The organism is Stenotrophomonas sp. G106K1 (assembly GCF_037969685.1).
GTDB classification, from domain to species: Bacteria; Pseudomonadota; Gammaproteobacteria; order Xanthomonadales; family Xanthomonadaceae; genus Stenotrophomonas; species Stenotrophomonas lactitubi.
The window spans coordinates 1-57671 of sequence record NZ_JBBPFR010000003.1 but is presented as its reverse complement, the minus strand read 5'-3'; the positions used below and the strand labels follow the sequence as shown (position 1 = coordinate 57671).

Sequence of the window (57671 nt, the reverse complement as noted above, 5' to 3'; positions counted from 1 at the left end):
TCCCATTGGCACTGGCTCGAGTTTCTTTGTATTCCTCGCCCAAGCAAATGCAGAAGCGCCAGCGCTCTCATCACCCCAAAGTATCAATGCAATCTGAGCAGGACTCAGCACTGCCACCCCTCTAAGATGAGCCACAGCATCATCTAGAAACAGAACACCCGGATTAGTGGTATACCACGCAGCAAGCTGGCTCGCCTGATCCGTTGCAGTCAGAAGCTTCCTCAGAGCTTCTCTCGCGGTAGATGCCATCTGCGTGGGCAACCATTTGGTGCCGTCCTTCGCCCCCTTTGATCCCGGCCATCGCAAGCCACGCTTCCCCTGAAAGCGCCCCGATCCCTCAACTATGCAATCGCGTTCCAGCCTCAACGCCTCGTTGATTCGCTCGGGCGCGCAGCTTAGAAGGGCCAAATAACTCGAAACAAGGACGTCCCGAGGCTCGATCGCCTGTTGAAATATACCGCCGAGCCCGCGCAACGCAGCTGCGGATGGCAGCTTGTCCTGCCGCGCCTGCATGGCCTGTTTAGATATTCGGGAGCCGAGCTCGTTCGGCTTCCCCAGAGCGCACTTCCAGTCCTGCGTCAGACTGATGAAGTTCTTTTCTCTCATGAACTTCGCAATCAGTTCCAACTGTCCGCCGATCCTATACGCCACCGATGGCGTGACCGATTGCACAGCAATTTCGACCGCGCCATCGAGGACGCCAACATCAACAGCGCTTGGCCTAGATCCCTTATTGCCTTGGCGCAAAGCGGCTTCCATAACGCGTAGCGCGGACAACCGGATGCCCTGTGAGACCACCGGTCGACAATCGTGAAGATATACCAGGGTCGCCTTCGCAAAATCCAGAAACGGCTGCGGCATGGGTAGCCCACGCCGCCCATCCCGTACAGACTCATACGTTCTGAAGATTGCCCTGTTTACTGTATTGTGGCCCTTCAGATTGCCCAGAATCCAAACATCGCTTTCGAATTGGGCGCTTGCTCCCAGAACCTCGCTTTGGCGGCAAATGGCGATGAACTGTTGAATGTTCTCAAGCGGCTCGAGCTCATCCCTTGGCGTGAAGTGGAGTACGTTCTTTGTCATGCGCCTCGCGCCCCTCCCCTTTGCTTCCGCACGTACGCGCAGTCTGCGATGACCTCCCGGATGGCGATGATCGCAACATCGTTGATCGCGGCGATTCGTGGATCTGCTGACCATTCAGCCCGCTCTCGCTCGAGGCGGTCGAGAACCAATTCGTGCGGGCCGTCAAGCCAAGGCTCAAAGCGGAAGCATGTGTAACACGCTACCGGTTTACTCAAGGCACATCCCCTCCCACCGGAAGAGCAACTTGCCAAGGGCTTTCTGGATACGCGGAAATCAATGATTCGACTACCTGCCTCACCCGACTGCGTAGCTTGCTCTTCAGCATCAATCATCCGACCACGAAAGGCTCGTGCCAGCGGCGCCAACTGCTCCCCCATTGCGTGATCAATGTTGTCCACGATACTCGGAGAGGCTTCGAAGTAGACATCCACATTCTGAAGATCGGCATGACCCAACCTATCAGCAATCTCCGCCTTACTTGCCCCCTCTTCGGCCAAACGTGTGCCGTAGGTATAGCGAAACCTCCTCGGATTGATTGGCAGCGTCTCGAAGCCCAGTCTGGAAGTAAGCGGAGCGATAGAGCTAAGAATTTTGCTGAATATTCTGCTCAAGGATTCGCGCGTGCAGTGGCCAAAGAATGGATCACCTTCAACCCTTCTATTCCGCGGGAGTGCATGCCGCATCACTTCTTCCTGCAGAAAAAGCGCCGAATCACCATCGCCATCAATACGACTTTCGATGAGATCAACCACCAAGCGCGCAGTCGATGGGCTAATCGGAAACACCGTGAATGACTGACGAGAGTGATCGAGGCCATTCTTTACTTGGGGAAGCTTCAGCAGATAGGAGCCATTGACGCACGAAAAGTCCTTTACCTTAAGGGACGCGATCTGGGAGATCCGGCCACCCGTAGCGAACAGGAGCCGTGTTAGAACGAGCACCCAGAGAGCTATCTCTCCTTGCCCGTAGGCGGTATCTACCGATCTGTAGAGAGCAATGTACTCCTCGTCTGAGTAGGGACCTTCTACAGGGCAACTTTGTCTCACCGCCTGGCCCTTAGCATTACCCTGCTTACGCCTCTCCCGCAAATACTCGGCGCAGTCGCTTTGAACACCCGGCAGCCCCAGCTTGACCCACTTTTGGATCAGCACATTGAGCCAACCTAAGCGCCACCCCTCCTGTTCAGCCAGCCGAGCTCTATAGGAGGACAAATCTACGACGCCAATTGTTTCAATTACCGACTCAAGCTCGGTAACGCGAAGAAAGTGGAGGAATCCGTTGAAGAGGTTCACGGCGTATGTAGGGGCATTGCCTTCTACGAATATGTGCAGGGTGTACTTTAAAGATTCCACCAATTGACTATCACACATCGAAAGGCGCCTGAAGTCCATGCGGACGGAGAACACTCCATCGACCCACTGCCAGACATCTTCTTGAGGATTGAACACCAAGCCGCTCCGAGTAAGTGCCTTCAAGGGCAACCTGGCGACAGGAATTCCTCCATCTTGCTCAGCTCTTGCCATTGATCCTTCCATCCAGATCCTCCTGAATCCTCAATGACAACTGCTGCGCCTTCCTTTCTGTGTGTCGCCGCGTGTACGTTGCCGCTGTCTTAGAATTGTCGCTCCATCCTTGTTGACATATCCGGGCCCGCTGCTCCTCAACCTCCGACAGTCCAATAGCATCTGCCTGCTCAGAGAACCTCTCATTCCAGGTGTGTCGCAGCACATGACTCGTTATTTTCACCGAGACGTCCGGGCAGGCAGCCCTGATCTGCCGAAAAATTTTGTCGATACTCTTCTGCGATAACGCATCGCCTTCATCCGATACGATCAGCTGAGGGTGCCATCGCGCCAGATTGATGGCGCGGCGTTCTTTCACATACGCAAGTAGTAGCCGCATGATCGACGCTGAGACCTCAAGCGTCCGATCATTTGTTTTCGTATTTGGCTGACTAACTCTTGCGTCTTCTGGCGCGTCAGCGCGCCTTATGATGTCGATCTTTGGCTGGTCCGCATGTATATCTCGAAGCTGCAAGCCGAGCAGCTCACTTTGGCGAATGCCGATTGCCAAGAGCAGGACAACGATGAGCCAGTTTCGCCGGCGGGTGAATCCACGCACCCATGGATTGTTGGGGGACTCCGGGTGGACAACCGCGAGAACTCGGTTCTGCTCCTCCACACTCAAGCCCACACGAGCACCTAACTTGGCCCGCTTGGAGATCCGAGGAATGTGCTCTCGAAATCCTCCGAGCGCATGAAGGGTCTCCACCCTTAGATCTTCGCGCTGCGCTCGCTGCAATGTCGTCCCTACGTAGCTAGAAATGTATCCCAGAAAGTCCGCGATGTAGCGTAATCGCGAGGCACGCGTCTGAACATCGACCACGCGCTTCAAAACATCTGCATCGCCTCTGCCGCGTTTAGCGCTGATTCGCCGGACATTGATAGCTGTGGATGGCATACTTTCCGCCTCCTCCTCGCCATCCTTTACCCAGTACTGCGCTGCCGTAGCTATGCGGCCTAGCTCCGGCGCTGTGAGGAACTCCCCTTCGCGAAGGCGTTGAATCAGATCGATCCTCTCAGCCCTTAGACTGTTGTAGAGGACACCAATGCTTCCGCAAGCAAAGTGGATTGTGTTCGCCGCGAGTCCCTTCGTCCTGAACTTGCCCAGGTAGAGCGTCACTTCATGCACAGGAAGGCCACTGGGCGCCCGGAGCACCGAGTGCCGCTCTCCGTTCTCAAATCTGATTCGCTCAGGTGTATAGCCAGTCATCTATCAACACCTTGCCTTAGGTCGAAGGTTAGATCACGCCGGAATTCTGCCAGAAACTAATGTTGTTAACGAAAAAGGCCCCCATCCATAAAGATGAGGGCCTCTATCAACACTAAAACCGTTAAGTAGGAACTAGAACGGGATATCGTCGTCAGCGAAGTCGTCCATCGGCGGCGCCGACTGTTGCGGCTGCTGCTGCGGACGCTGCTGGCCGTAGCCGCCGCCCTGGTTGCCGCCCTGGTTGTAACCACCGCCCTGGCCGCCACGCGCGTTGCCACCGCCACCGCCGCCGTACTCCTGGCGCGGGGCCTGCTGGCGCTGCGGACGCTCGCCGCCGCTGAAATTGCCACCGCCGCCGCCTTCACCGCGGCCGCCCAGCATCTGCATTTCGTCGGCGATGATGTCGGTGGAGTACTTCTCCACGCCGTCCTGGCCGGTGTACTTGTCGTAACGCAGGCTGCCTTCGACGTACACCGAGCTGCCCTTGCGCAGGTACTCGCCGGCGATCTCACCGAGCTTGCCGAAGAACACCACGCGGTGCCACTCGGTACGCTCCTGCTGGTTGCCATCCTTGTCCTTGCGGACACTGGTGGTGGCCAGGCTGATGCGGGTGATCGCCATGCCGCCCTGGGTGTACTTCACGTCCGGGTCGTTGCCGAGGTTGCCGACCAGGATGACTTTGTTGATGCCGCGCGCCATAGGTACCTTCGTCCGTTGTCCAGGGGCAGGCCGCCAGTGATAGCACGTCCCCGGCCGGGGGTGCAGAGCGCTGGGGTCGCCCCCGGGAAATTTGGGGGATGCAAGAACGGGGCATCTTACCATCCCCTTGGCCGACACCTGGGTCAGGAAAGCGCCCGGACGGGGCCGGAATCGGGCCCGAAGCCCTGTCGCAGGGTCCTGCGCGCACCCTGCCCTGGCACCGGCGCCAGCCCAACGGCGCCGCATGGCATCATTCCCCGATCATCCCCCTTCCGGCCCCCATGACCATCAAAGGCAAAGCCACCTCCCTGGACATCGCCCACCTGGCCGGGGTCTCCCAGCCCACGGTGTCGCGGGCCCTGCGCGGCAGCCCGATGGTCAACGCCGAGACCCGCGAGCGCATCCTGCGCATCGCCCGCGAGCTGAACTACAAGGTCGACAAGAACGCCTCCAGCCTGCGCCTGCGCAATGCCGGCACGCTGGCCCTGCTGTTCTTCGAGGACCCGACCAATGACGACTCGCTGATCAACCCGTTCTTCCACTCGATGCTGGGCTCGATCACCCGTGCCTGCGCGCTGCACGGGCAGGACCTGCTGGTGTCCTTCCAGCAGCTGTCCACCGACTGGCAGGCCGATTACGAAGACAGCAACAAGGCCGATGGCATCATCCTGCTCGGCTATGGCGACTACCACGAGTCGCGCGACCGCCTGCAGCGGCTGGTGGAACAAGGCACGCACTTCGTGCGCTGGGGCGCGGCCCTGCCCGGCCAGCCGGGGGTGTCGATCGGCAGCGACAACTTCCAGGGCGGGCATGACATCACCGTCCACCTGCTGCAACAGGGCTGCCGCCGCATCGCGTTCCTCGGCCATGCTTCCAGCCACTATCCGGAATTCCAGGAGCGCTATCGCGGCCACGTCGAAGCCCTGCGTGCGCACGGCCTGGCCGCCGACCCGGCGCTGCAGCACGATGCGATCACCACCGAGGCATCCGGACACGAGGCCTGCCTGGCACTGCTGGCGCAGGACCGTTCCATCGATGCGATCTGCGCGGCCAGCGACCTGATTGCCATCGGCGCGGTGCGCGCACTGCGCGAGCAGGGCCTGCGGGTGCCGCAGGAGGTGGCGGTGACCGGCTTCGACGACATCCCGCTGGCAGCCTCGGTGTCGCCGCCGCTGACCACCGTGCAGCAGGACACCAAGCAGGCCGGCCAGCTGCTGGTGGAGAAGCTACTGGCGCTGATCGGCCGGCAGCCGGTGGAAGGCCAGAGCATTCCGGTGAAGCTGGTGGTGCGCGAGTCGTCGCTGCGCGCGTAGCCCTTCGGTGGCGCCAAGCCACGCTCGGCAACATGCGTGAGACGCTAGTCCGACGACAGCCGAGCATGGGCTCGGCTCTACAGGACCTACGCCACTACGCGCCGCCCGGCATCGCCGTACGTACCGCCATGCTGAACTCATCAAGCAGGAAGGGTTTGGCGATCATCGCCATGCCTTCATCGAGGAAGGCCGCGCGTTCCTGTGCCTTTTCCGCATAGCCGGTCATGAACAGGATCGGCAGCGCCGGCCGCGATTGCCGCGCGATTTCCGCCAGCTGGCGGCCGTTGAGTCCCGGCAGCCCCACATCGGTGACCAACAGATCGATGCTCTGCGCCGAAGTGAGGATGGGGATCGCCGCGTCGGCATCGCCCACCACCTGGGCGTGGTAGCCCAGATCCTCCAGCACCACCGTCACCAGCATTCGTACCTGCTCGTCGTCCTCCACCACCAGGATGGACTGGCCGGCGCCGCGCCGGATCGGCTGCGCAGGTGCAGGCGCCTCCTCTCCAACGGCCTCCGACATCGGAATGAACAGCAGCACGGTCGTCCCCTCGCCGACATTGGACTGGATGGCGATGTGGCCACCGGACTGCTGCATGAAGCCGTACACCATCGACATGCCCAGGCCCGTGCCCTTGCCGATGGGCTTGGTGGTGAAGAAGGGCTCGAACGCACGCTCGATCACTTCCGGCGCCATGCCGGCACCGGTATCGGCCACCGCCACCATCGCGTAGTCGCCTGCGGGCACGGCCGTGTATTGACCTTCGCGAACGCTGACCGCCGATGCGCGCAGGGTCAGATCACCCCCGTGCGGCATCGCATCGCGCGCGTTGATGGCCAGGTTCAACAGCGCGCTCTCGAACTGGTTGGCATCCAGCGTGGCGTGCAACGGCAGCGGCGAGGGCTCGGCGCGGATACGCACGGCCTCGCCCAGCGTGCTGTGCAGCAGGTGCTGCACCGAAACCAGCAGTGTGTTGAGCTCCACCGGCCGCGCATCCAGCGACTGCCGCCGGGAGAACGCCAGCAGGCGCTGGGTCAGTGCCGCCGCACGCTGGGCCGAGGCGGTGGCGGTGTCCAGGAAACGTTCGAGGTCGTCGACCCGCCCCATGTCCAGGCGCAGCCGCACGATGTCCAGCGCGGACAGGATGCCGGTCAGCATGTTGTTGAAATCGTGGGCGATGCCGCCGGTCAGCTGGCCGATCGCTTCCATCTTCTGCGACTGCCGCAGTGCGGCGTCGCTGGCCTCGCGCGCCGCCATCTGCGCTTCCAGCTCGCGGGTACGCTCGGCCACCATCGCCTCCAGCGCGTGCGCGTGCTGTTGGCTGCTGGCAAGGGCCAGCTTGGCGGCGGTGATATCGGTGACGAACACATGGAAGCCGTCGATGCGACCATCGGCATCCCGGCGTGGCGAGTAACGCACTTCGCAGTCCCGGCGCCCGTACACACGATGGGGCCAGACGATCTCGAACACCGCCTCACGGCCGACCAACGCCGCTTCCATCGCCGGCCGACGCTGCTGCCACACCGGCTCGCCGATGACCTCGCGCACATGCCTGCCGATCACGTCGCCGGTGGCCAGTTCGAACCAGCTTTCGTAAGCCTTGTTGGCAAAGCGGAAACACAGCGCGCGGTCCACGAACGCGATCAGCACCGGCATCGCGTCGGCGATCAGGCGCAGTTCGGCTTCACTGCGCGCCAATGCCGCGCGACCATCGGCCAATGCGGTGAGCTGGTCGCGCACCACGAACTGCTTCGCGCGTGCACGCAGCGCACCCTGCACTGCGCTGAGCAGCGACATGCTGCCCAGCGGCCGGTCCATCTCCACCACGTTGATCGAGCCGGGCAGCAGCGGTTCGCGGGTGGAACGCCGGTAGGAACGCGCCGAGCGCAGCAGGATGAACGGAATGTCCGACCAGGCCGGCTGCTGCTGCAGCGCCTGCAGCAGCGCTTCGATGTCGCGCGCCACTGCTTCCTGGGTCACCACCACTAACCCGGTGCAGTCATCGAGCTGGCTGGCCAATACCTCCAGACCGGGTGCGATGTGCGGTTTCAGACCCGCATTGGCCAGAACCGCGGCGATGCTGTCGGCATCCCGGCCGAAGGGGGCCACGATGCGGACAACGGTGCCGCCTTCATCGCTATCGGACATCGGACTGGCCCAGCAGTGCTGCGCTGTCGCCGACGAACTCCGGCGTGCCGGTGAGGATGCCCTGGAAGTCGGCCAATGCGGCGCTGACCGTGATGCCACGGCCGTCGATCTTCAGTTCGCGGATGGTGTCTTCGTGCGCACCGCCGCGGTTCTTGATCACCGAGATCGCCTTGCGGATGCGGCCCTTGGCCTCGAAGAAACGGAACAGCACCACCGCATCGGCGATGTAGGAGACATTGAGACTGCCGGTGGACATCGTGCCGACCAGCCCGTGCTGCGGGTTGATCATGAAGGTCGCCACGCCCTTCTGGTTGAGGTAGGACAGCATCTCGTGCAGCTGCAGCATCAGCTGCTTTTCCTGCGGCATGGCGGTGACATAGCCGTTGAGGCTGTCGATCACCAGCACGCTGCAGTTGCGTTCTTCCACGGCCTTGCGCAGGTTCCAGGAGAACTCGCCGGGCGATATTTCCGCGGGATCGATCTGCAGGATTTCCAGCAGGCCCGAACGCAGGTGCTTGTCCAGGTCGATGTCCAGCGCGGAGGCGCGTGCCAGCAGCGTGCCGACCCGCTCGTCGAATTCAAAGATGCAGCTGTGCTCACCGCGCTCGCAGGCGGCCCACACGTATTGCAGTGCCACGTTGGTCTTGCCGCTGCCGGCCGGGCCGGTCAACAGGGTGGAGGTACCGCGCAGCGGACCACCGCCCAGCAGCCGGTCGATCTCGGCCACGCCGCTGCTGATGGGCGTTCCGACAAACCGTCCGTGATGCTCAGAGGCGATCAGGCGGGGGAAGATCTGCACGCCGCCACGACGGATCACCATGTCATGGTAGCCGGCAACGAAATCGACGCCCCGCAGCTTCTGCACCTGCATGCGCCGCCGCGCAGGGCCGAAGTCCAGGGTCAGGCGTTCCAGCGACAGCACGCCGTGGCACAGGCTGTGCAGCTGGCCATCGCGCTCATCGCCGGTGGACGTCAGGTCGTCCACCAGGAACACCGTCGCGCTCTTGGGCGCGAAGAACTGCTTGAGTGCGAGGATCTGTCGACGATAGCGCAGCGAATCCTGTGCCAGCAGGCGCAGTTCCGACAACGAATCGAACACCACCCGGGTCGGCCCGATGCTGTCCACCTTGGACATGATCAGGTTGACCGTCTCGTCCAGCTCCATCTCCCACGAATGCAGCACCGACTGCAGGCGGCCATTGCCCATCGCCCCTTCGGCCGAACCCAGCTCGAACAGGTGCAGGCCGTCCAGCGACCAGCCGTGGGCCAACGCGACTTCGCGCAGCTCCTCGGCCGTTTCCGAGAGCGTGATGTACAGGCAGCGTTCGCCGCGTTGCAGTCCCTCCAGCAGGAACTGCAGGGACAGCGTGGTCTTGCCAGAGCCTGGCGGCCCTTCAAGCAGGTACAGCCTCGCCTGCGGCAGCCCGCCGCCAATGATGCTGTCCAGTCCTTCGATTCCGGTTGTGATCCGCATGCGTGCCTGCATCGACGTCGACGTTTGAGGGGCAAAGCCTATCGGCGCCCCTGTAGACGCTTTGTGTGATCCAGCGCACCGATGCCAACGCATTCAGGAAGATTTCACGACTCTGCCCTGGCCCGCCACCAAGCGCGCCCCCGGTGCCAGCTCCACGCCAGCATCAGCACCGCGTACAGCGCCAGCAGCAGCTGCAGCCCCTGCTTGACGAAGAACAGCAGCGGCAGCCAACCATAGTCGGCGTCGGCCATTTTCATCTGCAGGCCCGGCACCAAGCCCAGTGTCGCGGTTTCTCCGCGCAGGCCAGGCCCAGCCTCCACCACGGTGATCTTCAGGCGCAGGGTGCCAGCACCCAGCGTAAGTGGCGGGGCCGGTGGTGGCCATCGGAAATCAGTGGGCGACGCGCCGGGTTCGTCCGGCGTGAATTCGCGCGTCACCTCGCCCGCGCCATGCGAACTGACCGGCATCGCCCGATAGAGCGCGTGCCGACCGTCATGCTCGACCTTCAGCCTGATCGGCTCGCCGGGCGTGCGGAAGCGCAGGAAACCGTCGTACTGACTGTTCTGCCAGTTGCCAAGCACCGGGTCCGGCTGGTCGTAGTCGGGCGGGGGCCTCCGGAACGTCAACGACAACTGCGGCCTGCCCGGCAACAGCCGCTCGGTTTCCAGCGTCAGTTGCGTGCCCGGCTGCAGCAGCAGCGGTGCCGATACGTAGTGCGTGGCAGTACGGAAATCGGCCAGCGACAGTGCCAACCCGATACTGAGCGAGATCAGCAGCAACCAGTTGAACCAGAATGCGATGCGCACCGGATGTCCTTTTCCGCGTCAGGGCTGAACGAGTATATCCAGCCCCCTGCGCTGCGCTGACGCCCCCGCCTGACGGCACCATGACCAAAGGGGCATGACGCCCCCCTGTTCAGCGCGATAAACAGCAGATCAACACACGGAAAGGTGTACGTCGCATGCTGAAGATCGATTCGCTGTCCAAGACGTACGCCAACGGCGTGCACGCGTTGAACGGGGTCACCCTGGATATTCCCCGCGGCATGTTCGGCCTGCTCGGGCCCAACGGTGCGGGGAAATCCTCGCTGATGCGCACGCTGGCCACGCTGCAGGAGGCCGACAGCGGCAGTGCCACCCTGAGCATTCCAGGGGAAACACCCATCGACGTGCTGCGCGACAAGGACGCCGTGCGCCGTCGCCTGGGCTACTTGCCGCAGGATTTCGGCGTGTACCCGAAGGTCAGCGCGCTGGACCTGCTGGAACACTTTGCCGTGCTGAAGGGCCTGACCCAGCGTGGCCAGCGCCGCGAGGTGGTCGATGGCCTGCTGCAACAGGTGAACCTGTGGGATGCACGCAAGCGCAAGCTGGGCACCTACTCCGGCGGCATGCGCCAGCGCTTCGGCATCGCCCAGGCGCTGCTGGGCGACCCGCGCCTGGTGATCGTCGACGAACCCACCGCCGGGCTCGACCCGGAAGAACGCAACCGCTTCCTCAACCTGTTGGCAGCCATCGGCGAGAACGTGGCGGTGATCCTGTCCACCCACATCGTCGAGGACGTGACCGACCTGTGCCCGACCATGGCGATCATGAACAAGGGGCAGGTGCTGCTGACCGGCCGCCCCACCGATGCAATCGACGCGCTGCAGCAGCAGGTCTGGCGCAAGCAGGTGGACCCGTCGGAACTGGCTGACCATGAGGCGCGCTACACGGTGCTGTCCTCGCGCCTGGTCGGTGGCCGTCCGGTGATCCACGTGCACAGCGCCAGCGACCCGGGCGATGGCTTCGCGCCGGTCGCACCCGATCTCGAAGACGTGTATTTCCAGCGCCTGCGCCTGCAGGCGCGTGCCCGTGCAGCTTGATCGGAGTACACCATGACCCTCGACTTCTTCCGGTTCGAGCTGCGCGAGCAGCTGCGTTCCCCGCTGCTGTGGCTGTTTGCCGGTCTGTTCGCTCTGCTCGCCTTCGGCGCCGCGTCCAGCGATGCGGTGCAGATCGGGGGCGGCAGCGGCAACGTGCACAGCAATGCCCCCACCGTCGTCGCCTCGATGCTGGGCATCTTCACCCTGCTCGGCATGCTGGTGTCCACCCTGTTTGTCAGCAACGCGCTGCTGCGTGACTTCGAACTGGGCACGGCCGAACTGATCTTCGCCAGCCCGATCAAACGCCGTCACTATCTGGCCGGGCGCATCGGTGCAGCGCTGGTGTCGGGCCTGCTGGTATACGTGCTGATCGCCGTTGGCATACTGGTGGCGCAGTTCATGCCCTGGGTCGATACCGAGCGCCTGGGGCCCACCAACTGGGCCGGCTATGCCTGGACCTTCGCGGTGGTGGTCATTCCCAACCTGCTGTTCACCACGGCACTGCTGTCGCTGCTGGCGGTAACCACCCGTTCGATCCTGTGGGTGTACATCGGCGTGGTCGGTTACTTCGTGCTGTACGGGGTGAGCGCCGCCCTGCTGCGCGACATCGACAACACCTGGATCGCGGTGCTGACCGAGCCATTGGGCATGCGTGCGCTGTCGCGCACCATCCGCTACTGGTCCACCGAAGAGCGCAACAGCGGCATTCCGGAACTGGCCGGTTACCTGCTGACCAACCGGGTGCTGTGGCTGACCGTGGCCGCCGCGCTGTTCGCAGCCACCTTCGCCCTGTTCCGCACCGAACGCAGCGGCAGCGGCCGCCGGCGCTGGGGCCGCGGCAAGGCAGTGGCATCAGCAGATCCCGCGCCGCTGCGGCCGGCAACGACCACGCTGCCGCGGGTGACGCCGGTGTTCAGTACAGGCACCGCGTGGCGGCAGTTCCTGCGCCAGGTGCGCTTCGATACATGCGGGGTACTGCGCAGCGTGCCCTTCATCGTGCTGCTGGTGTTGGGCCTGGCCAATTTCCTGCCGTCCGCGCTGTTCCGGCAGACGCTGTACGGCACCTCCATCTGGCCGGTCACCTCGCAGATGATCATGGCCCTGCAGGGCGCCTTCAGCTGGCTGCTGATCATCATCGTGCTGTTCTTCGCCGGTGAGCTGGTGTGGAAGGAGCGAGGCGCACGCATCAACGAGGTGAACGATGCGATGCCGGTACCCAACTGGGTGCCCTTGCTGGCCAAGTTCGTCGCACTGCTGGCGGTGATCGCCTGCTTCCAGGCGGCCGGCGCGCTGGCAGCCATGGCCGTGCAGCTGGCCAAGGGCTACACCCATCTCGAGCCGCTGCTGTACCTGCGCAGTCTTGCGCTGGATTCGGTGGTGTACGTGCTGATGGGCGGTCTGGCGCTGGTGCTGCAGGTGCTGACCAACAACAAGTTCTTCGGCTACGCGCTGCTGGTCGTGGTGATGATCGGCCAAGGCGTGCTGGGCATGCTCGACTACACCCAGAACATCTACAACTTCGGCAGCTGGCCGATTGCCCCCTATTCGGACATGAACGGCTACGGCCACTTCCTGACCGGGCAACTGGCCTTCCAGGGCTACTGGGCGCTGTTCCTGCTGGCACTGATGTACCTGGCATCGGCGTTCTGGGTACGTGGCGTCAGCCAGGGCCTGCGCCAACGGCTTGCCCTGGCCGGGCGACGCCTGCGTGGCCCCACCGGCGCGATGGCAGCGCTGGCCGCCGTCGCGTTCATCGCGGTTGGCGGGTGGCTGTACTGGAGCACCAACATCCGCAACGATTTCCTTTCGCCGGACCAGCAGCTGGACCTGCAGGCACGTTACGAACGCGAACTGTCGAAATACCGCAACCTGCCGCAGCCGCGCATCATCGCCGTGGACAACCGGGTGGACCTGCATCCCGAGACCCAGTCGATGGTGATCGACGCCAACTGGACGATCCGCAACACCCACACCGCGCCCATCCAGGAGGTGCACGTGGCCGCGTCCGACGACAAACAGCTGGTGGCCGTCGACCTCGGCGGACAGACGCTGTCGATGCACGACGCCGACCTTGGCTACCGCATCTATCGCCTGGCCACGCCGTTGCAGCCGGGCGAAGAGCGCCGCATCCATTTCCGTGTGGTGCAGCAGCCCCATGGCATCACCGCAGATCAGGCGCCGAGCAACATCGTCGACAACGGCAGCTTCTTCAACAGCCGCATACTGCCGTCCTTCGGCTACAACGAAGGCGTTGAGATCAGCGACCGCAATGAGCGGCGCAAGCGTGACCTCGGCGAGCCACGGCGCATGCCCAAGCTGGAAGACGAAGCCGCACGCGCGAACAACTACGTCACCAACGACGCCGACTGGCTCGACTTCCGCAGCACCATCTGCACGGCACCGGACCAGGTGGCACTGGCGCCGGGCTACCTGCAGCACGAGACCACGGTGAACGGACGGCGCTGCTTCAGCTATGCGATGGACCGGCCGATGCTGAACTTCTATGCCTACCTGTCGGCACGCTGGGAGGTTCGCCGGGCGAGATACAAGGACATCCCGATCGAGGTGTATTTCGATCCCGCCCATGGCTACAACGTGGACCGCATGATCGACGCGGCACAGAAGTCGCTGGCCTACTACGAAGCCAACTTCACTCCGTACCAGCATCGCCAGGTACGCATCATCGAGTTCCCGGGCTACCAGCGCTTCGCCCAGTCCTTCGCCAACACCATTCCCTATTCTGAATCGATCGGCTTCATCGCCGACCTGCGCGACCCGGACAAGGTGGACTATGTGTTCTACGTGACCGCCCACGAAGTTGCGCACCAGTGGTGGGCGCACCAGGTGATCGGCGCCAACGTGCAGGGTGCAACCGTGTTGTCCGAGTCGCTGTCGCAGTATTCGGCACTGATGGTGATGGAGCAGGAATACGGTCGCCAGCACATGCGCCAGTTCCTCAAGCGCGAGCTGGATGGCTACCTGTCCGGGCGCGGAGGTGAAGCCATCGAGGAGCTGCCGCTGGAGCGTGTGGAGAACCAGCAGTACATCCACTACCAGAAGGGCTCGCTGGTATTCTACCGCCTGCGTGAGGAAATCGGCGAGGAGGCGCTCAACCGCGCCCTGAAGCGTTTCCTGCAGGACAAGGGCTACCAGCAGCCGCCGTACACCACCTCGCGGGAGCTGCTGGCCTACCTCCGCGCCGAAACGCCCGCCGACCGCCAGCAGCTGGTCACCGACCTGTTCGAGAAGATGAGCTTCTACGACAACCGGGTGTTGGCCGCCAGCGCGCGCAAGCGTGCCGACGGTCGCTACGACGTGACCCTGGACCTGCATGCCAGGAAGCAGTACGCCGATGGCAAGGGCAAGGAAACCGCCGGTACCATGGACGACTGGGTGGAGATCGGTGTGTTCGCCAATGGTCACTCGGGCAAAGAGCGCGACCAGAAGGTGCTGTACCTGCAGCGCCACCACATCACCACGGCCGAGCCGAAGATCACGGTGACGGTGGATGCCAAGCCGGATGAGGCGGGCTTCGATCCGTACAACAAGCTGATCGACCGGGTGAGCGAGGACAACCGGCGCAAGGTGACGATGTGATGTGAGCGACGGTGCCGGCCCGTGGGCCGGCATCGTTTGCGGAAGCATCCACACATGGAGTGGATCTACTGGCATGCATCCACGCGTGGCGTGGATCATCCCGGACGATGCGATGGCGGAAGTAGATCCACGCCATGCGTGGATGCCGTACTTCCCCGTTGACGCCCTCGGCTACGCTGCGGGGCTCTGCGAACCGGCCTTCGGCCCCAGCACCGCCAGCAGCACGTAGATCACGATCGACGCCACGGTGCCGAGTGCAGCCAGCAACATGAAGGCAAACTCCGAACGGCCCTGCTGCCGCGCCCACTGCCCCAGATGCCAGGCCGCCCCAAGGTTGATCAGCCAGGCGATGACGAACACCGGCCACTGCACGAAACCGACTGCACGCAACAGCGGCATGGCGATGAGTGCTGCGACGATGGCGCCGATCAGGAAGGCCAGGGCCAGGCGGGAATGGTGTACCGAAGCGGCGGTCATGCGCCCAGCTCCCGTACCATCACCAGTACGCGATACCCGTGGTTGTCGGCTTCCTGCACGGGCCTCCAGCCCAACCGCGCGTAAAGGCCGCCATCCAAGGCTTCGGTCTGCAGGTACAGATGCGAGACGCCCATCCGCACCGCCTGCGCTGCAGCCTGTTCGACCAATCTGCCTGCCAACCCACGGCCTCGATGACTGTCGGCCACGAACACGCTGCCCAGCCAATGCTCGTACTGCGGCAAGGCCTGCATCTCCCGGCGCTTCAGCTGCACCGCGCCTGCCACCTGGCCGCCATCGAATGCTGTGATCAGGTGCGGAAAGCCTTCCGCATCCTGCGGCTGGTTGAGCCGCTGCAGTTCCTGCTCCAGCGACACGCCGGCGTCCCGGCCCCATTGCGCGTTGTACCACTGTGCCAGCTGCAGCCTTTCCGGCGCGTCAGCGGGTAGCACCCTGAATTCCATGGCGAAGCCTCGATCCCTATGTCGTGCAAGAGGATCACGTACGGCCGCCAATTGGAAGCAGACGAGCGACGGCCCAGCGCTACAGAACGGTCAGCCCTGCGCGAAATCCTTCAGGATCTCGCCGACGCCGCTGGGCGAGATCTCGAAGCCGAGCGTGGTGCCCGGATTGATCACCACGCCGTAACCGCCCGGCACGCGACGCAGCACGTCCAGCATCAGCCAGCGGACCTGATGCTCGGCCTGCTGGCTGTAGATGCCCACCCGCGCCGGATCGGTAAACACGGCCACGTGCAGGGTGCCCTGTTTGTCAAACAGGAGCGGATCGAAGCCGCTGCCATCGGGGGTGACCAGGCTGCCGGTCAGCAGCACCACTTCGGAAGCGACAAAGGCCTCCATGAACGCCCGGATCGGCACTGTTCCGTCCATCGCGGCCTTGAGCAGGGTTTCGATCGGGGTCTGCGGGGCAAGGTCGGTCATGGCAGTGCGGGCGCGGCATCAGGGGGTGCCTATTGTGCCGGATGCGATCAATCCCGGTAGTGCCGGCCGCTGGCCGGCACCTGCAGGTGCCGTGGTTTCATGGGTTGCCGGCCAGCGGCCGGCACTACCTTTTCCGAAGCCGCTGGTCGCGCGCCTGCTGGTCGGCCACGGCCTTGTCCAGCTCGGCCTGCAACGCTGGCTGCTTCACGTCCGCATCCAGTACGAACACCTTCACCCCGTGCGCTGGCACCTCCGCCTTCAGCGCCCCCGTTACTTTCACCTCGCCACCGTCCAGCGCGTCGCGCCAGATGCCGGCCTGCAGGTAGCGGTCCACGTTGAATGTCTTCGCGGCATCGCCCTTGTTCAACAGCACCACCGCAGTCTGCGCCACGTCGGCGTGCTGCAGCACGCGGAAGAACACCGCTTCATCGCCCTGCAGACGTTCGTTCACCTGCAGGCCGCGCTGCAGCGCCGGCGTGGCCTCACGCAGTTTGGCGATGCGTTGCAGCGGCGCGAAGATCGGGCTCTGCGGGGCGGCATCCACCCGCGGCTGGCCGAAGTAGGCGCGGTTGCCGGCGTGCTCGGCGCGGCCGCGCATGAAGCCGGTTTCCGATCCGTAATAGACCACCGGAATGCCACGTGCGGTGAACAGCCAGTTGTGCGCGTCGATGAAGCCGTTGTCGCTGGCCTGCAGGCGCGGCATGTCATGGTTGTCGTAGAAGCTCATCAGCTCGTACGGGTTGGCGTACGGGCCACCGGTCAGGTGCAGCGGCTCGGACAGGGTTTCAAACCCCTTGCCGGCAGTGCCGAAGGTCTGTTCCAGCGCGCCGCGCAGCGGGAAGTCGAGCACGCTGACATTGGCGTTGGCCGGCCAGGTGTGTTCGGCGATGCTGGCCGCGCTGTAGTCGAACGCCTCGCCGAACATGAACATGCCTGGGTGCTGCGCGCGGATGCGGTTGACGAACTCGTGCCACCACGGATGCGGCAGCCAGCCGATGGTGTCGATGCGCAGTGCGTCCACGCCCTGCGCGGTCCACTGCAGGTAGGCACCCACCAGATAGTCCATCACCGCCGGGTTGTCCTGGTTGAAATCGCTCAGCTCGGCCAGGTTGCCGTCGAAGATCGAGCCGTCCTTGCTGTCGACCGGGCCGATGTTGTTGTAGAACGCGTGCAGCGGATTGTGCTTCGGGTCCAGCTTCTGCGGCGGCAGGTTCTGGTGGTCGGCAATCAGCGCGCCGTCCTTGTCGAAGATCTGGCCGAACTGCGGCTGCCGCTTGGGCATGGTCCATGCCGGCGACCCGTGGTTGCCGACGATGTCCAGCACCACCTTCAGGCCGGCGCTGTGCAGCCCCTTGGTCAACCCGGCAAAGTCCAGGTCCTTGCTCGGCAGGTGCTCGTCCAGTGTGTAGAAGTTGATGCCCCAGTAGCCGTGGTAGCCGGTCTTGCCACGGTCGGTCAGGGTGCTGGTGCAGCTGATCGGCTTGCTGCCGGTGAAGGCCTCATCCGGGTTGTCGACGATGGGCGTGATCCACACCGCGCCGAAACCGAGGTTGCGGATGTAGTCGGCGTTATCCAGCACGCCGCGGAAATCACCACCGAGATAGCCGATGTTGCCGTCCACCTTGTCCGGGCACGGCACCGGGATATCGAACGTGCGGTGCTTGCCGCCCTGGTCGCGGTGATCGTTGGACGAATCACCGTTGACGAAGCGGTCGGTGACCACGAAATACACCGCGTCGCTGGCGAACGGTTCGGTGGTACCGACATAGGACGGGCGTGGCGCAGCCGCGGCGTGGCCAGCGAACAGCACAAGGGATACAGCAACAGACAGGGCACCACGCATCACACCACCTCCGGACGGGACGGAACCCGCAACACGCACAGGCCGGCAATCAACAGACTGCAGCCACCCAGCACCAGCACATGCATCGGCTGGCCTCCCAGCCATGCGCGCAGGGCGAAACCGAGCGCGCTGGCCGCGACCAGCTGCGGGATCACGATGAAGAAATTGAAGATACCCATGTACACGCCCATCTTCGCCGCTGGCACGCTGTCCGACAGCAGCGCATAGGGCAATGACAGGATCGAGGCCCAGGCAAAACCCACGCCGACCATCGACAGCAGCAGCCACTGCGGATCGTCGATGAACATCATCGAGATCAGCCCTGCCCCGCCCAGCCACAGGTTGACCAGGTGGCTCCAGCGCAGGCCGATCGCCCGCACCATTGGCGGGATCAGCAGCGCGGCCAGAGCCGCGAAGCCGTTGTAGGCACCGAACAGCACGCCCACCCAGTTTGCGCCCTCGTTGTAGGCCGCCGATTCGACGTCGGTGGAACCGAAGTGCATGCCAGCTACCGCACGCGTGGTGAAAATCCACATCGCGAACAGTGCGAACCACGAGAAGAACTGCACCCAGGCCAGCCGACGCATGGTGATCGGCATCGCGCGCAGGTCACCGACGATGGCTGCCAGCATGTGCGTGCCCGGCAGTACCCGCGCCGCCGCCAGCAGTGCGCCGTAGCCCGCGCACAGGCCGGCCAGTACGTACAGCATCTTGTCGCCCTGGCGCCACGCGATCAGCGCCGCCAGCAGCACGCCCACACCGAGCCACAGCACAACCTTCGCCCACGGCGCGGGGCCGGTGACCGCAGTGCCGGCGTGGTGCGCCGGTGGTTCGGCGTCATCGAAGCTGGCCAGCTCGTCGGGCGAATACTCGCGTGTGCTGACCACCGTCCAGGTGATCGCCACCAGCAGCACCACCGCGCCGAAGTAGAACGCATAGCGCACGGTATCGGGCACCTCCCCCGCCACTGCCGTGTTGGCAACGCCGAAGTGGGCCAGGATGAAGGGCAGGAAGCTGGCCACGATCGCGCCGATGCCGATGAAGAAGCTCTGCATCGCATAGCCGGCCGGGCGCTGCCGCGGTGCCAGCTGGTCGCCGACGAAGGCGCGGAACGGCTCCATCGACACGTTGATCGAGGCGTCCAGCACCCATAGCGTGCCGGCCGCGATCCACAGCGTTGGCGAGTTCGGCATCACCAGCAGGGCCAGCGTGGTCAGCACCGCGCCGATCATGAAGAACGGGCGGCGCCGTCCCCAGCGCGTCCAGGTGCGGTCGGACAGGTAGCCGATCACCGGCTGCACCAGCAGGCCGGTCAGCGGTGCGGCGATCCACAGCCCCGGCACCGCCTCCATGTCCGCACCCAGCGTTTCGAAGATGCGGCTGGCGTTGGCATTCTGCAGGGCAAAACCAAACTGGATGCCAAGGAAGCCGAAACACATGTTCCAGATCTGCCAGAACGACAACTGCGGCTTTGCAGGACGACTCATCGTGCGTCCTCTGCTGCCGCTACCGGCGCGACCTTCAGCGCCTGCACCTGGGCCTGGTTGAGCACGCCGTCACGCCCGCCCTTGCCGCCGGTGTAGTGCGCGAAGTGCTGCAGCGCGCTCATGTTGAAGCCCTCTTCCAGGGTCACCGTGCATCGGCCCTTGGGCACTGCGAAGGTTGCAGCGGTCGAGTCCTGCGCCGCCACGCTGTGCGGCAGAGCCACTGTGTGCCGCTGCGACGGCTGGCCCTTGCACTGCACGGCCAGCTGTTTCACCGCCGCGGTCACACCGGTGTTGATGGGACCGTTCGGGTTGCTGTACTGCAGGCGCAGGCGTACGTGGCCCGCCCCGGCAGCGTTGAACTGCCACTGCCGGCTGCCACGCAGCACCTGCTGCGGGCCGACGCAGACCATCGGGCTGTGCAGTGATTCCAGTGCACCTTCGCGACGGGTCAGGCTCAGGCAGTGCTGCAGCCCGTCATCGCCGATGCGCACCTGGCCCTTGCTGGCAGTGGCCGCGACTCCGTCCTCCCAAAGGACCTGGCCGGCGGCGACCGCGACGGTCCAGCCCTTGCCACTACGCTTTGCCTGCGGCGCAAGCGGTGCGGCCGGTGCACGTGCATTGGCATCGGCGCGCGGCACATCATGGCTCGCCGCTGCCGGCGCGGCGACCAGCTGCACGGTCGTCGTGGCACCACGCGTGCGCGTCTTTCCCGCGACCAGCAAGCCAGCACCCGCCTGCTTCGGGCGCTCCAGCACATAGCGCTTGCCGCCCGACTCCAGACTGATCCGCTTCTGCTTTCCGAACAGCTCCGGCACCAGCTCGGCCGGCAGCTTGGGCTGCACGCGACCGTCGTCCTGCACGCCGAACACACCCTCGGTCACCATCGACAGATAGCCGGCCACCGACCACAACTGGCGCTCGGAGTTGACCACCGGACCACTCAAGGCACCTTCGTCCACGTGCACGGCCTGGGTGACCAGCTCGTAGTTCTCCATGTTGGAGCCGGCCAGCGCCGCCCCCTGCATCAGCGAGCGGATCTCGGTGGCGATGCGCGGCGCATCATCCACCTTGCGCGCCGCGCGCAGCGAGTAGGCGCTGACGAACGGCCAGATCGCGCGGTTGTGGTAGATCGGCTGCTGCGCTTCCTGCGGCCACACCACCGGGCTGCCGGCAGCACCCATCGGATAGCCCGCCAGCGCACGGCGCGCACGCTCAGCAGGCAGCACATCGGCGAGGATGCCCAGTGACAGGCCGAGCAGATCGATCTTGGCGTACGGCACCGGGTGCGCCGCTTCGCCGATGTAACTCATGTACTGGCCCATGTCTTCGCGCCAGAAGCGTGCGTCGATCTGCACCGCCAGTGCGTCGGCCCAGGCCTTGTACTGCTCGCTGCGTTCGTCGCCCAGCTGCGCGGCCATCTGCTGCGCCAGGCGCAGCGCCTGGTAATGCAGCACGTTGGTGGACAGTGCGTAGGAGTCGCCGATGAAGCGCACGTCCTCGCGTGTCCAGTCCGGATAGGTCTGCTCGCGCCAGTCGAGGAACGAGGTCTCGCCGCGATACAGGCCCATCTGCGCGTCGAACACCATCGCTCGATCCTGCGCCAGCGTGCCCTGCAGCGCCTGCCATACCTGCTCGGCAAACGCAGGATCATCCAGCAGGTGGCGTGCGGCCAGGAACCACACCACGCGGTCGCTGCTGATCGGCCAGCTGCCGCCGGAGCCGGTGTCCTGGGCCACGAACAGGCCGGGCGTATGCCCGTCGCGCGCCGCCGACAGCTTGAACTGCAATGACTGCCGGGTGCGCTTCGGGTCCAGCTTGGCCAGCGCTAGGTCGGCAGCAAAGCTGACGTCGCGCGTCCACACGTAAGGCCAGCGCGCGCCGGTCTGGAAGCACTCGCACGGTACCGGACGGCCTTCATCGAAGGCCGGATCACGGATGGCTTCCACCCGGTCCTGGTCCATTTCCTGCTGGGCCAGCGCGAACAGCGCATCGAACATCACGCTGCCGGTGTGGCTGCGCATGGGCGCGGCGGCGATGCGCACCGCGCCCTTGGGCGCATGCAGGATGAAGCTGCCCTTGGCAGCGGCTTCGGCGCGCGCCTGGTGGCCGTCGAATGTCAGGTCGGCCGCGTGCGCGGTCGTCCCCAGCGCTGCCCCCAGGGCAGCGGTCAGGCAAATGATCTTCAGCATCGAAGCGGCAGACCGGCTTGCGCCCGTCGACCTCCCTCCCTCTCTGCACCGTTGTGGGTCCGCACTGCCGTTGCCGGCGTACGGGCGCGGCACCTCCCTCAAGGTGCCCTGGCCCCATGGTAGACGCGGGGCTGTCGGCTGCGTCCAGCTGCATACGTATTCATGGCGCGCGGTACCGGCGCACCTGCCGCGCTGGCTTATGGTCCGGGTCTGTCAACGGCGCCTTGGGAGGGGAAATGCCGACGTCACCCACAACGGTACGCGCAGTGTTCGCGCACGCCTTCGGCCTCGCCCTGCTGGGATTGGCCACGCTGGCACAGGCGGCTGCACCGCAGATCGCCAGCGTCGAATCACCGGACAAGGTACTGAAGGTCAGCCTGGTGCTGGACGGCGGTACCGCGCGCTACCGCGTCGAGCGTCTCGGCCAGACCGTGGTGGCCGATTCGAAGCTGGGTTTTGAACTGCGGGATGGTCGCCTCGACCGCGACTTCAGCCTGCTGACGCAGGAACGCCGCAGTGTCGACGACAGCTGGGAACAGCCGTGGGGCGAGCGCCGCCTCACCCGCAACCACTTCAACGAGCTGACCGTGCACCTGGCCGAAACCACCGGCAGCAAGCGCCGGCTGGACCTGGTGTTCCGCGTCTACGACAACGGCCTGGGTTTCCGCTACGTGTTCCCCGAGCAACCAAACCTGCGCGAAGCGATCATCGATGACGAACTGACCGAGTTCGCGATCGCACCGGAGTCCACCGCCTGGTGGATACCCGCGGGCGAGCCGATCCACTACGAATACCTGTACCAGCGCACGCCGCTGCAGGAAGTACCGCTGGTACACACGCCGATGACCCTGCGCAGCCACGACGGCCTGCACGTGGCCATCCATGAAGCGGCCTTGGTCGACTACGCCGGCATGTGGCTGCGCCGCACCGAGGGCCAGCGCCTGCGCGCGCAGCTTTCGCCTTCTGCCGAAGGCTGGAAGGTGCGCCGCACCCTGCCCTTCGCCACGCCATGGCGCACCGTGCAGATTGCCGACCGCGCCGGTGGCCTGGTCGAGTCCGACCTGATCCTCAACCTCAACGATCCCAATGCGCTGGGCGACGTGAGCTGGGTGAAGCCAGCCAAGTACCTGGGGGTGTGGTGGTCGATGCACCTGGATGAAGAAAGCTGGGCGACCGGACCGAAGCATGCCGCGACCACCACGAATACGCGGAAGGTGATCGACTTCGCCGCTGCGCACGGCTTCCGTGGTGTGCTGGTGGAAGGCTGGAATACGGGCTGGGACGGCAACTGGGTCGGCAACGGTTACGACTTCGACTTCACCCGCGCCACACCTGATTTCGACATCGAAGCACTGTCGGCGTACGGGTTGAAGAAGGGCGTGCACCTGATCGGCCACCATGAAACCGGCTGTGCGATCGAACACTACGAAGACCAGCTGGATGCTGCGCTGGACCTGTATGCGCGGCTGGGCGTGGACCAGTTCAAGACCGGCTACGTCTGCGACGACGGCCAGGTTGATCGCCGCAATCCGGCCGGCGGCCCGCTGTGGCGCGAGTGGCACGACGGACAGTTCATGGCCCGCCATCACCTGAAGGTGGTGCAGGAAGCTGCCCGCCGCCACCTGTCGGTGAACCCGCACGAGCCGATCAAGGACACCGGCCTGCGCCGCACCTACCCGAACTGGATCTCGCGCGAAGGCGCGCGCGGGATGGAATACAACGCCTGGGGCCAGCCACCGAACCCGCCCGAGCATGAGGTCAACCTGGTGTTCACCCGCATGTTGGCCGGGCCGATGGATTACACCCCCGGCATCCTCAGCCTGAAGGGCCGCCACGGCCAGGCCATCCCCAGCACGCTGGCCCGCCAGCTGGCCCTGTACGTGGTGCTGTACAGCCCGATCCAGATGGCTGCGGATCTGCCCGAGCACTACCTGCAGCACCGCGACGCGTTCCGCTTTATCGAGGACGTCGCGGTGGACTGGGAGCAGAGCCACGTGCTCGATGGCGAGGTCGGCGACTACGCGACGATCGTGCGCCGCGACCGCAACAGCCGCGACTGGTTCCTCGGCAGCATCACCGATGAGAATGGCCGCGTGCTGCCCGTCTCGCTGGGCTTCCTGGAGCCGGGCGTGCGTTACCGCGCCGAGATCTACCGCGATGGCGACGGCGCGGATTTCCGCAGCAACCCCTTCGCCTTCAAACGCGAAACACGCGAGGTCAGCAGCACCGATTCACTCACCCTGGTGCTGGCGCCGGGCGGTGGGCAAGCCATTCGATTCACGCCATTGGATTGATGAACGCCCCCGCGTGACGTTCGCCGGGCATGGCCCGGCGCTACCGCGGCGGGGGTCTGGAAGCGATTACAACCCTGCAAACGCCATTGAATACGTATGCAGGGTGATTCCCACGAAGAACGCGCTGCCTACCATAGCGGCGACGACAGCGGCCACCGCGTCGCACGTCCTCGACAGCACCGGGACGACCACGAATCGCACTACAACATTGCCTGGGAGGGGAAAATGTTGAACCACAAGCGCAGTGCGCTGAGCATCGCGTTGGCCGTCGTACTGACGCCATCGCTGGCAGCAGCACAGACCACGCAGACCACCACCCCGCCGACCGGCACCGCCGCCACCAACCTGGATACCGTGCAGGTCACCGGCATCCGTCGCGGCATCGAAAGCGCCATCGCCACAAAGCAGGACGCCACCTCGGTGGTCGAAGCCATCTCCGCCGAGGACATCGGCAAGCTGCCCGATGTCAGCATCGCCGAATCGATCTCGCGCCTGCCCGGCCTTGCCGCGCAGCGTGTGGCCGGTCGTGCGCAGGTGATCAGCGTGCGCGGCCTGTCGCCCGATTTCGCCACCACCCTGCTCAACGGCCGTGAAGTGGTCAGCACCGGCGACAACCGCGGCGTCGAGTTCGACCAGTACCCGTCCGAGCTGGTCAACGGCGTGACCGTGTACAAGACCCCGGATGCGGCGCTGGTCGGCCAGGGTCTGTCGGGCACCATCGACATGCAGACCGCACGTCCGCTCAGCTTCCCCGACCGCGTCATCGCGATCAGCGGCCGCTACCAGAAGAGTTCGCTGGGCCGCGCCGCCGACACCGATCCGTATGGCAACCGCTTCAGCGCCAGCTACATCGACCAGTTCCTGGACAAGACGCTCGGCATCGCCATCGGCTACGCGCACAGCGACATGCCGATCCAGGAAAACCAGGTGGGCCTGTACGAGCCATGGACCACCGAGCACACCACCAACGGCAACCGTCCCGGCGTTGCCGCTGGCACCTACTTCACCGATGGCATCAAGGCGTTGCGCCGCACCGGCAACAACAAGCGCGACGGTGTGATGGCCACGATCCAGTTCCGGCCGAACAACAGCTGGACCAGCACCTTCGACGCGTTCCATACCGAAGCGGAGCAGATCGACACCGCCAACCAGTTCGAGCTCAACCTCAGCAACTACAACGGCGGCTACACCCCGGGCCTGCTGGTCAGCAACCCGCAGGTCAATGCCAGTGGCACCTTCACCGGTGGCACCGCCAGTGGCGTGTACCCGCTGGTGCGCGGCATGTACAACAAGCGCAAGGACAAGATCGATGCGTTCGGCTGGAACAACGAGTTCACCTTCGGCAGCGTCAAGCTGGTCGCCGACCTGAACTACTCCAAGGCCACCCGTGACGAGCTGAACCTGGAAAACAACCTGCAGCTGACGCCGATGCCGCAGCTGGATACGGTCGGTGTGCAGTTCCGCCAGGATGGCTTCTCGCAGATCAGCCCGGGCCTGGACTACTCCAACCCGGACGCGCTGTTCCTGACCAACACCATCTACGGTTCTGGTTACGGCAAGGTGCCGAAGGTGGAAGACCGCCTGAAAGGCGGCAAGCTGGCCGCGACCATCGCCCTGCCCGAAGCGATGGCGTCGTGGGCACCGGATCTGGATATCGGCGTGAACTATGCCGACCGCCGCAAGGTGAAGACCCAGTCCGAAGGCAACATCCTGCTGGGCGCGCAGGGCGATGCCAACATCGCATCGGATCTGCAGTACCGCCCGGTCAACCTCGGCTTCGCCGGCCTGGGCACCATCCCGGCCTGGAACGTGCCGGGCGCAGTCGGTCGCTACATGACCTTCAACCCGGTCGACAACCTGGACTACCTGATTCCCAAGTCGTGGACGGTGCAGGAAAAGATCACCACCGCCTGGGCGCGCCTGAACATCAACACCGACATCGGCGTGGTCGGCGTGCGCGGCAATATCGGCGTGCAGATGCAGCACACCGACCAGAGCTCGGACTCGCGCTACTGGGACAGCTCGCAGGCGGCCGGCAACAACATCCAGCCCTACTCGGACGGCCGAAAGTACAACGACTGGCTGCCCAGCTTGAACCTGGCCTTCATGTTCCCGCACGAGCAGACCCTGCGTTTTGCTGCAGCCAAGCAGGTCGCGCGCCCGCGCGTGGACCAGATGCGCGCGGGCCTGGAGTTCGGCGTGGATACCGGTACCGGCCGCCCCGGCGGCAGTGGTGGCAACCCGTTGCTGGACCCGTGGCGCGCCACTGCGCTGGACCTGTCCTACGAGAAGTACTTCGGCGAGAAGGCCTACGTGGCCGCCGCGATCTTCTACAAGGACCTGAAGAGCTACGTCTACACCCAGTCGGTGGACAACTACGACTTCACCGGCCTGCTGGGCGACTATGTGCCGCCGCCGGGCATGGTGGTACCGGTGCTGCCCACCGGCACCTTCTCGACCCCGGTGAATGGCAAGGGCGGCACCCTAAAGGGCCTGGAGCTGACCGCATCGTTCCCGCTGGACATGCTGACCGACAGCCTGCGTGGCTTCGGCGTGCAGGCCAGCGCGACCTTCAACAAGAGCGACATCCAGATCCTGGATCCGGAAAGCGCGTCCAGCGTGGGCACCGACCCGATCAGCCTGCCTGGCCTGTCCAAGCGCGTGTACAACTTCACTGCCTATTACGAGCGCAGTGGCTTTGAAGCACGCGTCAGCCAGCGTCGTCGTTCGGACTTCATCGGCGAGATCGGCAACTTCAACGGCAACCGCACCCTGCGCTACGTGGTGGGCGAGAACGTGACCGATGCGCAGATCAGCTACACCTTCAGCGACAGCAGCAGCCTGCGCGGGCTGACCCTGTTGCTGCAGGGAAGTAACCTGACCAACGAGCCGTACCGCACCTACGCCGGCACCAAGGATCGCCCACTGGAGTACATCGAGTGGGGCCGCACCTACATGCTGGGCGTGAACTACAAGTTCTGACCTGCACGGTAGTGCCGGCCGCTGGCCGGCACCCAATCGAAAACCCGCTGCGCAGGCAGCGGGTTTTCTTTTGCGCGTGTGCCGGCAGGTGATCGGCAAGGCCCATCCACGCATGGCGTGGATCTACTGACATCGGTGCACCGTTGCCACGTGCGGATGCCGCACACCGCCACGTCTCCCCCGATGCACCCACGCCATGCGTGGATGCCGCCCACAGCAACCCAGCCCGGTAGATCCACGCCATGCGTGGATGCCGCCCACAGCAACCCAGCCCGGTAGATCCACGCCATGCGTGGATGCCGCCCACAGCAACCCAGCCCGGTAGATCCACGCCATGCGTGGATGCCGCCCACAGCAACCCAGCCCAGTAGATCCACGCCATGCGTGGATGCCGCCCACAGCAACCCAGCCCGGTAGATCCACGCCATGCGTGGATGCTCTACACCGCAACCGCGCCCACAAAAAAGGGACGGGGCGCTTCGGCCCCGTCCCCGCAAGTACCGCCACCGGAGAAATCGGTCAGCTGCGTCGTGCGCAATACACCGCGCGCGGCGGCAGCTGCAGTTCATTGCCCTGCACCGTCCCCGCATCCGGGCCCGGTACGGCCACCTGCTGCCAGGTACCCACCGGCAGCGGATGGGTCACCGCCTCAGCCGACAGGTTGAAGGCCAGCAGGAGAGTTTCATCTGCAAGCATACGCTCGAACAGTAGCACTGGTTCGGCACTGTCCAGGAACCGGATGTCACCGTGCAGCAGGGCCGGCTGGGTGCTGCGCCAGGCCAGGAAACCACGGAAGGCCGACAGCACCGACTGCGGATCCTGCGCCTGCACCGCCACGGCCGCAGCCTGGTGCTCGGCCGGGATCGGCAGCCACGGCTTGCCGGTTGTGAAGCCGGCCTGCGGCGCGTCGATCCACGGCAGCGGCGTGCGGCAACCGTCGCGTCCCTTGAAGTTCGGCCAGAAGGTGATGCCGTACGGGTCCTGCAGCGCCTCGAACGGCACCTCGGCCTCGGCCAGGCCCAGCTCCTCGCCCTGGTACAGGCAGACCGAGCCGCGCAGTGAGCACAGCAGCGCCACCAGCATCCGCGCCAGGCGCGGGTCGGCCGGATGGCCACCCCAGCGGCTGACCGCCCGCTCCACATCGTGGTTGGACACCGCCCAGCACGGCCAGCCCTGGGTCATCGCTGCTTCCAGACGCGACACCGTGTCGCGGATGTAAGCCGCGCTGTAGTCGTTGACCAGCAACTCGAAGCTGTAGCCCATGTGCAGGCGGCCATCCTGGGTGTATTCGGCGGTGGTCGCCAGCGAGTCCTCCGACGAGATCTCGCCCAGGCTCACCGCCCCCGGGTACTCGTCCAGCAGGGCACGCAGCTGCTCCAGGAACGGCAGGTTCTCCGGCTGGGTGTTGTTGTAATAGTGGTACTGGTAGGCGTACGGGTTGTCCGCGCTGAAGCCGCGGCCGACGCGCTTGTCGGCCGGCTTGGGCGGGTTGTCGCGCAGCTGCGCGTCATGGAAGCAGAAGTTGATCGCATCCAGTCGGAAGCCATCCACGCCCCGGTCCAGCCAGAAGCGCACGTTGTCCAGGGTCGCCTGCTGCACCTGCGGGTGGTGGAAATTCAGGTCCGGCTGGTCCACCAGGAAGTTGTGCAGGTAGTACTGCTCGCGGCGCGGCTCCCACTGCCAGGCACCGCCGCCGAACAGCGACAGCCAGTTGTTGGGGGGCGTGCCGTCCTCGCGCGGATCCACCCACACATACCAGTCCGCCTTCGGGTTGCTGCGGTCCTGGCGGCTCTCGCGGAACCAGGCGTGCTCGATCGAGGTGTGGCTGAGCACCTGGTCGATCATCACCTTCAGGCCCAGGCCGTGGGCCTTGGCCAGCAGCCGGTCGAAGTCGTCCAGGCTGCCGAACAGCGGATCGACATCGCGGTAGTCGGCGATGTCATAGCCGAAATCGGCCATCGGCGATCGGAAGAACGGCGAGATCCAGATCGCATCCACGCCCAGCGCGGCGATATGGTCCAGGCGCTGGATGATGCCCGGCAGGTCGCCTACCCCGTCGCCGTTGGCGTCGAGGAAACTGCGCGGGTAGATCTGGTAGATGACGGCTCCGCGCCACCATGGATAGTGCGACATCGACAGCCCCCCTCCGGGCATGCGGGACCCGCTGCAAGCGGGCTGAAATCCTACTCCCGCAAGCTTAGCGGCGGCTCCCCGGCGATGGCGCTGCCTGCATACGTATTCACGCCCGGCCGGTCCGGCTCACGCGTCGGTGACGCCATCCGCCCCAATTCACAGGCAACGCCTATAATCAGGGATGAGCCTGAAAGCCTGATCGCATGACCACCACCGAAGACACCCGTCCCGCCCTGGGCCTGTCCCAGATCCAGTCGCTTGCCGCAGCCGACATGGCTGCCGTCGATGCCCTGATCCGCCGCCGGCTGTCCTCGGATGTGGTGCTGATCAACCAGATCGCCGACCACATCATCTCCGCGGGTGGCAAACGCCTGCGGCCGATGCTGGTGATGCTGGCCGGCCATGCGGTCGGCGGCGCCGGCCCCGAGCACCACCAGCTGGCAGCGATCATCGAGTTCATCCACACCTCCACCCTGCTGCACGACGACGTGGTGGACGAATCCAGCCTGCGGCGCGGCCGCAGCACCGCCAATGCACTGTGGGGCAACGCGCCCAGTGTGCTGGTGGGCGACTTCCTGTACTCGCGCAGCTTCCAGCTGATGGTCGAGCTGGACCGGATGTCGGTGATGCAGATCCTGGCCGACACCACCAACCGCATCGCCGAAGGCGAAGTGCTGCAGCTGCTGCACGTGCACAACCCAGACACCGACGAAGCCGCCTACCTGCGCGTGATCGAGCGCAAGACCGCGGTGCTGTTCGCCGCCGGCACGCGCCTGGGTGCACTGGCCAGCGGCGTCGATGAAGCCACCCAGCAGGCCCTGTACGACTACGGCATGCACCTGGGCTACGCCTTCCAGATTGCCGATGACGTGCTGGATTACTCGGCCAACGCCGACGAGCTGGGCAAGAACCTCGGTGATGACCTGGCCGAGGGCAAGGCCACGCTGCCGCTGATCCATGCCATGGCCCATTCCGACGAGGCCACCCGCCAGCGCCTGCGCGCGATCGTGCAGAACGGTGACGCCTCGGCGATGCCGGAAGTGCTGGCGGCGATCCACGCCACCGGAGGCCTGGAATACAGCCGCCGTCGTGCCGAGGAATATGCAGAGGCCGCCGAACGCGCGCTTGACGGCCTGGCCGACAACGATGCCGTCGCCGCCCTGCGCGGCCTGGCCCGCTACGCGGTACAGCGTTCGCATTGATGAAGGAGTGCCGACCAACGGTCGGCACTGAAACATCGGTGGGTGCCGACCGTTGGTCGGCACTACATGAACCGCTCCTCGAAGAATTCATCCAGCGCCTTCCAGGCACGCTTCGCCGCACGCTCGTTGTACTGGCAGCCCGGCGGACTGTTGGCATCGCGCTCGGCAAAGCAGTGCACCGCACCACTGTAGTTGGTGAACTCCCAGTCCACCTTGGCCGCGTCCATTTCCTTCTGGAAGCTGCCGATGTCCTCGGCGGTCACGCTCTTGTCGTCGGCGCCGTTCAACACCAGTACCGACGGGTGGCTGCCACCGGCCTGCGCCGGCAAGGGCGACCCGAGCCCGCCATGCAGGCTGACCACACCCGCCAACGGCGCGCCGGCGCGGGCCAGTTCCAGCACCGTGGTGCCACCGAAGCAGAAGCCCACCGCGCCGATCCGGCTGGCGTCCAGCGGTGCCCTGCCCGCTTGTGCCTTCAGCACGTTGACCGCCTCCAGTGCCCGCGCCCGCAGCAGCGGCCGATCGTTGCGCAGCTTGCTGGCCACCGGCCCGGCCTCGGCATCGGTCTTCGGTCGCACGCCCTTGCCGTACACATCGGCCACCAGCACCACGTAGTCATCGCCAGCCAGTTGCTTGGCCTTCTCGATGGCCGATTCGTTCACGCCCTTCCAGTTCGGCACCATCACCAGGCCCGGGCGCTTGTCGTTGTCGCCATCGTCATAGACCAGCACGCCACTGAAGGTCGTGCCCTGGTGCTTCCACTCCACCGGCTGCGTCTTCATTGCCGCAAACGCTGGCATCGCCGCCAGCCCCAGTACCATCGCCACGCCGCAACGCCAACGGTTCATGCGCCTGCTCCAGAAAAAGGGGACGGAGGGAACTAAGCCGTAATTGCCCCTCCCGCGTCGCATTCTGCATTGGCTGCGTGACGCAGGTGTGGTTGGATACGACCTGATCCCCTCCGTTCCCTCTCTGCATGAACCTTGTCGAACGCTTTCTGTCTGGCCTGATCCCGCGCTTGCCCCAGGACGATGCCCCGCAATGGGCATGGACCGAAGGTGCCAGCGAGGCCGATCTGCAACGCCTGCGCGCGCAGTGGCCGCAGGTTCCCGACAGCCTGGTGGAGCTGCTGTCACGCGTGGATGGCACGCACTATCGCCAATACCCGAAAGGCGAGGTCTGTGTGCTGATGCTGGGCTCGGACGTGGGCGACTATCCCTACTACCTGCGCTCGGTGGCACAGATCTTCGAGGACCAGCAGCAGTGGGACGACAGCATCCGATCCATCTACGAAGAATGGCTGGATGACGAACCGGACATCCTCGGCGAAGGCATCGACGCCGACCTGCCGATGAATCGCCGCCTGTGCTTCTCGCACTGCATGAACAACGGCGGCACCTCGATGCTGTATCTGGATTTCGATCCCGCGCCGGGCGGCAGCGTCGGCCAGGTGGTGCGCTATCTGCATGACCCGGACAGCTATGCAGTGATCGCACCCAGCTTCGATGCGTACCTGCAGCAGTTGATTGATCGCGATTACGACTTCATTGATCAGTAGATCCACGCCATGCGTGGATGCGACACACCGGGTTGCCGGCCAGCGGTCGGCACTACCCGATTACCGGTGGATGGCAGCCTCACCCGAGTTGGACCCAATGCAACATGCCCGGCTCGAACGCCATCAGGTCCGCCGCCTCCAAGCGAGCTCGCAGCCAGCAACGCTCCTGCGGCTTCGGCTGTCGGGCGCCCACTGCGCCATCGTAATCACGTACCAGAAGTCCGATGCGCGCCGCACCCGCGCCCAGCAGGGCATCGATGCGTTGCAGCCATTGGACGGCATCGCCCCGGACTTCATCCCGGCGCACCTGCTGATCCTGCTCATGCCGCGCCAGCTGCTCGGCCAGCGCGCGGGCGATCTTGGCCTCACTCCAGCCCTTTTTGCGCCAGCGTTCGGCATCGCCCTTCGATGGGGCCACCGCCCGCGTCGATGCCAGCGCGGTACCGCAGTCACAGTGGCCTGCGCTCAGCCAAGGCTGCCAGCCGCGGCCAACGGCCGCCTGCAGGCTGGGCGAATCCTGCACGAACAACCGCCGGCCGCTGCGCTCCATGATCGCGGTGGCGTCAACGTGCGGAAACGAAGCAGGCAGGAACAGGGTAATGAAGGTGCACATGCGGTCCACCAGGCCGGTCCGGGGATCGCACATGGTAGCCCCACGCCATGCGTGGATGGATGCATGCGGGGTCAATCCGGGGTCAGAGCCCTTTCCTGCAGAAAGGGATCCGCCCCCGATCCCGCGGATCAGGCGATCCCGATCCCCGGAATCGCACTGATGGTGTCCGGGTCGAACCCGGCCAGTTCGGCGAAATGCCGCCCGCGTGCAACGTAATCGCGGTAGGCGCCATAGCTCGGCGCCCCCGGCGACAGCAGCACCACCCCACCCTGCTCGCCCAGTGCGCGACGCGCCAGCGCCATCGCGTCGGGCAGATCGGCAGCCGCATGCAGGCCGAAACGGCCGGCGTCGGCCAACGGCTGCAGCATCGCGTGGATGCGCGGGCCGTTGCTGCCCATGGTCACGATTTCCACCGGCGGCACGTCATGCGCCATGTGCTGCATGAAATCGGTCCAGTCCAAGCCACGATCATGCCCGCCCACCAGCAGCGCGATGCGCCGGCCGGCGAAACACTCCAGCGCCGCCAGGCTGGCATGCGGCGTGGTGCTGATCGAATCGTTGACGTAGGTGAGGCCATCGGCCTCGCCAATCCGCTGCAGGCGATTCGGCAGCGGCCGGAAATCCTGCACGGCCGGCGCCAGCGCCACCGCATCCAGGCCCAGCGCCTCCAGCGCAGCCAGCACCGCGCACAGATTGCCGCGGTTGTGGCGCCCCGGCAGTGGCGTATTGCGGGTATCGAACACCGCCTGCTCGCCGCGATGCACGATGTCGCCGCGCATATGCCAGCCCTGCGGCTGGTTGAACCAGACCACCTCACTGGCGGGCAGCGACAGCGCGGCCAGATGCGGGTCCGTGGCATTGAGCACGGCAACGCGCGGCGCGGCGCCGGTCACCAACTGCAGCTTGTCTTCGATGTAGCGCTGTTCGCTGCCGTGCCAGTCCAAGTGTTCCGGGAACAGGTTCAGCACCACTGCCACCTGCGGGTGCGCACCACTACGTGCGACCTCGCCGGTCTGGTAGCTGGACAGCTCCACCGCCCAGTACGCGGGCGCCGGCTGCGGGTCCAGCACTTCCAGCAGCGGCAGGCCGATGTTGCCGACCAGGCCGGTGCGATGCCCCGCTGCGCGCAGCAGGTGCGCGACCAGCGCGGTGGTGGTGCTCTTGCCCTTGGTGCCGGTCACGCAGATGGTGTCGCGCACGGTGCCTGCGTCGTCGGCATGTTCGGCAAACCACAACGCCGTGCCACCGATGAAGGCGGTGCCCTGCTCCGCCGCCGCCAACGCGATCGGCAGGTACGGGCTGATCCCTGGCGACTTGATCACCACCTCGAAAGAAGCCAGTGCTTCGGCCGTGGGTTCGCCGCGTACATCCAGCACGCCCTGCGTTTCCGCACGCGCGGCCTCGACCTCGGTGGCCGGGCAGAACAGGCTCAGGCCAAGCGATGGCAGGCGCGCGCGCAGCACTGCAAACGCAGCACGCCCCTCACGTCCCCAGCCCCACAGCGCTACGCGCTTGCCTTCAAGCTGCGAAATCTTCACGCACCCGTTCCCACAGCGTCGCCGGAATACGATGTTCGCCCTGCAACTGCATCAACGGTGCCAACTCCAGTTCGACCGCATCCAGCTGCGGCCGGATTTCATTGCAGAAGCGCTTCACCAGCGCGTCTTCCTTCCATTCCGGACGCTGCGCCAGGGTCGCCATCGCCGCACGCGATTCGCGGCCTTCGCCCACGCATTCGAACGGCTTGTGGTCCTGGAATTCCAGCAGCGCGTCGAAGCCACCGGCCTGCTCGATGTCGTCCAGCAGGTTGCGGCCGAAGATGCGTACCAGGCGGGTCTTCGGCATGAACGGGGCCAGCGCCAGGAACACGAAGTGGCACTTCGGGCAGACGCCGCACCAGCGGTTTACCGGGCGTTCGCCGAGGATGTGGAAGTTGCGGTTACAGCTGGAGAAATGCGCGTCGTAGAAATCGCTCTTGGCGAACTGGCGGGCCACCGCCAGCTCCGACATCGGCCGCAGCAGCGAGTAGTACTGCAGATCAGCGGCTACCTGCTTCTGCACGTACTCGCCAAAGGCCTGCTCGAACGCCCAGCCCTTCGACCACTGGTGATTGACCTCGCCGGTGCCCGGAATCTGGCTGCCGTAGCTGGCCGAACGTTCGTTGGAGAACACCACTTGGTCCACGCCCTGCAGCACTGCAGCCAGCACCATGATCGCCGAGTTCACCGCGGTGACCGGGATGTGCCCGTTCCATGCGCCCTGGCGGTTGAGCTCGAACAGCTCCGGCGCCAGCGCGCGGCCCAGATTGAGCGTCGGCAGCCCGGTGCGCTCGGCACAGGCACGGATCAACTGCGAACCACCGATCCAGGTCACCGTCTCGTCCACGCCGGCGCGACGCAGTGCTTCGATGCTGACCAGCGAATCCTTGCCGCCGCCGATGGCCACCAGCGCATGCGGCTGCAGCCCCAGCACCGGCGCCGTCACCGCCTCGCCCTGCACCGGCAGGCGGAAACGTCCACGCAGGTTCAGGCCGTTGCGATAGGCGAACTCACCCAGGCCGTTGAGGTAGATGGTCTCCACCAGCGCCGCGGTTTCGGCATCGATGCTGTAGCTGTCGATGCTGATCGTATCGGGCACACCGGCCTTGTAGTAGCTCACGCCGGCAATCAGGTGCAGCAGCCGCAGCGCGCGCTGCACGGCGTCGGCACGGGCCGGTTCCAGCACGAACGGGGCGCCGGGCACGGTCACGGTTTCCACCATTTCCGGGCCATCATCGAAGGCGTAGACCAGCTTGGCCACGCCGGTGTCCGCGGCGAATTCGCAGCGGACGAAGCGGAAGCGGGAAACCTGGTGTTTATCGAAAGCAGTCATGGTGAATCCAGTTCAAACTCGGTCAGGCACGTGCCCGCGCGCAGGCGCGGGACGTGTCGGTGGGCGGGTGCAGGGCGCGCAAGGCGGCGATCATTCGATCACGTCCTCGCGCGGCATCGCCCGTTGGTTGTAGGTGTTGGACATCACATAGCCGTAAGCACCGGCGTCGGCGATCAGCATCACATCGTCCGGCGCGGTCGACACCGGCAGCTTGCGACGCTTGCCGAACACATCGCTGGATTCGCAGATCGGTCCGACCACATCGAACGCCGCTTCAGCGTAACCGCCCTGGCGGCTGAGGTTCTCGATGTCGTGCCAGGCGTCGTACAGGGCCGGGCGCATCAGCGTGTTCATGCCGGCATCCAGGCCGACGCGGCGCACGCCGTCCTTCTCCACCACCTGGGTGGCGTGGGTCAGCAGCACGCCCGATTCGGCCACCAGGAAGCGGCCCGGCTCGATCGCCAGGCGGAATGCCGGGTGCAGCGCCTTGACCTCGGCCAGGCCCTCGGCCCAGGCCTCCAGGTCGAACGGCTCGTCTTCGTCGCTGTACGGAATCGGCAGGCCGCCACCGATGTCGATGGTCTGCACGCTGCCGATACGGCGCGCGAAACCGGCCAGCTCATCGCACATCAGGCGCCAGTGCTGGGCGGTTTCCACGCCACTGCCCAGGTGCGCATGTAGACCGACCACGCGGGTGCCCAGCTCGGTGGCCGCGCGCACGAACTCGTCCACGCGCGCGATCGGCAGGCCGAACTTGGATTCCTTGCCGCCGGTGCGGACCTTGGCGTGGTGGCCTTCGCCACGGCCCAGGTCCACGCGCAACCACAGCTCGCGGTTGCGGAACAGGTCCGGCCAGCGCTGCAGGGCTTCGACGTTGTCGACAGTGACGGTCACGCCCAGCGCGAACGCCGCTTCGTACTCGCTGCGCGGGCAGAAGCTGGGGGTGAACAGCACGCGCTTGGGCGACAGTTCCGGAATGGCCTGGAACACATGCTTCAGCTCGCCGTGCGACACGCACTCCAGGCCGAAACCTTCGGCTTCCAGCAGCTGCAGGATGGCCGGATGGCTGTTGGCCTTGATCGCGTAATAACGCTGGTCGATCGGCTTGATCGCCGCCAGCGCACGGGCACGCGCCCGTACCGTCGGCAGGTGATAGACGTAGCGCGGGGTGCCGGCATCGGCCAGCTGCAGCAGGTGCGCACGCTGGCCACGCCACCACGGCGTACCGCGCGGACGCACGGTGCCGGCGATTTCGCGCCAGCGCGGGCCGAACACTTCGGTCTCTTCCACCGGCATCGCGCCGCTGTCGATCAGCTCGGCGTGCAGGATCGGCAGCAGGCCGTCAGCATCGGCCTCATCGATGACGAAGGTCAGGTTCAGGTCGTTGGACGACTGCGAGATCATGTGCACGCGCTCGCGACCGAAGGTCGCCCACACGTCCGACAGCTTGTGCAGCAGCGAGCGCATGCCCAGGCCGACCAGGGTGATCGCCGCGCACGGCACGATCACCTTGACCTTGCAGATCTGCGACAGGTCGGCCGACAGTGCGGCCAGCACATCGGTGTTGACCAGGTTCTCGGACGGGTCCAGCGACACGGTGACGTTGGTCTCGGCCGAACCGATCAGGTCCACCGACAGGCCGTGCTTCTTGAACAGGCCGAACACATCGGCGAGGAAGCCGACCTGTTGCCACATGCCGATGCCTTCCATCGACACCAGCACGATGCCGTTGCGGCGGCTGATCGCCTTCACCCCCGGCACCGGCGCGGCGTTGCCGTCGATGCTGGTACCCGGCAGTTCCGGGCGCTCGGTATCGAGGATCGCCATCGGCACGCCGGCATCGCGGCACGGCTTGATCGAGCGCGGGTGCAGCACCTTGGCGCCGGTGGTGGCGATTTCCTGCGCTTCGTAATAATCCAGGCGGGTCAGCAGGCGCGCGTCCGGCACGTCCTTGGGGTTGGCGCTGAACATGCCGGGCACATCGGTCCAGATCTCCACGCGGCTGGCGCCGAGCAGCGCACCGAAGTACGCCGCCGACGTATCCGAACCGCCGCGGCCGAGGATGGCGGTGCCACCGTCGGCGTGACGCGAGATGAAACCCTGGGTGATCAGCAGGCGCGTGGGCTGCGCGCGGAAGCGCTGCGCCCATTCCGCATCGGCACGCCACTGGCAGTTCACCGACAGGCGCTGCGACCACTCGCTCTGGTTCGGCTGCGGCGGCAGTGCGTCCAGCCACTGGCGCGCATCCATCCAGCCGAAATCCAGGCCACTGGCACGCAGATAGGCCGCGCCCAGACTGGACGACAGCAGTTCACCCTGGCCCAGCACTTCGGCCTGCCAGTCCAGCGGTCGGCTGGGCGCACGCGGGTCGTCCAGCAGGCCCTGCAGCGCGGCCAAGCGCTCGGCCAGCACCTCGGCGCCCAGGCCCAGCTCTTCCAGGAACCCTTGGTGTCGCTCGACCAGCGCCGCCACGCGATCGCGGCTGTCCGGCGCGCCATCGGCAATCGCGGTCAGTTCGTTGGTGACCCCGGACAACGCCGAAACCACCACCAGCACGCGCGACCCGGTCTCTTCGGCCCGTTTTTTCGCCAGCTTCCCGATCGTGTCCCAGCGGTGGCGACGCGACACCGAGGTGCCGCCGAACTTCAGTACGATCCAACGATCGACAAGGGGGGAAGCTGACATGGATAGGCTATGTGTAATGTGGGGAAGCCGCCCTTGGGGGCGGAACCTTCGATTCTAAGCCCAATACACCCGTCAATGACCGCCTACCGTTACCTGCAGCTCGATGTCTTCGCCCACCACCCCGGTACCGGCAACCCGCTCGGTGTCGTGTTCGACGCGGATGGGCTGTCCACCGAGAACATGCAGGCCCTGGCCGCCTGGCTGAACCTGTCCGAGACCGTGTTCTTCCTGCGCCCCAGCGCTGCCGGCGCCGACTACCACGTCCGCATCTTCACCCCCGCCAGCGAGCTGCCCTTTGCCGGCCATCCCAGCGTGGGTGCCGCCTGGGCGGCGGTCACCTGCGGCCTGGTGCAGCCACGCGACGGGGCCCTGCTGCAGCAATGCGCGGCCGGCCTGCTGCCGGTGCAGGTCACGGGCCCGGCCAACGCGCCCACCATCCGGCTGGCCAGCCCAGCGGCGCGCCTGCTGCCGACAGCACCGTGCGCCGTCCCGGAAGCGCTGCGCGCCCTCATCGCCCAGGGCCAGGGCGCCGAACTCTGGGAAAACGGCCCGCGCTGGTGGCTGCTGCCGCTGCGCGATGCCGACACCGTGCGCACACTGTTGCCGGACATGGCGGCCCTGCGCGACTGGAGCATGGCCACCGATGCGCTCGGCGTGGCCGTGTTCGCGCACGAACCCGGGACCGACCATCACCTGGTGGTGCGTGCGTTCTGCCCTGCCGATGCGCCCAACGTGCCCGAGGATCCGGTGACCGGCAGCGCCAACGCGCTGATCGGCGCCTGGCTGCGGCAGCACAATGCGCTGCCCGGCGAAAACGGGAGCTACGTGGCCAGCCAGGGCCGCGAGGTCGGCCGCGACGGCCGCGTCCAGGTCACCGTCGATGCGCAGGGCAAGGTGTGGATCGGTGGCCAGGTGCAGCCGGTAATCGACGGCAACATCCGCTGGTAGCGTCGGGCCACGCCCGGCGGCCTGCCGCGCTGCGCGCTCGCGGGGCATGGCCCCGCGCTACCCTATGCGGCCTGTTTCCTGGAGTTCCCGCCTGATGTCCGCACGCCGTTTCCTGCAGCTGGATGTGTTTTCCCCGCGCCCGGGCGCTGGCAATCCGCTGGCCGTCGTGCTTGATGCCGAAGGCCTGGACGATGCGGCAATGCAGGCCATCGCCCGCTGGACCCGCCTGCCCGAAACCACCTTCGTGTTCCCGCCACAGGGCCCCGGCGCCAGCTACCGGCTGCGCATGTTCAGCCCGCAGAAGGAAGTCCCGTTCGCCGGCCATCCCAGCGTCGGCACCGCCCATGCGGTACTGCAGGCGGGCCTCGCCCTGCCCATCGATGGGCTGCTGGTACAGGACGGCATCGCCGGGGCGCTGCCACTGCGCGTGACCGGCGAAGGAACACAGCAGCGCATCGCGATCCGTACGCCGCGTGCACAGCTGGCCGAGACCGCGGCAGCCAACGATCCGCGCCTGCAGCCCGCCGTGCAGGGTTGGCCGCTGGGTGCGCTGCCACCTGCGCGCATGCAGGGCGGACGCAGTTGGTGGGTCGTGCAGGTTGCAGACGAGACCGCGTTGCGAGCCCTGCGCCCCGATTGGGATGCGATCGCCACGCTGGCTGAATCGACCGACAGCATGGGCGTGTTCGCCTATGCCTTTGCCGATGGCAGCGAAGGCTACGACCTGGCCGTGCGCGCCTTCGTCGGCAATGGACGCCGCTTTGAGGATGCGGCTTCAGGCGCGGCCAACGCCGTGCTGGCAGCCTGGCTGGACCTGCGTGATGCCCTGCCGCGCGGCCGCCAGCCCTTCGAAGTCAGCCAAGGCCGCGAAGTCGGCCACGATGCGCGCCTGACCCTGCTGGTCGACGAAGACGGCGAGGTGTGGTCCGGCGGCCAGGTGCAGACGGTGATTTCCGGCACCATCGACTGGTGATTGCCCGCACGCGGAGTAGCGCCGGGCCATGCCCGGCGTCTTTCCGCTGCGCTCGCCGGGCATGGCCCGGCGCTACCGCCTTCTCAGCCCAGCTCAGCTTCCAGGCTGATCGGCACTGCGCTCAGTGCCTTGGAAACCGGGCAGTTCTGCTTGGCGTCATCGGCGATCGCGCGGAACTGCGTCGCATCGATTCCCGGCACCACCGCCTTCACTTTCAGCCGGATCTGCGATAGCTGCGGGCCGCCTTCCATCGACAGGTCGACCTTGGCTTCGGTATCCAGCGAGGTCGGGGTGAAACCGGCTTCACCGAGCTTGGCCGACAGCGCCATGGTGAAACAACCGGCGTGCGCGGCGGCGATCAGCTCTTCGGGATTGGTGCCCTTTTCATCACCGAAACGGCTGTTGAAGCCGTAGCGGGTTTTGTCCAGCAGGCCGCTCTGTGGCGTGCTCAACTGGCCCTTGCCCGACTTCAGGTCGCCTTCCCAATGCGCGGTAGCGTGTCGCGAGATTCCCATGTCCTGCTCCGTTGTGGCTGCGATGAACCGATACCCTGGCACGCGCCACGTTAGCCCTGCGTCGCCCCGCCGCATGCGCCGCGCCTGTCCCGAGCCAACGAGTGGACACTTCTTCGCCACCAATCCGGTGATTTCCCCCTTGTTTTCAGTCATTTCGCCAACACGACCGAAAACACGAACACTGCGGTGCAGTGCACCACGACACCCGTTTCCCGCACGGCCGGCCATGTACTGAATCGGCCTGGATATGAAAAAACATGCACTTTCAGCGCTCCAGGCTATTGGCGGCGCCCAAGAGTTGCCCTACATTGCGCTTGCCGACGGGGTTCGGCGCCGACCAAACAACCAACCGTTCACGGAACAGGAAACCATGGCAAAGACCGCTAAGAAGGCTGCCCCGAAGAAGGCAGTGAAGAAAGTCGCGACGAAGGCTGCCGCCGCCAAGCCGGCCGCTCCGAAGCCGATCAAGGAAGTGCTGACCAAGTCGGGCCTGGTTGCACACATCGCTGAAGTCTCCGGCGTTGTCGCCAAGGACGTCCGCGCTGTGCTGGCCTCGCTGGAAGGCGCTGTCGCCGCTTCGGTGCACAAGAAGGGCGCAGGCTCGTTCACCCTGCCGGGCCTGCTGAAGATCAGCACCGTCAATGTGGCAGCCAAGCCAAAGCGCAAGGGCATCAACCCGTTCACCAAGGAAGAGCAGTGGTTCGCCGCCAAGCCGGCCACCACCAAGCTCAAGGTTCGCCCGCTGAAGAAGCTCAAGGACGCTGCGCTCTAAGCGCGCGCCCTGCAGCGGATACCTGACGGGACGGCCTTGGCCGTCCCGTTTTTTTTGCCCGGCATCCGTGCAGTAGATCCACGCCACGCGTGGACGCCGTCCCCTGCGCCCCCGCAACACAGCGTTTCCCGCGCCCACGCAATCACCCGCACAGGCCCGCCGCCCATGGCCGCGCCGCTGTTTTTCCAGTGCAGGAACGAACCGGGTGGAACACTGCGTGCAGCCCCGGCCATCGCCGCCGGCCAATGCCTTGCCTATGGTGGAGCCACTCCTCCCCACCAGCGCGAGCACCCCTCATGGCCAGCCCCTCCACCCGCTACCGGATCTCGGTGACCCCGATCGAAAAGGACGGGCACCAGTGCACCGGGCGCTGCACCATCGAACTGGAACACCGCGCCAGCCGCGACCTGATGCGCCTGCTGGAATCAGCCCCGCGCACGGCCGGCCTGAGCGGCGACGAACGTGCCACCCTGGTGGTGGCCACCCAGTTGCTGCGTGACATCGTGCAGCGCCATGCAGACACCGACGGCCATGCCCTGGCAGCGATTTCCGCACAGGTGCTGCCGGCATTGGATGCGCTGGAGCAGCTTCCCTCTTCGCGCTGAGCCGGCCCCGGCCGCTACACTGCCGCCTTCCAGGTCGCCTTGGGGAGGAGGCAGACATGCGCGGTTCTCTTTGCTTGTTGATCCCGTTGCTTGCGGTAGGGTGCGCCAACCCGACCGGGCCAGCCGACTCCACCACGTCGGACTCAGCCCCCGCTGCAACCGCCCCTGCCGTGCCAACGACGAAAGCGGCATCGGAGGCAGCGACCGGCGACGCGATCGCCATCGACCCGCTGTATGGCGCCGTTGCCATCGGCAGCGAATCGCCCGCGGCGATGCTCAACCGCTACATGCTCGATCTGCTCAACCAGAACAAGGCGCGCAGCGACGCGGCGTGGGCCTATGCCCCGGCAGACCCGCGTCATGCTGACGACGCCGTTCTGCGCCTGCTGCCCGACGTGCGCAACCTGCGCCTGGACAGTGATGTGGCGCTGCCACGCGACGATGGCCAGCCGCCGCGCCTGCTGGACGTGCCGGTGAAGATCCGCGCGGTGACCGCCGAGGGCACCTTCCGTTACCACGGCTGGTACCGCGTACAGCCCAGTGCCGACGGCCGCGCCTGGCAGATCCAGTCGGCCAGCCTGCAGCCAACGCTGGACTGAACCGTTGCAGCGGCGTGTACCCGCGATTCAGCGGGCAAAGCTACTCTGTAGACCTCTTCGATTCTTCTTCCGGTCACCGCCATGCGCCTGCGTTCCCTGATGACCCGCCTTGCCGCCTCGACCGTGCTGATTGCTGCCGCGATCGGCGCCCAGGCAGCCCCTTCGATCTCCGGTCGTGAACTGGCGGTTGGCGCCAGCGACGTGCAGCAGTATCTGGACGGCAGCTTCCCGCGCACCCAGGACGCACTGGGCGGCCTGATCGCGCTGACCATGAGCCACCCGCAGCTGAGCCTGCCGGCGGGCGAGCGATTGAACCTGGGCATGGACGTCGCGCTGGCCACCGCCGGCGGTAACCCGGCCAAGCTGGGTACGGTGAAGCTCAGCAGCGGCCTGCGCTATGACGCGCAGACCCAAGGCTTCCACCTGCAGCAGCCGAGCGTGGATGACTTCACCCCGGCCAGCCAGGGTGGCCGTCTCGATTCACGGACCCGTGGCCTGCTGAACGCATGGTTGAGCGACTACGCCCAGCGCGAACCGATCTACAAGCTGGACCCGGCCGTGGCCGGCCTGCTCGGCGCCCTGCAGGTGCAGTCGGCGCAGGTGAAGAACGGCAAGCTGGTGGTGACCTTCAACCAGAACCTGGGCAACCTGGTGCCGGCCGGCGTGCTGGGCAAATAAGACGGCGCCGGGTCATACGCCCGGCGCGCGCCTGCGGCGTCACGCCGCCAGTGCTTTCACCACCGCCTCGCTGAAGGCCGGAATGTCCGCGGGCTTGCGGCTGGTGATCAGGTTGCCGTCCACCACCACTTCCGCGTCGCGCCAGCGCGCGCCGGCATTGGCCAGATCCTGCTGCAGCGACGGCCACGACGTTACCTCGTGCCCCTTCGCCAGCCCGCTGTTGATCAGCAGCCAGGGGCCGTGGCAGATCGCCGCCACCGGCTTGCCGGCACCGGCCATGCTGCGGATGAAATCCAGTACTGCTTCGTTGGTGCGCAGGGTGTCCGGATTGATCACGCCACCGGGCAGCACCAGCGCATCGAAGTGGCCGGCGTCGGCGCTATCCAGCGGCTGATCCACGGCGACCGAACCGCCCCAGTCCTTGTCCTTCCAGCCCTTGATGCTCGCCTCCTTGGCCGGCGACACCACGCTCACGCGCGCGCCCTCCGCTTCCAGCAGGTGCTTGGGTTCGATCAGTTCAGACTGCTCGAAACCATGCGTGGCGAGAATGGCGATCTGTTTGCCGCGTAGACGCTGTCCCATGTCGTGCTCCAGATGAGGGGGAGCGGACAGGGTGGGCGAAGGCGCATTGAACGACGGTGACCCGGCCGTGCACGGCAGGTGGAGAAACGCACGGGTAGCGCCGGGCCATGCCCGGCGGCTTCTGATTCCGCCCGCGCTTCGCGCTCGCCGGGCATGGCCCGGCGCTACCTGATCAGCGCTTGGGCTGCAGCATCGTGCCGGTGCACTTGGGCGAGCCACAGCGGCACTCCCAGATCTTCTTCAGCTTGGCCGTGTGGCGCTCGGCCAGGGTGATGCCGTAGTTGTACGTCAACTCTTCGCCAGCCTTGATATCGCGCAGCGCCTCGATGAACACCTTGTCGCCGCGGCTGTCACCGTCTTCGTCTTCCTCGATCACCGCCTCGCAGTTCGGGTCGCAGCTGTGGTTGATCCAGCGCGCGTCGTTGCCCTTGTAGTTGGCGTCGATCACCCAGTCGTCGTTGAGGGTGAACAGGAAGGTATGGCCACTTTCCACATCGCCACTGTCATCGGCATCGACATCGCCGTGGCTGCGCAGCAGGCCCTTGTACTGGATCACGCGCTCGCCCTGCTTGATCGGGGCCACGGAAAACACACCGTTGCCGTGGATGGCGGACTTGCGGGCTTGGATCTTCTTGGGCATCGGCAAGAGACGTTTGCAGCGAAAGGAACGTTGATTCTCGCCCATTCCGGGTGATTGCGAAAATCACCCCCATGCCCCAGCATGTCGCCCCGTCGGCCGCCCTCGGCCGCCGACCTGCAGCCGGCCCCAAGCGCCCGCTGAATGGCCGGGTTGGATGCCGGCGAATAAAAGCGTACAATTTCAGTCCGCTTTAAGAACCGCTCGCATCCCATGTTGCGCGTCACCAAGCTCACCGATTACGCCACCGTCGTACTGACCGTACTCGCCGCCCGTCCGGGCGAGGTGCTCAGTGCCACCGAGCTGGCCGAATTCACCGGTCTGGAGCCGCCCACCGTCAGCAAGGTGCTCAAGCCACTGGCCCAGGCCGGCCTGGTCGAAGGCCTGCGCGGCGTCCGCGGCGGCTACCGGCTGACCCGCCCATCGATCGAGATCTCGCTGTTTGAAGTGGTTGAAGCCATGGAAGGGCCGTTGGCCCTGACCGAGTGCAGCCATGACCACCACCAGTGCGGCATGGCGCCCAAGTGCGGCGCGCGCAGCAGCTGGCGGCTGATCAACGACGTGGTCTCCGAGGCCCTGCGCGATGTCAGCCTGGCGCAGATCCTGCCCCCTCTTCCCCTTGTCGACGAAGAACAGCGCCGCACCATCGCTGTCGACGTCGTCTCCTGATCCGTAGGCAGCCCCCCCATGGCCACCGAAACCATCGAAACCGTCGCCAGCGACGACACCCCCAATCGCGAGATCCATGAGCAGCTCGGCCGCAAGTATTCGGCCGGCTTCATCACGGACATCGAGTCGGACTCCCTTCCCGCCGGCCTGGACGAGGACACCATCCGCGCCCTGTCGGCCAAGAAGGAAGAGCCGGAATGGATGACGCAGTGGCGTCTGGACGCCTACCGCCACTTCCTGACCATGCCGATGCCGAACTGGGCCAAGCTGCAGATCGCCCCGATCGACCTGCAGGCGCTCAGCTACTACTCCGCGCCGAAGGGCCCGAAGTACGCCTCGCTGGATGACGTGCCGAAGGAACTGCTGGACACCTACGACAAGCTGGGCGTGCCGCTGCACGAGCGCGCCAAGCTGGCCGGCGTAGCGGTGGACGCGGTGTTCGACTCGGTGTCCGTCGGTACCACCTTCCGCAAGGAACTGGCCGAAAAGGGCATCGTGTTCTGCTCGATGTCCGAAGCCATCAAGGAGCACCCGGAACTGGTCAGACAGTACCTGGGCACCGTGGTGCCGGTGGGCGACAACTACTTCGCCGCGCTCAATTCGGCGGTGTTCTCCGATGGCAGCTTCGTGTTCATCCCCAAGGGCGTGCGTTGCCCGATGGAACTGAGCACCTATTTCCGCATCAACGCCGGCCACACCGGCCAGTTCGAGCGCACGCTGATCATCTGCGAAGAGAAGGCGTACGTGTCCTACCTGGAAGGCTGCACCGCGCCGATGCGCGACGAGAACCAGCTGCACGCCGCGGTGGTCGAACTGGTGACGCTGGACGACGCCGAGATCAAGTATTCCACCGTGCAGAACTGGTACCCGGGCGACGAGAACGGCGTCGGCGGCATCTACAACTTCGTCACCAAGCGTGCCGAATGCCGTGGCGCGCGCAGCAAGGTCACCTGGACCCAGGTCGAGACCGGCTCGGCGATCACCTGGAAGTACCCGTCCTGCGTGCTGCTGGGCGACGATTCGGTGGGTGAGTTCCACTCGGTGGCGCTGACCCATCATCGCCAGCAGGCCGACACCGGCACCAAGATGATCCACGTCGGCAAGCGCACCAAGAGCAAGATCATCAGCAAGGGCATCAGCGCCGGCCGCGGCCAGAACACCTACCGCGGCCTGGTGAAGGTCGACCGCAATGCCGACGGCGCGCGCAACTACACCCAGTGCGATTCGCTGCTGATCGGCAAGCAGTGCGGCGCCCACACCTTCCCCTACATCGAGGTGAAGAACCCGGGTGCCACCGTCGAGCACGAGGCCACCACCTCGAAGATCTCCGACGACCAGCTGTTCTACTGCCGCGCCCGTGGCATCAGCCAGGAAGACGCGGTGTCGATGATCGTCGACGGCTTCTGCAAGCAGGTGTTCCGCGAACTGCCGATGGAGTTCGCAGTGGAAGCCAAGAAGCTGCTGGAAGTCTCGCTGGAAGGTTCGGTGGGCTGATCGCCCGCCCTGCCCTCGCACAACGCACTCTTTTTACCGGCGGGCCGCGGCCCGCACCACGGAAACCCCCACCATGCTGAAGATCGAAAACCTCCACGCCCGCATCGGCGACAAGGAAATCCTCAAGGGCCTGTCCCTGGAAGTGAAGCCCGGCCAGGTGCACGCCATCATGGGCCCCAACGGCGCCGGCAAGTCCACCCTGGGCAATGTCCTGGCCGGCCGTGACGGCTATGAGGTCACCGAAGGCAGCGTGCAGTTCGAAGGCGTCGACCTGCTCGACCAGGACCCGGAAGCGCGCGCCGCTGCCGGTCTGTTCCTGGCGTTCCAGTACCCGGTGGAAATCCCCGGCGTGAACAACACCTACTTCCTGCGCGCCGCGCTGAATGCACAGCGCAAGGCGCGCGGCGAGGAAGAACTGGATTCCATGCAGTTCCTCAAGCTGGTACGGCAGAAGCTGGCCGTGCTGCACCTGAAGGACGAACTGCTGCACCGTGGCGTCAACGAAGGCTTCTCCGGTGGCGAGAAGAAGCGCAACGAGATCTTCCAGCTGGCCGTGCTCGAGCCGAAGCTGGCGATCCTGGACGAAACCGATTCGGGCCTGGACATCGATGCGCTGAAGAGCGTGGCCGACGGCGTCAACGCGCTGCGCAGCGCCGACCGCTCGTTCCTGGTCATCACCCACTACCAGCGCCTGCTGGACTACATCAAGCCGGACGTGGTGCACGTGCTGGCCGATGGCCGCATCGTCAAGAGCGGTGGCCCGGAACTGGCGCTGGAACTGGAAGCGCACGGTTATGACTTCCTGAAGGACCGGGTCGTGCCCGAGGCGGCGGTCTGATGAGCGCCCTGCTCGACTCCATGGCCCAGGCCTTCTGCGGCAGCGATGCGCGCCGCGAAGTGCTCGACAGCGTGCTGCGCGACGGCCTGCCCGGCGCACGCAGCGAAAGCTGGAAGTACACCTCGCTGCGCCAGCTGGAGCGCCGCAGCTTTGCGGCCGCGCCGTTGGCCCCGGCGCTGCTGGATGCCGCCGCGCTGGAGGACATCCCGGCGCCGCGCCTGGTGTTCGTCAATGGCCGCCTCAACGACGCGCTGAGCGACGTGCAGAGCCTGCCGGCCGGCGTGCGGCTGGAAACGCTGTCTTCCGCGCTGGCCGCTGGCGAGGACGCCGTGCGCTTCCTCGGCCGCCGCTACGAGCGCAGTGACGAAGTATTCGCCCGCCTCAACGCTGCCCTCGCCGATGAAGGCGTGGTGCTGCGCGTGGACGACGGCGTGCAGGTCGAGGTGCCGCTGCAGCTGGTGTTCGCCAGCGTCGCCGGCGACACCGATCTGGCCTGGCACCATCGCCACCTGATCGAACTGCGTGCCGGCGCCAGCCTGGGCGTGGTCGAGCATCGCTTCAGCGTCGGTGATTCGGCGCACCTGGACAACACCGTGCTGCACGCCCACGTCGCCCGCGATGCGGTGCTCAAGCACGCCCGCGTGCAGGCGGGCAGCGCGCGCCAGACCAGCTTCCTGCGCACCGACGCGGTACTGGCCAAGGACGCGCAGTACCACCGCGTGGACTTGGAGCTGGGTGCCGCGCTCAGCCGCCATGAACTGAACGTGCGTCTGGAAGGCGACAACGCCCAGCTGACCGCCAATGGCGTGCTGCTCGGCACCGGCCGTCGACACGTCGATACCCGTCTGGGCATCGACCATATCGCCCGCGACACCAGCGCCGAGCTGCAGTGGCGTGGCGTGGCCGCCAACCGCAGCCGCGTGGTGTTCCATGGCGGCATCCAGATCCGTGCCGGCGCCGATGGCACCGACGCCAACCTGTCCAACAAGAACCTGCTGCTGTCGGCCGACGCCGAGATCGATACCCAGCCGACGCTGGTGATCGACGCCGACGAAGTGAAGGCCGCACACGGTGCCACCGTCGGCCAGCTCGACGCCAACGCGTTGTTCTACCTGCGCTCGCGCGGCCTGCCGCAGGCCCAGGCGCAGGCGCTGCTGAGCGCCGCGTTCTGCCACGAGCCGCTGAAGGTGCTGCCCGAAGCGTTGCGCGAACAGCTGGCACGTCGCCTGGACAAGGCCCTGGCTGAGGCGGGCGTGGCATGAACCTGTCCACCCCGCGACCGATCGAAGCACCCGCCGATGCCCCCGACTGGGCGCGCGTGCGCCTGGACTTCCCGCTGCTGATGCGCGAAGTGCACGGCAAGCCGCTGGTCTATTTCGACAACGCCAACACCGGCCAGAAGCCGGTGCAGGTGATCGGCGCAGTGGACGAGTTCTACCGTCGCTACAACGCCAACGTCAGCCGTGCGGTGCACGCGCTGGGTACCGAGGCCACCGACGCCTACGAGGGCGCGCGCAACAAGCTGGCCCGTTTCCTCAACGTGCGCAGCAACGACCTGGTGCTGTGCAGCGGCACCACCTTCGCGATCAATCTCGTTGCCTACTCCTGGGCCCTGCCGCGGCTGAAGGCCGGCGACGTGATCCTGGTTTCGCGCATGGAGCACCATGCCAACATCGTGCCGTGGCAGCTGGTCGCCCAGCGCACCGGCGCGACCATCCGCGTGGCCGAGATCACCCCCGACGGCGCGCTGGACTTGGACGCGCTGCGCGCGGCGATGACCCCCGAGGTCAAGCTGCTGGCCGTGGCCCACGTCTCCAACGTGCTCGGCACCATCAACCCGGTGCGCGAGATCTGTCGCGAAGCCCGCAAGCGCGGCATCGTCACCGTGGTCGACGGCTCGCAGGCCGCACCGCACCGCAAGGTCGATGTCACCGCGATCGGCTGCGACTTCTACGCCATCACCGGCCACAAGATGTGCGGCCCGACCGGTACCGGCGCGCTGTGGGCGCGTCGCGAGCACCTGGACGCGATGCCACCGTTCCTGGGTGGCGGCGAGATGATCAAGGAAGTCAGCTTCGACGGCACCGTGTTCAACGATGCCCCGCACAAGTTCGAAGCCGGCACCCCCAACATCGCCGGCTTCATCGGCCTGGGCGTGGCCGCCGACTATCTGCAGAACGTCGGCCTGGACCATGTGGAAGCGCGCGAAGCCGAGCTGCTGGCCCACTTCACCGAAGAGCTGCGTCGGGTCGATGGCCTGCGCATCATCGGCGAGGCACCGGAAAAGGCCGCGGTGGTGTCGTTCCTGATCGACGGCGCGCACGCGCACGACCTGGCTACGCTGCTGGATCTGGAAGGTGTAGCCGTGCGCTCGGGCCAGCACTGTGCGCATCCGCTGCTGCAGTACTACGGCGTGGCGGCGACCTGCCGTGCGTCGTTGGCGTTCTACAACACGCATGAAGAGATCGAGCGGTTCATGACGGCGCTGGCGAAGGTGCGGAAGTTGCTGGGGTGAGGTCGCGATAACACCCGGAAAGTTGCGAGCGCCACGGGAGACCGTGGCGTTCTTTTTTGTCGGCTGACTATGCCGAGCTGCAGCACCAAGACCGCAAACGTCAGCTGCCCGATCTGGCACTGTGCAGCGACACGACCTCCGCGATCAATCCGGTGACGTCTGCCGCGGCAGTAGGCCGGGGAGGATCCTGGTCTCGCAAGCCGCAGTCCATGCGACCACATGAGCCCCCGGGCGGCGGTTGCGTGTCCACGCGATCAGCGCATGCCCTTCAAGCATGAAAAAGTACAAGCACTGCGCATTGCTGCAGGCTCATGGACAGTATTCATCCAAGGGCCATTTCACAACCCTGTAGTCACTTCAAGTCTTCCAGATCCAGCGCCACTTCCCCGAAAGCGGCACGTGGTACTGGCCCGGGGATCCGCAGAGATCGGACATCAAGCGGAGCATGGATTTCGCCGAGAAGCAGATCGTCAGTCGACGCATCCTTTTTCCTCAGCTTGAACGTCCCGGCTACGGACACCCACGAATACGCATGCTGATCAAACACGCGGCGCTGTAGATCTACTGGCCCTCGGATTCGAACCTCAGTCTCGTCCGTCACTCCAGCCTCGAACGACTCTTCGCTTGAGCTCAATACAAAGAGTCCCCGACTCACCCCGAGATACCCCTTCACCCGAACGGATTTGCCGTCGTATCGGTCGGGATTCGTTGCGAGCGCTCTGAAGCTCACTCGACAAACCGGACGATCACTGACTCCACACGCAGTTGTGCGGGCCACCTGCCCTTCCTCCTGATGCCCACAACCGGTTAGAAGGATCAACACGATGAAAGCCGTGCAGAGCATTTTATTAAACATTATCTCGGAATCCCCCCCCCTTTCAGAAACAGCCACGTCACTGACGCAGCACCTTCACAGCGGCACTCGCCTTCAACGGCGCAAGGAGGCCTTCAAGATAGGGCCCGAGGCCAACAACATCCTCGCCATCACCGATCAGATCCCCTTTGACAATCGTGCATGAAGCTCCCATTGCTCAGCTAGCAGAACCGCGACGCCTGCAGACCTTTTTCAACGTCCTCACGCCCCCCTGTTCGAGCACGTCAAGTACCCCAATCGCGCACAGAGGTGTGGCCCCAGCCACTCTGACGCCGTTGAGGTCCAGGCATCCCATGCCGCAGTCGGAACCCCGCATCAAACCCGCCGAGGAAGAAATACCTAGCTCATCGTTAGACCATAGGCAAGCTGCACCTTGCGGATTCCACATTAGTTGCAATTCATCATTATGCACAGGTCAAATTTCGACCGCGATAAATGCAGATGCAATTTCAATAAGACCATAAATCCATTCAATCCAAATCTTCCAAGACGCGGCAAACGCCCCCCCCGATAGCAACCTCCACTCTTACAGCAAGATTATTGGTGAAATACACATCCCCATCACAAACCACCAGCGCACCACCCTCAGCGTAAGAAATCCTCAATGAAGAATCCCCACTCACTTTTGGAGTAACAATCCTACTCCCGCCAGCGCCAATTTCACCCATCTGGATGACGTAACCACCAACTTCCAATTCCACATCATCTATAGAACCAGGCCCAACATTCATTACAGTAACCTTCGAACTCTCCAGCCAACTACAACCCGACACAACCAACAACAAAAAACCCAAGAAAAACATCAGACAAAGAGATTTACAGTGCTGTGAAATATTATCACTTGCCATAATACACCTCAAGAGCGTCATTTTTCGCAGCTTCCAAACAGTTAGCGGAACACGCTCCAGACATAGAAGACAAATCCCTACCAATCGCATTGTTATTCAGATCCATTTGCCGCCCACCTGACGAATCAGCACCCCACGCCTCATGATTATCCCCAATCAGCCGGGCATTCTCCTCGCCGATATCGCGAGCCATTTGGCAGCTCCAAGTGCAGTGCCGCATCGCGTCTCCTCTTCCATGAGACATCCCGGAAAGCCCACTCTTTCTCGCAGATTCCATTGCCTCATCCGCTGCCAACCGAGCCTTTATAGCATCAACTACGCCTACAAGTTTAATGGCGCTACGCGCCTCACTTCCACGACGCTCCCTGCCACCAGCCTCTTCGACTTTTCCAGATATTTTTTGATTGACCCCCGTTTCATCTTTATTATCCAGAGGACTACGAACTGAAGTCCTCAGAATTGCCAATCTAGCGCCTGCAAACCCCCGACCACCTCGAATCTGGGATCCGGTAACCTTTTCCGACCTCCCGTCCGGATCAATGTATCCATAAGGATTATTCGAAGTATATTTGTAGCGCCCGAATGCGGCTATTGGATCCGCTAGCGCAGATACAGGATCGGCACCCAAAAAAATACCCAAGCTCTGGTCATAATACCGCTGCTGCATGTAACTCAGCCCGGTACCCGAGTCCGTCACATGTCCGGTATACCCAGGACCATCCTTCAACGGCCGATTGACCACGGCCCCATAGGGCTCATACACCGTACGTTCGATGACATTGCCGCTGGCATCGGTGATCGCCACCGGTGAGCCCAGTGCATCGGTGTGGATGTATTCCACAACTTCCTGGGCCGTAGCCGGTGCAGCACCGGCCACCGTCGCCACTACAAGAACCGCTGCGCGAATCAGTAGAGAAGTGATTCCATTCATGACCTACTCCCAAAGTACGCCGCGGGTGACAGGGAAGCTTGCCGACCAGTCCGAGCAGCCGCCTGCATTGCACGCTCGTACCCGGTAGTTGCTGGCGCAGTACGTGCCATTCCTTGATTGCACATAGGTTTTCGGACCGGCATAGAGCGTCTTGCCGCCAGAGGCTGGTTCGAGCTGATATTCCGTCGCGCCTGCGGAGGCAGACCATCCCACCGTGCATTGGATCTGGTAGGGCGCAGTCTTGGTGCTCAGCCATTCGGCCACGAAGATATGGGTCCCGGGTGGCGGGAGCACCACAGATACCGTGACCACCCCAGAGTTCAGGCTGCAACCAGCGAAGTTGCAGGCACGCACGCGATAGGCGTAGTTGCCGTTGCCACGGCTGGCAGTGAAACTGTTTCCACCGCCGCTATGCACCACAGTCCAGCCGCCGCCGTTAGCGCTCTCCTAATCTTTCGGCGGCAGTCGACATTCAGAACTCGACCTCTTTGCAATAACTGCAACGCAGTCACCCACGGACAGTCCACAGGCGTCCGCCGATACAAAAATTCCTCCGCAGTTGGTCAAAACGAAATAGCTTCTCAGCTTTTCATTGCACGTTGAATCTAAATCAACATGAAATGATTTGAGCTCTTCGGAAGGCAGCTCACGTTTGTCTTCGTGAGCCACCAGAACCAAAGCAAGCGTGATAACCGGAAACGCCGAGGGCTCGGAATTAATAATTCAATAATCCATCCCAATTCAGAATTGAAATTGAGATTTCCTTCCAACAAGAAGTGCAATAACTGGACCGAGCAGCACTCGAATGCAATCAACCGCAAGCGCCCTACCCCGCTCCCCCAGCTTCCGCGCGACACGCGAATAACCAAAGAACCCAGCAAATCTACCATTAAGCGCAGCCCGAAGGTATAGCCGCTTCGCTGCCGCTCCATCAAAGGGCGAAGACTCTTCGTAGAACAATGCGAATCCAAGAATGACTTCAGGGGTCATTTCGAATTCTCCAGCAATTCTCAGGTAACGAATTGCCCTCGAGAAGTCCTTAAGCTTCATCGATACTCTTGCCAGATTGGAAAAGGCAATTGAACTTGGAGCGATCAGTGAGACGCGTCGATAGCTATCGAGAGCGACGTCAAGATCGACGCTGACACCTTCTCCGCCATCCTCATACACCATCCCCCTGCATAGATATCCATCCAGGCGTTTGGACTCATCTTCCGACTCAATCAAGGAATCAGCCAAAGTGAGCGCCTTATCTGCTTTCCCTGCGGAAAGCAGATCCATGGCGACCTTAAACTCTTCACTGGTAGAGCTCACGGGTTCTTACTCTCTTTCATCTTTGCTTTGCTCTCCCGCATCACGCCCTCTCTGACCTGCTGCAACCTCTCACTTTGCTGCACTCGCTGAAGGGTTGGCGGCTTTCCTGATGTACAAACAGCTAGAGCAACACACGCGTAGTACAAGCCCTCCCTTGCCCTCTTTGATCTTACCACTGCAGCGCCGGCGGCCACCGAAACCTCACCTACGACCGGTGCCGCGCTTCCCACCAAGCCAGCAGCTGGCGGCGACGCAGTAACAGTCAATGCCGGCAAAGTAACGGTCCTGGCAAGCTCACCAGCCGCTATTGCATTGGGAATCGAGGTATCCCGACGAAGCACCTCGGTGGTTGTCAGCCGGAAGAAGCTCGGGCTCGGCCTAGCATCCGATTTTGGGGCAGACACAGTAATTGCAGGGAGATCGGTTGTTGGCACCGCGTCAATTTTTATTTTCGACTTTAATGCATCCTGCGCCTCTCGCCCGTCGGGATCTACAAGCCCGTATGGATTTCGATCTGCATACCAGTATCGATTAAATCCACCTACAGGACTTTGAATTGCCTCCACCGAATCAGCGCTTAGGAAATAAGCGGTCGCTGGATCATAGTACCGCTACTGCATGTAATTCAGGCCGGTATCCGAATCCGTCACATGCCCCGTATATCCCGGACCATCCTTCAGCGGCCGATTGACCACGGCCCCATAGGGCTCATACACCGTACGCTCGATGACATTGCCGCTGGCATCGGTGATCGCCACCGGTGAGCCCAAGGCGTCGGTGTGGATGTATTCCACCACTTCCTGGGCCGCAGCCGATGCAGCACCGGCCATAGTCGCCACCACAAGAAGCACTGCGCGAATCGGCAGAGAAGTGATTCCATTCATGACCTACTCCCAAAGTACGCCGCGGGTGACAGGAAAGCTTGCCGACCACTCCGAGCAGCCGCCCGCATTGCACGCTCGTAGCCGGTAGTTGCTGGCGCAGTACGTGCCATTCCTTGATTGCACATAGGTTTTCGGACCGGCATAGAGCGTCTTGCCGCCAGAGGCTGGTTCGAGCTGATATTCCGTCGCGCCTGCGGAGGCAGACCATCCCACCGTGCATTGGATCTGGTAGGGCGCAGTCTTGGTGCTCAGCCATTCGGCCACGAAGATATGGGTCCCGGGTGGCGGGAGCACCACAGACACCGTGACCACCCCAGAGTTCAGGCTGCAACCAGCGAAGTTGCAGGCACGCACGCGATAGGCGTAGTTGCCGTTGCCACGACTGGCACTGAAACTGTTCGCACCGCCGTTGTGCACCACAGTCCAGCCGCCGCCGTTGGCGACATCCTAATCTTTCGGCGGCAGTCGACATTCAGAACTCGACCTCTTTGCAATAACTGCAACGCAGTCAGCTACGGACAGTCCACAGGTGTCCGCCGATACAAAAATTCCTCGATAGTTGGTCAAAACGAAATAGCTTCTCAGCCTTTCATTCCCATCCTGATCGAATGACTGCCGAACATCAATCAAATGGACCTCACATATCTGCTCCCTCGATGCGCTTCCGGCGACAGAACTGGAGCGAAGTGCCGCAGCGTATTGATTTGCCCTTGCACTGCTCGGGAGATGATTGACAACCCCATTCGAACTCGCCACCTCACTAGTACATGCAACAAGACCAGCCAGGCAAACCGCTGCAGAAATTACGACCATCGATCTTCTAATGCGATAATAATACTTTACTTTACTCACCGATATATACTCCGATGGCTTAATGCAATAAATTCATACCTCATCACATAGTTTCACCATTTTTTTCAAAACAACCGAAGCACATTGACCTTCGCCGACATTACATGTGGATGCATCCATGAACCTCCCCTCACCATCCATCAATACATAGAAAAGCCTCCTCCCTCTCTTTCCTTCCCGGGACAGCTCAAGCTGCGATACCACCAACTCCGCCTTTACTTCGACACCGCCATCCACGGAGCGCGAACGAATGACGTCATCCACTTCGGCAAAGACCTTCTGAGATGATGAACTGTCATGATCTTGATTGATAACTTGCAAATGGCAGCCACGCTGCTGGCCGCAAGAAGAAAGAAGAAAAACTGATATGACGGAAGCCAGTAAAGTTGAAATATTCATCGGAAGATCCGGTTGGTCATTTTCCTGAAAACTGCTTATCGAGGCGCTTTGCATCAAGCCGCCCCTCAACTCTAAAGACTCCCTTGAAATCGCTCAGCCGATGCCTCGATGTCGTATCATTACTCAGCATCGCGTCCTCATCCCTTGCAGTAATTCGGGTGCCATTTCGATCGGCCATAATATGATCGGAAGAGTACCCCTCCATGGGACTCGATGTACGCCCGTCTCGCGACCCTACATCGCGATATCCTTCCGGAGCACCTGCAAAATGCAGGATATCGTGAACTGCCGCGCCTATCCAATTGCTCTCGGAGCTATCGATATGAGCCGTCCTCCCGCCAATCCCCCCGTACACACCCTGGCCAGCACGAGGATAATTTGCATAATCCTTCCCAGGCCCTAAATTCATTGAATTCTGCCCATTACCACCGGCGGACCCAAGAACCTGCAAACGGACCTTGATCCCCCTATACTCGGAAGCAATTGAATCAACCCGACTCCTGATCGCTTCTACATTGGATTTTGTTGCAGCGGGGCCCGTAAAATTAACCGGAATCACCAGCACATTAACATCTGAAAAATATATCGCATCAGCGCCATCTGGATCGACGAACTTGTAGGGATTCCCATTTCCATACCTGTAGCGCTGAAAATTTGCATAAGGATTTTCGACAGTAGTGACTGGATCCACCGAGAGGAAGGTGCCCACACTTGAGTCGAAGTATCTCTGCTGCATGTAGCTCAACCCGGTTGCAGAGTCCGTCACATGCCCGGCATACCCAGGCCCATCCTTGAGCGGCCGATTGACCACGCCTCCATACGGTTCATACACCGTACGCTCGATGACACTTCCACTGGCATCGGTGATCACCACCGGTGAGCCCAGTGCATCGGTGTGGATGTATTCCACCACTTCCTGGGCCGCAGCCGGTGCAGCACCGGCAATAGTCGCCACCACAAGAAGCGCTGCGCGAATCAGTAGAGAAGTGACTCCATTCATGGCTCAATCCCAGTTCAGTACGCCTTGCGTGACGGGATGGTCGGCTGACCATGGCGAACAGCCGCCTGCATTGCAGGCGCGCACACGATAGTCACCGGCGCAGTAGGCATTGCCGTTTGCACTCACATAGGCGTTGGGACCGGTATACAGACGCTTGCCACCGCCACCACTCTCAAGCTGGTACTCGGTGGCATCGGCCATTTGGCTCCACCCCACCGAGCACTGCACCTGGTAGGGCGCCTTGCGCGTGGTCAGCCATTCGGCCAGATAGAAATGGGGCGTCCCTGGTGGAAGTGCCACTGTTACCGTCACGATGCCCGAGTAAGGGCTGCATCCCACGAAGTTGCAGGCACGCACGCGATAGGCATAGCTGCCCTTGCCGCGGTCCGCGGCGAAGCTGTTCGCACCGCCGTTATGCACCACGGTCCATCCACCGCCGTTGGCGCTCTCCTCGAGGATGAAGCTCTCACTATTGGCGGGTATAGACCAGCTGAAGCTGTATTGCGGCACATTCACCAACCCCG

Annotated in this window: 47 protein-coding genes and 2 pseudogenes (1 of these 49 running past the window's edge); 19 read left to right on the top strand and 30 right to left on the bottom strand. The window is 64.2% G+C overall.

Annotation, left to right across the window (positions count from 1 at the left end):
• From WKB25_RS04290 to WKB25_RS04275, 4 genes are all read right to left on the bottom strand, one after another.
• A protein-coding gene (locus WKB25_RS04290) for a hypothetical protein (protein ID WP_340568892.1) crosses the window boundary here: on the bottom strand, positions 1 to 1083 show its 5' portion. It extends 924 nt beyond the left edge of the window; only the first 1083 of its 2007 coding nucleotides appear in the window; it begins with the start codon at positions 1081 to 1083; the stop codon falls past the left edge of the window.
• Positions 1080 to 2606 (bottom strand): site-specific integrase, encoded by a 1527-nt coding sequence (locus tag WKB25_RS04285; protein ID WP_340568891.1) that lies wholly within the window; start codon positions 2604 to 2606, stop codon positions 1080 to 1082. Before WKB25_RS04285 ends, WKB25_RS04290 begins: the two co-directional genes overlap by 4 nt.
• Positions 2593 to 3855, bottom strand: a complete 1263-nt coding sequence (locus WKB25_RS04280) for a site-specific integrase (protein ID WP_340568890.1) — start codon at positions 3853 to 3855, stop codon at positions 2593 to 2595. The genes WKB25_RS04285 and WKB25_RS04280 overlap by 14 nt, the downstream gene beginning before the upstream one ends.
• A gap of 132 nt (positions 3856 to 3987) precedes the next feature.
• Positions 3988 to 4554: a single-stranded DNA-binding protein gene (locus tag WKB25_RS04275; RefSeq protein ID WP_340568889.1), complete on the bottom strand. Its 567-nt coding sequence runs from the start codon at positions 4552 to 4554 to the stop codon at positions 3988 to 3990.
• Positions 4555 to 4835: 281 nt separating this feature from the next.
• Between WKB25_RS04275 and WKB25_RS04270 the strand changes: the two genes are divergently transcribed.
• On the top strand, positions 4836 to 5867 hold the full coding sequence (locus WKB25_RS04270; RefSeq protein WP_340568888.1) for a LacI family DNA-binding transcriptional regulator: 1032 nt from the start codon (positions 4836 to 4838) through the stop codon (positions 5865 to 5867).
• 94 nt (positions 5868 to 5961) lie between these two features.
• On the opposite strand, the gene WKB25_RS04265 is transcribed toward WKB25_RS04270, so the two are convergent.
• The 3 genes from WKB25_RS04265 to WKB25_RS04255 all read right to left on the bottom strand — a co-directional run bounded on the left by WKB25_RS04265 (position 5962) and on the right by WKB25_RS04255 (position 10296).
• Positions 5962 to 8016, bottom strand: coding sequence for a PAS domain-containing protein (locus WKB25_RS04265; RefSeq protein ID WP_340568887.1), 2055 nt, complete (start codon positions 8014 to 8016; stop codon positions 5962 to 5964).
• Positions 8006 to 9502 (bottom strand): ATPase domain-containing protein, encoded by a 1497-nt coding sequence (locus WKB25_RS04260; RefSeq protein WP_340568886.1) that lies wholly within the window; start codon positions 9500 to 9502, stop codon positions 8006 to 8008. Before WKB25_RS04260 ends, WKB25_RS04265 begins: the two co-directional genes overlap by 11 nt.
• A 92-nt stretch (positions 9503 to 9594) precedes the next feature.
• Complete coding sequence (locus WKB25_RS04255; RefSeq protein WP_340568885.1) at positions 9595 to 10296, bottom strand: hypothetical protein; 702 nt, start codon at positions 10294 to 10296, stop codon at positions 9595 to 9597.
• 155 nt (positions 10297 to 10451) lie between these two features.
• Between WKB25_RS04255 and WKB25_RS04250 the strand changes: the two genes are divergently transcribed.
• Both WKB25_RS04250 and WKB25_RS04245 read left to right on the top strand, forming a co-directional pair.
• Positions 10452 to 11351, top strand: a complete 900-nt coding sequence (locus WKB25_RS04250) for an ABC transporter ATP-binding protein (protein ID WP_340568884.1) — start codon at positions 10452 to 10454, stop codon at positions 11349 to 11351.
• Between the two features lie 12 nt (positions 11352 to 11363).
• Positions 11364 to 14948 carry a M1 family aminopeptidase gene (locus WKB25_RS04245; protein WP_340568883.1) on the top strand — a complete coding sequence of 1195 codons (3585 nt, stop codon included), beginning with the start codon at positions 11364 to 11366 and terminating at the stop codon, positions 14946 to 14948.
• Between the two features lie 171 nt (positions 14949 to 15119).
• Here the strand turns inward: WKB25_RS04245 and WKB25_RS04240 are convergent, their stop codons facing one another.
• From WKB25_RS04240 to WKB25_RS04215, 6 genes are all read right to left on the bottom strand, one after another.
• The gene (locus WKB25_RS04240) at positions 15120 to 15425 is read right to left on the bottom strand and encodes a hypothetical protein (protein ID WP_340568882.1); all 306 of its coding nucleotides are present in this window, start codon (positions 15423 to 15425) and stop codon (positions 15120 to 15122) included.
• Positions 15422 to 15886 (bottom strand): GNAT family N-acetyltransferase, encoded by a 465-nt coding sequence (locus tag WKB25_RS04235; protein WP_340568881.1) that lies wholly within the window; start codon positions 15884 to 15886, stop codon positions 15422 to 15424. The genes WKB25_RS04240 and WKB25_RS04235 overlap by 4 nt, the downstream gene beginning before the upstream one ends.
• A 90-nt stretch (positions 15887 to 15976) precedes the next feature.
• On the bottom strand, positions 15977 to 16363 hold the full coding sequence (locus tag WKB25_RS04230) for an SseB family protein (RefSeq protein ID WP_340568880.1): 387 nt from the start codon (positions 16361 to 16363) through the stop codon (positions 15977 to 15979).
• A gap of 124 nt (positions 16364 to 16487) precedes the next feature.
• Positions 16488 to 18206 carry an alpha-amylase family glycosyl hydrolase gene (locus tag WKB25_RS04225; protein WP_340568879.1) on the bottom strand — a complete coding sequence of 573 codons (1719 nt, stop codon included), beginning with the start codon at positions 18204 to 18206 and terminating at the stop codon, positions 16488 to 16490.
• On the bottom strand, positions 18206 to 19693 hold the full coding sequence (locus WKB25_RS04220; protein WP_340568878.1) for an MFS transporter: 1488 nt from the start codon (positions 19691 to 19693) through the stop codon (positions 18206 to 18208). The genes WKB25_RS04225 and WKB25_RS04220 overlap by 1 nt, the downstream gene beginning before the upstream one ends.
• On the bottom strand, positions 19690 to 21882 hold the full coding sequence (locus tag WKB25_RS04215) for a Six-hairpin glycosidase-like protein (RefSeq protein ID WP_340568877.1): 2193 nt from the start codon (positions 21880 to 21882) through the stop codon (positions 19690 to 19692). The genes WKB25_RS04220 and WKB25_RS04215 overlap by 4 nt, the downstream gene beginning before the upstream one ends.
• A gap of 236 nt (positions 21883 to 22118) precedes the next feature.
• Between WKB25_RS04215 and WKB25_RS04210 the strand changes: the two genes are divergently transcribed.
• Complete coding sequence (locus WKB25_RS04210; protein ID WP_340568876.1) at positions 22119 to 24176, top strand: glycoside hydrolase family 97 protein; 2058 nt, start codon at positions 22119 to 22121, stop codon at positions 24174 to 24176.
• Positions 24177 to 24401: 225 nt separating this feature from the next.
• A complete protein-coding gene (locus WKB25_RS04205) occupies positions 24402 to 27158 on the top strand; it encodes a TonB-dependent receptor (RefSeq protein ID WP_340568875.1) in 2757 nt (918 codons plus the stop codon).
• Between the two features lie 519 nt (positions 27159 to 27677).
• On the opposite strand, the gene WKB25_RS04200 is transcribed toward WKB25_RS04205, so the two are convergent.
• Complete coding sequence (locus WKB25_RS04200) at positions 27678 to 29291, bottom strand: alpha-glucosidase family protein (protein ID WP_340568874.1); 1614 nt, start codon at positions 29289 to 29291, stop codon at positions 27678 to 27680.
• A gap of 203 nt (positions 29292 to 29494) precedes the next feature.
• Here WKB25_RS04200 and WKB25_RS04195 point away from each other — a divergent pair, with 203 nt between their 5' ends.
• Positions 29495 to 30493 (top strand): polyprenyl synthetase family protein, encoded by a 999-nt coding sequence (locus WKB25_RS04195; protein ID WP_340568873.1) that lies wholly within the window; start codon positions 29495 to 29497, stop codon positions 30491 to 30493.
• Between the two features lie 62 nt (positions 30494 to 30555).
• On the opposite strand, the gene WKB25_RS04190 is transcribed toward WKB25_RS04195, so the two are convergent.
• Entirely contained in the window at positions 30556 to 31341 is a 786-nt protein-coding gene (locus tag WKB25_RS04190) for a dienelactone hydrolase family protein (protein WP_340568872.1), read from the bottom strand.
• 128 nt (positions 31342 to 31469) lie between these two features.
• Here WKB25_RS04190 and WKB25_RS04185 point away from each other — a divergent pair, with 128 nt between their 5' ends.
• A complete protein-coding gene (locus WKB25_RS04185) occupies positions 31470 to 32051 on the top strand; it encodes an SMI1/KNR4 family protein (protein WP_340568871.1) in 582 nt (193 codons plus the stop codon).
• A gap of 79 nt (positions 32052 to 32130) precedes the next feature.
• On the opposite strand, the gene WKB25_RS04180 is transcribed toward WKB25_RS04185, so the two are convergent.
• The 4 genes from WKB25_RS04180 to WKB25_RS04165 all read right to left on the bottom strand — a co-directional run bounded on the left by WKB25_RS04180 (position 32131) and on the right by WKB25_RS04165 (position 38220).
• Entirely contained in the window at positions 32131 to 32664 is a 534-nt protein-coding gene (locus tag WKB25_RS04180) for a hypothetical protein (RefSeq protein WP_340568870.1), read from the bottom strand.
• A gap of 128 nt (positions 32665 to 32792) precedes the next feature.
• Complete coding sequence (gene murD / locus WKB25_RS04175; protein WP_340568869.1) at positions 32793 to 34202, bottom strand: UDP-N-acetylmuramoyl-L-alanine--D-glutamate ligase; 1410 nt, start codon at positions 34200 to 34202, stop codon at positions 32793 to 32795.
• Positions 34183 to 35535 (bottom strand): UDP-N-acetyl-alpha-D-muramoyl-L-alanyl-L-glutamate epimerase, encoded by a 1353-nt coding sequence (murL, locus tag WKB25_RS04170; protein ID WP_340568868.1) that lies wholly within the window; start codon positions 35533 to 35535, stop codon positions 34183 to 34185. Before murL ends, murD begins: the two co-directional genes overlap by 20 nt.
• Positions 35536 to 35625: 90 nt before the next feature.
• Positions 35626 to 38220 (bottom strand): bifunctional aspartate kinase/diaminopimelate decarboxylase, encoded by a 2595-nt coding sequence (locus tag WKB25_RS04165; RefSeq protein WP_340568866.1) that lies wholly within the window; start codon positions 38218 to 38220, stop codon positions 35626 to 35628.
• Between the two features lie 75 nt (positions 38221 to 38295).
• On the opposite strand from WKB25_RS04165, the gene WKB25_RS04160 reads away from it, so the two are divergent.
• On the top strand, positions 38296 to 39168 hold the full coding sequence (locus WKB25_RS04160; RefSeq protein ID WP_340568865.1) for a PhzF family phenazine biosynthesis protein: 873 nt from the start codon (positions 38296 to 38298) through the stop codon (positions 39166 to 39168).
• A 94-nt stretch (positions 39169 to 39262) separates the two neighbouring features.
• Positions 39263 to 40141 (top strand): PhzF family phenazine biosynthesis protein, encoded by an 879-nt coding sequence (locus tag WKB25_RS04155; RefSeq protein ID WP_340568864.1) that lies wholly within the window; start codon positions 39263 to 39265, stop codon positions 40139 to 40141.
• A gap of 83 nt (positions 40142 to 40224) precedes the next feature.
• Here the strand turns inward: WKB25_RS04155 and WKB25_RS04150 are convergent, their stop codons facing one another.
• Positions 40225 to 40656 (bottom strand): OsmC family protein, encoded by a 432-nt coding sequence (locus WKB25_RS04150; RefSeq protein WP_019659396.1) that lies wholly within the window; start codon positions 40654 to 40656, stop codon positions 40225 to 40227.
• Between the two features lie 370 nt (positions 40657 to 41026).
• On the opposite strand from WKB25_RS04150, the gene WKB25_RS04145 reads away from it, so the two are divergent.
• The 4 genes from WKB25_RS04145 (at position 41027) to WKB25_RS04130 (ending at position 43310) form a co-directional block, all read left to right on the top strand.
• Positions 41027 to 41428: an HU family DNA-binding protein gene (locus tag WKB25_RS04145; RefSeq protein ID WP_089239384.1), complete on the top strand. Its 402-nt coding sequence runs from the start codon at positions 41027 to 41029 to the stop codon at positions 41426 to 41428.
• A gap of 296 nt (positions 41429 to 41724) precedes the next feature.
• Positions 41725 to 42033: a DUF3861 family protein gene (locus WKB25_RS04140; protein WP_089239382.1), complete on the top strand. Its 309-nt coding sequence runs from the start codon at positions 41725 to 41727 to the stop codon at positions 42031 to 42033.
• Between the two features lie 170 nt (positions 42034 to 42203).
• Entirely contained in the window at positions 42204 to 42632 is a 429-nt protein-coding gene (locus tag WKB25_RS04135; RefSeq protein ID WP_340568862.1) for a hypothetical protein, read from the top strand.
• An 81-nt stretch (positions 42633 to 42713) separates the two neighbouring features.
• On the top strand, positions 42714 to 43310 hold the full coding sequence (locus WKB25_RS04130) for a DUF1439 domain-containing protein (protein ID WP_180163813.1): 597 nt from the start codon (positions 42714 to 42716) through the stop codon (positions 43308 to 43310).
• Positions 43311 to 43349: 39 nt separating this feature from the next.
• Here the strand turns inward: WKB25_RS04130 and WKB25_RS04125 are convergent, their stop codons facing one another.
• Together WKB25_RS04125 and WKB25_RS04120 are read right to left on the bottom strand one after the other, a co-directional pair.
• Positions 43350 to 43892 carry a type 1 glutamine amidotransferase domain-containing protein gene (locus tag WKB25_RS04125; protein ID WP_340568861.1) on the bottom strand — a complete coding sequence of 181 codons (543 nt, stop codon included), beginning with the start codon at positions 43890 to 43892 and terminating at the stop codon, positions 43350 to 43352.
• Between the two features lie 172 nt (positions 43893 to 44064).
• Positions 44065 to 44532: an SET domain-containing protein-lysine N-methyltransferase gene (locus tag WKB25_RS04120; RefSeq protein ID WP_010483549.1), complete on the bottom strand. Its 468-nt coding sequence runs from the start codon at positions 44530 to 44532 to the stop codon at positions 44065 to 44067.
• Positions 44533 to 44742: 210 nt separating this feature from the next.
• Here WKB25_RS04120 and WKB25_RS04115 point away from each other — a divergent pair, with 210 nt between their 5' ends.
• The 6 genes from WKB25_RS04115 (at position 44743) to WKB25_RS04090 (ending at position 51064) form a co-directional block, all read left to right on the top strand.
• Positions 44743 to 45198: an SUF system Fe-S cluster assembly regulator gene (locus tag WKB25_RS04115; protein WP_025873978.1), complete on the top strand. Its 456-nt coding sequence runs from the start codon at positions 44743 to 44745 to the stop codon at positions 45196 to 45198.
• Positions 45199 to 45216: 18 nt separating this feature from the next.
• Positions 45217 to 46692: a Fe-S cluster assembly protein SufB gene (gene sufB, locus WKB25_RS04110; protein ID WP_093817569.1), complete on the top strand. Its 1476-nt coding sequence runs from the start codon at positions 45217 to 45219 to the stop codon at positions 46690 to 46692.
• A gap of 73 nt (positions 46693 to 46765) precedes the next feature.
• Positions 46766 to 47530 carry a Fe-S cluster assembly ATPase SufC gene (sufC, locus tag WKB25_RS04105; RefSeq protein WP_089239372.1) on the top strand — a complete coding sequence of 255 codons (765 nt, stop codon included), beginning with the start codon at positions 46766 to 46768 and terminating at the stop codon, positions 47528 to 47530.
• A complete protein-coding gene (gene sufD, locus WKB25_RS04100) occupies positions 47530 to 48792 on the top strand; it encodes a Fe-S cluster assembly protein SufD (RefSeq protein WP_340568860.1) in 1263 nt (420 codons plus the stop codon). Before sufC ends, sufD begins: the two co-directional genes overlap by 1 nt.
• Positions 48789 to 50045: a cysteine desulfurase gene (locus WKB25_RS04095; protein WP_180163808.1), complete on the top strand. Its 1257-nt coding sequence runs from the start codon at positions 48789 to 48791 to the stop codon at positions 50043 to 50045. The genes sufD and WKB25_RS04095 overlap by 4 nt, the downstream gene beginning before the upstream one ends.
• Positions 50046 to 50869: 824 nt before the next feature.
• Positions 50870 to 51064, top strand: coding sequence for a hypothetical protein (locus WKB25_RS04090; RefSeq protein WP_340568859.1), 195 nt, complete (start codon positions 50870 to 50872; stop codon positions 51062 to 51064).
• 325 nt (positions 51065 to 51389) lie between these two features.
• Here WKB25_RS04090 and WKB25_RS04085 read toward each other — a convergent pair whose 3' ends face one another.
• The 8 genes and pseudogenes from WKB25_RS04085 to WKB25_RS04050 all read right to left on the bottom strand — a co-directional run.
• Positions 51390 to 51767, bottom strand: coding sequence for a hypothetical protein (locus tag WKB25_RS04085; RefSeq protein WP_340568858.1), 378 nt, complete (start codon positions 51765 to 51767; stop codon positions 51390 to 51392).
• Complete coding sequence (locus WKB25_RS04080) at positions 51757 to 52698, bottom strand: RHS repeat-associated core domain-containing protein (protein WP_340568857.1); 942 nt, start codon at positions 52696 to 52698, stop codon at positions 51757 to 51759. The genes WKB25_RS04085 and WKB25_RS04080 overlap by 11 nt, the downstream gene beginning before the upstream one ends.
• A gap of 741 nt (positions 52699 to 53439) precedes the next feature.
• Positions 53440 to 53979: a hypothetical protein gene (locus WKB25_RS04075; RefSeq protein WP_340568856.1), complete on the bottom strand. Its 540-nt coding sequence runs from the start codon at positions 53977 to 53979 to the stop codon at positions 53440 to 53442.
• A gap of 29 nt (positions 53980 to 54008) precedes the next feature.
• Positions 54009 to 54611: pseudogene (locus WKB25_RS04070) on the bottom strand (hypothetical protein); the annotation flags it as partial.
• A gap of 12 nt (positions 54612 to 54623) precedes the next feature.
• On the bottom strand, positions 54624 to 54896 hold the full coding sequence (locus tag WKB25_RS04065) for an RHS domain-containing protein (protein ID WP_340568855.1): 273 nt from the start codon (positions 54894 to 54896) through the stop codon (positions 54624 to 54626).
• Between the two features lie 885 nt (positions 54897 to 55781).
• The gene (locus WKB25_RS04060; RefSeq protein WP_340568854.1) at positions 55782 to 56147 is read right to left on the bottom strand and encodes a hypothetical protein; all 366 of its coding nucleotides are present in this window, start codon (positions 56145 to 56147) and stop codon (positions 55782 to 55784) included.
• A 16-nt stretch (positions 56148 to 56163) separates the two neighbouring features.
• Positions 56164 to 57147, bottom strand: coding sequence for an RHS repeat-associated core domain-containing protein (locus WKB25_RS04055; RefSeq protein WP_340568853.1), 984 nt, complete (start codon positions 57145 to 57147; stop codon positions 56164 to 56166).
• A gap of 3 nt (positions 57148 to 57150) precedes the next feature.
• Positions 57151 to 57671, bottom strand: a pseudogene (locus tag WKB25_RS04050) (hypothetical protein); the annotation flags it as partial.

Bases quoted from the DNA above. Each gene is read 5' to 3' on its own strand.
- WKB25_RS04165 (WP_340568866.1), bottom strand. From the start codon at position 38,220: ATGTCAGCTTCCCCCCTTGTCGATCGTTGGATCGTACTGAAGTTCGGC.
- WKB25_RS04180 (WP_340568870.1), bottom strand. From the start codon at position 32,664: ATGTGCACCTTCATTACCCTGTTCCTGCCTGCTTCGTTTCCGCACGTT.
- WKB25_RS04225 (WP_340568879.1), bottom strand. From the start codon at position 18,206: ATGCGTGGTGCCCTGTCTGTTGCTGTATCCCTTGTGCTGTTCGCTGGC.
- WKB25_RS04205 (WP_340568875.1), top strand. From the start codon at position 24,402: ATGTTGAACCACAAGCGCAGTGCGCTGAGCATCGCGTTGGCCGTCGTA.
- WKB25_RS04080 (WP_340568857.1), bottom strand. From the start codon at position 52,698: ATGAATGGAATCACTTCTCTACTGATTCGCGCAGCGGTTCTTGTAGTG.
- WKB25_RS04075 (WP_340568856.1), bottom strand. From the start codon at position 53,979: ATGGATCTGCTTTCCGCAGGGAAAGCAGATAAGGCGCTCACTTTGGCT.
- WKB25_RS04235 (WP_340568881.1), bottom strand. From the start codon at position 15,886: ATGGAATTCAGGGTGCTACCCGCTGACGCGCCGGAAAGGCTGCAGCTG.
- sufD (WP_340568860.1), top strand. From the start codon at position 47,530: ATGAGCGCCCTGCTCGACTCCATGGCCCAGGCCTTCTGCGGCAGCGAT.
- WKB25_RS04200 (WP_340568874.1), bottom strand. From the start codon at position 29,291: ATGTCGCACTATCCATGGTGGCGCGGAGCCGTCATCTACCAGATCTAC.
- WKB25_RS04275 (WP_340568889.1), bottom strand. From the start codon at position 4,554: ATGGCGCGCGGCATCAACAAAGTCATCCTGGTCGGCAACCTCGGCAAC.
- WKB25_RS04055 (WP_340568853.1), bottom strand. From the start codon at position 57,147: ATGAATGGAGTCACTTCTCTACTGATTCGCGCAGCGCTTCTTGTGGTG.
- WKB25_RS04065 (WP_340568855.1), bottom strand. From the start codon at position 54,896: ATGAATGGAATCACTTCTCTGCCGATTCGCGCAGTGCTTCTTGTGGTG.
- WKB25_RS04230 (WP_340568880.1), bottom strand. From the start codon at position 16,363: ATGACCGACCTTGCCCCGCAGACCCCGATCGAAACCCTGCTCAAGGCC.
- WKB25_RS04125 (WP_340568861.1), bottom strand. From the start codon at position 43,892: ATGGGACAGCGTCTACGCGGCAAACAGATCGCCATTCTCGCCACGCAT.
- murL (WP_340568868.1), bottom strand. From the start codon at position 35,535: ATGACTGCTTTCGATAAACACCAGGTTTCCCGCTTCCGCTTCGTCCGC.
- WKB25_RS04060 (WP_340568854.1), bottom strand. From the start codon at position 56,147: ATGAATATTTCAACTTTACTGGCTTCCGTCATATCAGTTTTTCTTCTT.
- WKB25_RS04220 (WP_340568878.1), bottom strand. From the start codon at position 19,693: ATGAGTCGTCCTGCAAAGCCGCAGTTGTCGTTCTGGCAGATCTGGAAC.
- WKB25_RS04270 (WP_340568888.1), top strand. From the start codon at position 4,836: ATGACCATCAAAGGCAAAGCCACCTCCCTGGACATCGCCCACCTGGCC.
- WKB25_RS04280 (WP_340568890.1), bottom strand. From the start codon at position 3,855: ATGACTGGCTATACACCTGAGCGAATCAGATTTGAGAACGGAGAGCGG.
- sufC (WP_089239372.1), top strand. From the start codon at position 46,766: ATGCTGAAGATCGAAAACCTCCACGCCCGCATCGGCGACAAGGAAATC.
- WKB25_RS04285 (WP_340568891.1), bottom strand. From the start codon at position 2,606: ATGGCAAGAGCTGAGCAAGATGGAGGAATTCCTGTCGCCAGGTTGCCC.
- sufB (WP_093817569.1), top strand. From the start codon at position 45,217: ATGGCCACCGAAACCATCGAAACCGTCGCCAGCGACGACACCCCCAAT.
- WKB25_RS04155 (WP_340568864.1), top strand. From the start codon at position 39,263: ATGTCCGCACGCCGTTTCCTGCAGCTGGATGTGTTTTCCCCGCGCCCG.
- WKB25_RS04120 (WP_010483549.1), bottom strand. From the start codon at position 44,532: ATGCCCAAGAAGATCCAAGCCCGCAAGTCCGCCATCCACGGCAACGGT.
- WKB25_RS04265 (WP_340568887.1), bottom strand. From the start codon at position 8,016: ATGTCCGATAGCGATGAAGGCGGCACCGTTGTCCGCATCGTGGCCCCC.
- WKB25_RS04190 (WP_340568872.1), bottom strand. From the start codon at position 31,341: ATGAACCGTTGGCGTTGCGGCGTGGCGATGGTACTGGGGCTGGCGGCG.
- WKB25_RS04240 (WP_340568882.1), bottom strand. From the start codon at position 15,425: ATGACCGCCGCTTCGGTACACCATTCCCGCCTGGCCCTGGCCTTCCTG.
- WKB25_RS04085 (WP_340568858.1), bottom strand. From the start codon at position 51,767: ATGGCAAGTGATAATATTTCACAGCACTGTAAATCTCTTTGTCTGATG.
- WKB25_RS04195 (WP_340568873.1), top strand. From the start codon at position 29,495: ATGACCACCACCGAAGACACCCGTCCCGCCCTGGGCCTGTCCCAGATC.
- WKB25_RS04145 (WP_089239384.1), top strand. From the start codon at position 41,027: ATGGCAAAGACCGCTAAGAAGGCTGCCCCGAAGAAGGCAGTGAAGAAA.
- WKB25_RS04250 (WP_340568884.1), top strand. From the start codon at position 10,452: ATGCTGAAGATCGATTCGCTGTCCAAGACGTACGCCAACGGCGTGCAC.
- WKB25_RS04185 (WP_340568871.1), top strand. From the start codon at position 31,470: ATGAACCTTGTCGAACGCTTTCTGTCTGGCCTGATCCCGCGCTTGCCC.
- WKB25_RS04140 (WP_089239382.1), top strand. From the start codon at position 41,725: ATGGCCAGCCCCTCCACCCGCTACCGGATCTCGGTGACCCCGATCGAA.
- WKB25_RS04160 (WP_340568865.1), top strand. From the start codon at position 38,296: ATGACCGCCTACCGTTACCTGCAGCTCGATGTCTTCGCCCACCACCCC.
- WKB25_RS04115 (WP_025873978.1), top strand. From the start codon at position 44,743: ATGTTGCGCGTCACCAAGCTCACCGATTACGCCACCGTCGTACTGACC.
- WKB25_RS04130 (WP_180163813.1), top strand. From the start codon at position 42,714: ATGCGCCTGCGTTCCCTGATGACCCGCCTTGCCGCCTCGACCGTGCTG.
- WKB25_RS04095 (WP_180163808.1), top strand. From the start codon at position 48,789: ATGAACCTGTCCACCCCGCGACCGATCGAAGCACCCGCCGATGCCCCC.
- WKB25_RS04090 (WP_340568859.1), top strand. From the start codon at position 50,870: ATGAAAGCCGTGCAGAGCATTTTATTAAACATTATCTCGGAATCCCCC.
- WKB25_RS04260 (WP_340568886.1), bottom strand. From the start codon at position 9,502: ATGCAGGCACGCATGCGGATCACAACCGGAATCGAAGGACTGGACAGC.
- WKB25_RS04245 (WP_340568883.1), top strand. From the start codon at position 11,364: ATGACCCTCGACTTCTTCCGGTTCGAGCTGCGCGAGCAGCTGCGTTCC.
- WKB25_RS04150 (WP_019659396.1), bottom strand. From the start codon at position 40,656: ATGGGAATCTCGCGACACGCTACCGCGCATTGGGAAGGCGACCTGAAG.
- WKB25_RS04215 (WP_340568877.1), bottom strand. From the start codon at position 21,882: ATGCTGAAGATCATTTGCCTGACCGCTGCCCTGGGGGCAGCGCTGGGG.
- WKB25_RS04210 (WP_340568876.1), top strand. From the start codon at position 22,119: ATGCCGACGTCACCCACAACGGTACGCGCAGTGTTCGCGCACGCCTTC.